The 55,279-nt window shown below is 65.8% G+C and carries 59 protein-coding genes (1 of these 59 cut by a window edge); 23 read left to right on the top strand and 36 right to left on the bottom strand.

All coding sequences use genetic code 11. The features are described from left to right. Positions 1-705, top strand: the 3' portion of a protein-coding gene (locus tag NO357_RS20215; RefSeq protein ID WP_306737567.1) for a hypothetical protein. Its footprint begins 525 nt before the window's first position; 705 of the gene's 1,230 nt are visible here — the last part of the coding sequence; the start codon falls outside the window, past its left edge; its stop codon occupies positions 703-705. A 45-nt stretch (positions 706-750) separates the two neighbouring features. On the opposite strand, the gene NO357_RS20210 is transcribed toward NO357_RS20215, so the two are convergent. From NO357_RS20210 to NO357_RS20195, 4 genes are all read right to left on the bottom strand, one after another. Beyond that, positions 751-1,608, bottom strand: coding sequence for a hypothetical protein (locus NO357_RS20210; RefSeq protein WP_306737566.1), 858 nt, complete (start codon positions 1,606-1,608; stop codon positions 751-753). A gap of 90 nt (positions 1,609-1,698) precedes the next feature. Beyond that, complete coding sequence (locus NO357_RS20205) at positions 1,699-2,280, bottom strand: hypothetical protein (protein ID WP_306737565.1); 582 nt, start codon at positions 2,278-2,280, stop codon at positions 1,699-1,701. 287 nt (positions 2,281-2,567) lie between these two features. Next, positions 2,568-3,284 carry an HAD family hydrolase gene (locus tag NO357_RS20200; RefSeq protein WP_306737564.1) on the bottom strand — a complete coding sequence of 239 codons (717 nt, stop codon included), beginning with the start codon at positions 3,282-3,284 and terminating at the stop codon, positions 2,568-2,570. A 17-nt stretch (positions 3,285-3,301) separates the two neighbouring features. Continuing rightward, entirely contained in the window at positions 3,302-3,586 is a 285-nt protein-coding gene (locus NO357_RS20195) for a DUF3572 domain-containing protein (protein WP_306737563.1), read from the bottom strand. 86 nt (positions 3,587-3,672) lie between these two features. Between NO357_RS20195 and NO357_RS20190 the strand changes: the two genes are divergently transcribed. Continuing rightward, positions 3,673-5,124 carry a diguanylate cyclase gene (locus tag NO357_RS20190; protein ID WP_306737562.1) on the top strand — a complete coding sequence of 484 codons (1,452 nt, stop codon included), beginning with the start codon at positions 3,673-3,675 and terminating at the stop codon, positions 5,122-5,124. A gap of 25 nt (positions 5,125-5,149) precedes the next feature. Here NO357_RS20190 and NO357_RS20185 read toward each other — a convergent pair whose 3' ends face one another. From NO357_RS20185 to NO357_RS20170, 4 genes are all read right to left on the bottom strand, one after another. After that, positions 5,150-5,689: a periplasmic heavy metal sensor gene (locus NO357_RS20185; protein ID WP_306737561.1), complete on the bottom strand. Its 540-nt coding sequence runs from the start codon at positions 5,687-5,689 to the stop codon at positions 5,150-5,152. Next, on the bottom strand, positions 5,686-6,072 hold the full coding sequence (locus tag NO357_RS20180; RefSeq protein ID WP_306737560.1) for a hypothetical protein: 387 nt from the start codon (positions 6,070-6,072) through the stop codon (positions 5,686-5,688). The genes NO357_RS20185 and NO357_RS20180 overlap by 4 nt, the downstream gene beginning before the upstream one ends. Further along, entirely contained in the window at positions 6,062-6,655 is a 594-nt protein-coding gene (locus NO357_RS20175) for an RNA polymerase sigma factor (RefSeq protein ID WP_306737559.1), read from the bottom strand. Before NO357_RS20175 ends, NO357_RS20180 begins: the two co-directional genes overlap by 11 nt. Positions 6,656-6,760: 105 nt before the next feature. Further along, on the bottom strand, positions 6,761-7,309 hold the full coding sequence (locus tag NO357_RS20170; protein WP_306737558.1) for an EF-hand domain-containing protein: 549 nt from the start codon (positions 7,307-7,309) through the stop codon (positions 6,761-6,763). Positions 7,310-7,538: 229 nt separating this feature from the next. Here NO357_RS20170 and NO357_RS20165 point away from each other — a divergent pair, with 229 nt between their 5' ends. Together NO357_RS20165 and NO357_RS20160 are read left to right on the top strand one after the other, a co-directional pair. Continuing rightward, positions 7,539-7,964: a DUF983 domain-containing protein gene (locus tag NO357_RS20165; RefSeq protein WP_306737557.1), complete on the top strand. Its 426-nt coding sequence runs from the start codon at positions 7,539-7,541 to the stop codon at positions 7,962-7,964. A gap of 33 nt (positions 7,965-7,997) precedes the next feature. Continuing rightward, the gene (locus tag NO357_RS20160) at positions 7,998-8,741 is read left to right on the top strand and encodes an NUDIX hydrolase (protein ID WP_306737556.1); all 744 of its coding nucleotides are present in this window, start codon (positions 7,998-8,000) and stop codon (positions 8,739-8,741) included. A gap of 15 nt (positions 8,742-8,756) precedes the next feature. On the opposite strand, the gene NO357_RS20155 is transcribed toward NO357_RS20160, so the two are convergent. Next, positions 8,757-9,650: a DMT family transporter gene (locus NO357_RS20155; RefSeq protein WP_306737555.1), complete on the bottom strand. Its 894-nt coding sequence runs from the start codon at positions 9,648-9,650 to the stop codon at positions 8,757-8,759. Between the two features lie 20 nt (positions 9,651-9,670). After that, the gene (locus NO357_RS20150; protein ID WP_306737554.1) at positions 9,671-10,564 is read right to left on the bottom strand and encodes a fatty acid desaturase; all 894 of its coding nucleotides are present in this window, start codon (positions 10,562-10,564) and stop codon (positions 9,671-9,673) included. 101 nt (positions 10,565-10,665) lie between these two features. On the opposite strand from NO357_RS20150, the gene NO357_RS20145 reads away from it, so the two are divergent. Then, positions 10,666-11,529, top strand: coding sequence for a helix-turn-helix domain-containing protein (locus NO357_RS20145; protein ID WP_306737553.1), 864 nt, complete (start codon positions 10,666-10,668; stop codon positions 11,527-11,529). Between the two features lie 158 nt (positions 11,530-11,687). Here NO357_RS20145 and NO357_RS20140 read toward each other — a convergent pair whose 3' ends face one another. From NO357_RS20140 to NO357_RS20090, 11 genes are all read right to left on the bottom strand, one after another. Next, positions 11,688-12,443: an SDR family oxidoreductase gene (locus NO357_RS20140; RefSeq protein ID WP_306737552.1), complete on the bottom strand. Its 756-nt coding sequence runs from the start codon at positions 12,441-12,443 to the stop codon at positions 11,688-11,690. Next, positions 12,440-13,915 carry a carnitine 3-dehydrogenase gene (locus tag NO357_RS20135; RefSeq protein ID WP_306737551.1) on the bottom strand — a complete coding sequence of 492 codons (1,476 nt, stop codon included), beginning with the start codon at positions 13,913-13,915 and terminating at the stop codon, positions 12,440-12,442. The genes NO357_RS20140 and NO357_RS20135 overlap by 4 nt, the downstream gene beginning before the upstream one ends. 5 nt (positions 13,916-13,920) lie before the next feature. Then, positions 13,921-14,379 (bottom strand): lipocalin family protein, encoded by a 459-nt coding sequence (locus NO357_RS20130; RefSeq protein WP_306737550.1) that lies wholly within the window; start codon positions 14,377-14,379, stop codon positions 13,921-13,923. Then, complete coding sequence (gene bcoG / locus NO357_RS20125) at positions 14,376-15,293, bottom strand: 3-dehydrocarnitine:acetyl-CoA trimethylamine transferase BcoG (protein WP_306737549.1); 918 nt, start codon at positions 15,291-15,293, stop codon at positions 14,376-14,378. The genes NO357_RS20130 and bcoG overlap by 4 nt, the downstream gene beginning before the upstream one ends. 193 nt (positions 15,294-15,486) lie before the next feature. After that, positions 15,487-16,362 (bottom strand): lysophospholipid acyltransferase family protein, encoded by an 876-nt coding sequence (locus tag NO357_RS20120; protein ID WP_306737632.1) that lies wholly within the window; start codon positions 16,360-16,362, stop codon positions 15,487-15,489. A 77-nt stretch (positions 16,363-16,439) separates the two neighbouring features. Beyond that, the gene (locus tag NO357_RS20115) at positions 16,440-16,718 is read right to left on the bottom strand and encodes an HPr family phosphocarrier protein (protein WP_306737548.1); all 279 of its coding nucleotides are present in this window, start codon (positions 16,716-16,718) and stop codon (positions 16,440-16,442) included. A 6-nt stretch (positions 16,719-16,724) separates the two neighbouring features. Further along, positions 16,725-17,120: a PTS sugar transporter subunit IIA gene (locus NO357_RS20110; RefSeq protein WP_306737547.1), complete on the bottom strand. Its 396-nt coding sequence runs from the start codon at positions 17,118-17,120 to the stop codon at positions 16,725-16,727. Further along, a complete protein-coding gene (gene rapZ, locus NO357_RS20105; protein ID WP_306737631.1) occupies positions 17,117-18,058 on the bottom strand; it encodes an RNase adapter RapZ in 942 nt (313 codons plus the stop codon). The genes NO357_RS20110 and rapZ overlap by 4 nt, the downstream gene beginning before the upstream one ends. Before the next feature lie 37 nt (positions 18,059-18,095). Next, the gene (locus tag NO357_RS20100; RefSeq protein WP_306737546.1) at positions 18,096-18,515 is read right to left on the bottom strand and encodes an HPr kinase/phosphorylase; all 420 of its coding nucleotides are present in this window, start codon (positions 18,513-18,515) and stop codon (positions 18,096-18,098) included. Positions 18,516-18,560: 45 nt separating this feature from the next. Beyond that, complete coding sequence (locus NO357_RS20095) at positions 18,561-20,249, bottom strand: sensor histidine kinase (RefSeq protein ID WP_306737545.1); 1,689 nt, start codon at positions 20,247-20,249, stop codon at positions 18,561-18,563. Positions 20,250-20,329: 80 nt separating this feature from the next. Then, complete coding sequence (locus NO357_RS20090) at positions 20,330-21,031, bottom strand: response regulator transcription factor (protein ID WP_306737544.1); 702 nt, start codon at positions 21,029-21,031, stop codon at positions 20,330-20,332. Positions 21,032-21,416: 385 nt separating this feature from the next. On the opposite strand from NO357_RS20090, the gene NO357_RS20085 reads away from it, so the two are divergent. After that, complete coding sequence (locus NO357_RS20085; protein ID WP_306737543.1) at positions 21,417-23,015, top strand: phosphoenolpyruvate carboxykinase; 1,599 nt, start codon at positions 21,417-21,419, stop codon at positions 23,013-23,015. Positions 23,016-23,235: 220 nt separating this feature from the next. Then, positions 23,236-24,537 (top strand): hypothetical protein, encoded by a 1,302-nt coding sequence (locus NO357_RS20080; protein ID WP_306737542.1) that lies wholly within the window; start codon positions 23,236-23,238, stop codon positions 24,535-24,537. A gap of 18 nt (positions 24,538-24,555) precedes the next feature. Here NO357_RS20080 and NO357_RS20075 read toward each other — a convergent pair whose 3' ends face one another. Together NO357_RS20075 and NO357_RS20070 are read right to left on the bottom strand one after the other, a co-directional pair. Then, positions 24,556-25,599 (bottom strand): aldo/keto reductase, encoded by a 1,044-nt coding sequence (locus NO357_RS20075; protein ID WP_306737541.1) that lies wholly within the window; start codon positions 25,597-25,599, stop codon positions 24,556-24,558. Positions 25,600-25,674: 75 nt separating this feature from the next. Further along, positions 25,675-26,136, bottom strand: a complete 462-nt coding sequence (locus NO357_RS20070) for a DsrE family protein (protein ID WP_306737540.1) — start codon at positions 26,134-26,136, stop codon at positions 25,675-25,677. A 144-nt stretch (positions 26,137-26,280) separates the two neighbouring features. On the opposite strand from NO357_RS20070, the gene NO357_RS20065 reads away from it, so the two are divergent. Further along, positions 26,281-26,916 carry an ImuA family protein gene (locus NO357_RS20065; protein WP_306737539.1) on the top strand — a complete coding sequence of 212 codons (636 nt, stop codon included), beginning with the start codon at positions 26,281-26,283 and terminating at the stop codon, positions 26,914-26,916. A 38-nt stretch (positions 26,917-26,954) separates the two neighbouring features. Here the strand turns inward: NO357_RS20065 and NO357_RS20060 are convergent, their stop codons facing one another. The 3 genes from NO357_RS20060 to NO357_RS20050 are packed head-to-tail and all read right to left on the bottom strand — an operon-like array spanning position 26,955 to position 31,208. After that, entirely contained in the window at positions 26,955-28,478 is a 1,524-nt protein-coding gene (locus NO357_RS20060) for a malonate--CoA ligase (protein WP_306737538.1), read from the bottom strand. 11 nt (positions 28,479-28,489) lie between these two features. Further along, complete coding sequence (locus NO357_RS20055; protein WP_306737537.1) at positions 28,490-29,746, bottom strand: malonyl-CoA decarboxylase; 1,257 nt, start codon at positions 29,744-29,746, stop codon at positions 28,490-28,492. 7 nt (positions 29,747-29,753) lie between these two features. Next, entirely contained in the window at positions 29,754-31,208 is a 1,455-nt protein-coding gene (locus NO357_RS20050) for an amidase (protein WP_306737536.1), read from the bottom strand. Positions 31,209-31,391: 183 nt separating this feature from the next. Here NO357_RS20050 and NO357_RS20045 point away from each other — a divergent pair, with 183 nt between their 5' ends. Next, the gene (locus NO357_RS20045; protein ID WP_306737535.1) at positions 31,392-32,051 is read left to right on the top strand and encodes a GntR family transcriptional regulator; all 660 of its coding nucleotides are present in this window, start codon (positions 31,392-31,394) and stop codon (positions 32,049-32,051) included. Between the two features lie 80 nt (positions 32,052-32,131). On the opposite strand, the gene NO357_RS20040 is transcribed toward NO357_RS20045, so the two are convergent. Further along, positions 32,132-32,521 (bottom strand): carboxymuconolactone decarboxylase family protein, encoded by a 390-nt coding sequence (locus NO357_RS20040; RefSeq protein WP_306737534.1) that lies wholly within the window; start codon positions 32,519-32,521, stop codon positions 32,132-32,134. Continuing rightward, on the bottom strand, positions 32,518-33,177 hold the full coding sequence (gene gst, locus NO357_RS20035; protein ID WP_306737533.1) for a glutathione transferase, Atu5508 family: 660 nt from the start codon (positions 33,175-33,177) through the stop codon (positions 32,518-32,520). Before gst ends, NO357_RS20040 begins: the two co-directional genes overlap by 4 nt. A 139-nt stretch (positions 33,178-33,316) precedes the next feature. On the opposite strand from gst, the gene NO357_RS20030 reads away from it, so the two are divergent. Both NO357_RS20030 and NO357_RS20025 read left to right on the top strand, forming a co-directional pair. Next, positions 33,317-34,399, top strand: a complete 1,083-nt coding sequence (locus tag NO357_RS20030) for an alcohol dehydrogenase family protein (RefSeq protein WP_306737532.1) — start codon at positions 33,317-33,319, stop codon at positions 34,397-34,399. Continuing rightward, on the top strand, positions 34,396-34,995 hold the full coding sequence (locus tag NO357_RS20025) for a dimethylsulfonioproprionate lyase family protein (RefSeq protein ID WP_306737531.1): 600 nt from the start codon (positions 34,396-34,398) through the stop codon (positions 34,993-34,995). The genes NO357_RS20030 and NO357_RS20025 overlap by 4 nt, the downstream gene beginning before the upstream one ends. A 126-nt stretch (positions 34,996-35,121) precedes the next feature. On the opposite strand, the gene NO357_RS20020 is transcribed toward NO357_RS20025, so the two are convergent. Next, on the bottom strand, positions 35,122-35,637 hold the full coding sequence (locus tag NO357_RS20020) for an outer membrane protein assembly factor BamD (protein ID WP_306737530.1): 516 nt from the start codon (positions 35,635-35,637) through the stop codon (positions 35,122-35,124). Positions 35,638-35,730: 93 nt separating this feature from the next. Here NO357_RS20020 and NO357_RS20015 point away from each other — a divergent pair, with 93 nt between their 5' ends. The 4 genes from NO357_RS20015 to NO357_RS20000 all read left to right on the top strand — a co-directional run bounded on the left by NO357_RS20015 (position 35,731) and on the right by NO357_RS20000 (position 41,438). Then, positions 35,731-36,207, top strand: a complete 477-nt coding sequence (locus NO357_RS20015) for a hypothetical protein (protein ID WP_306737529.1) — start codon at positions 35,731-35,733, stop codon at positions 36,205-36,207. Positions 36,208-36,462: 255 nt separating this feature from the next. Further along, the gene (gene gspD, locus NO357_RS20010) at positions 36,463-38,418 is read left to right on the top strand and encodes a type II secretion system secretin GspD (protein WP_306737528.1); all 1,956 of its coding nucleotides are present in this window, start codon (positions 36,463-36,465) and stop codon (positions 38,416-38,418) included. 333 nt (positions 38,419-38,751) lie between these two features. Further along, a complete protein-coding gene (locus NO357_RS20005) occupies positions 38,752-40,227 on the top strand; it encodes a GspE/PulE family protein (RefSeq protein WP_306737527.1) in 1,476 nt (491 codons plus the stop codon). Next, positions 40,224-41,438, top strand: a complete 1,215-nt coding sequence (locus NO357_RS20000; RefSeq protein WP_306737526.1) for a type II secretion system F family protein — start codon at positions 40,224-40,226, stop codon at positions 41,436-41,438. Before NO357_RS20005 ends, NO357_RS20000 begins: the two co-directional genes overlap by 4 nt. A gap of 204 nt (positions 41,439-41,642) precedes the next feature. Here NO357_RS20000 and gspM read toward each other — a convergent pair whose 3' ends face one another. From gspM to gspG, 7 genes are read right to left on the bottom strand one after another with little or no spacing between them, the layout of a single operon-like run. Next, complete coding sequence (gene gspM, locus NO357_RS19995) at positions 41,643-42,140, bottom strand: type II secretion system protein GspM (protein ID WP_306737525.1); 498 nt, start codon at positions 42,138-42,140, stop codon at positions 41,643-41,645. Then, a complete protein-coding gene (gene gspL, locus NO357_RS19990; RefSeq protein ID WP_306737524.1) occupies positions 42,137-43,348 on the bottom strand; it encodes a type II secretion system protein GspL in 1,212 nt (403 codons plus the stop codon). The genes gspM and gspL overlap by 4 nt, the downstream gene beginning before the upstream one ends. 28 nt (positions 43,349-43,376) lie before the next feature. Further along, positions 43,377-44,294 (bottom strand): type II secretion system minor pseudopilin GspK, encoded by a 918-nt coding sequence (gene gspK / locus NO357_RS19985; protein WP_306737523.1) that lies wholly within the window; start codon positions 44,292-44,294, stop codon positions 43,377-43,379. Then, on the bottom strand, positions 44,291-44,962 hold the full coding sequence (locus NO357_RS19980) for a type II secretion system protein GspJ (protein ID WP_306737522.1): 672 nt from the start codon (positions 44,960-44,962) through the stop codon (positions 44,291-44,293). The genes gspK and NO357_RS19980 overlap by 4 nt, the downstream gene beginning before the upstream one ends. Further along, positions 44,959-45,330 carry a type II secretion system protein gene (locus NO357_RS19975; protein WP_306737521.1) on the bottom strand — a complete coding sequence of 124 codons (372 nt, stop codon included), beginning with the start codon at positions 45,328-45,330 and terminating at the stop codon, positions 44,959-44,961. Before NO357_RS19975 ends, NO357_RS19980 begins: the two co-directional genes overlap by 4 nt. Further along, on the bottom strand, positions 45,321-45,785 hold the full coding sequence (locus NO357_RS19970; RefSeq protein ID WP_306737520.1) for a prepilin-type N-terminal cleavage/methylation domain-containing protein: 465 nt from the start codon (positions 45,783-45,785) through the stop codon (positions 45,321-45,323). The genes NO357_RS19975 and NO357_RS19970 overlap by 10 nt, the downstream gene beginning before the upstream one ends. Continuing rightward, positions 45,770-46,231, bottom strand: a complete 462-nt coding sequence (gene gspG, locus NO357_RS19965; RefSeq protein ID WP_306737519.1) for a type II secretion system major pseudopilin GspG — start codon at positions 46,229-46,231, stop codon at positions 45,770-45,772. Before gspG ends, NO357_RS19970 begins: the two co-directional genes overlap by 16 nt. 102 nt (positions 46,232-46,333) lie before the next feature. Between gspG and NO357_RS19960 the strand changes: the two genes are divergently transcribed. The 8 genes from NO357_RS19960 to NO357_RS19925 form a co-directional block, all read left to right on the top strand. Continuing rightward, positions 46,334-47,095 (top strand): prepilin peptidase, encoded by a 762-nt coding sequence (locus NO357_RS19960; RefSeq protein ID WP_306737518.1) that lies wholly within the window; start codon positions 46,334-46,336, stop codon positions 47,093-47,095. Positions 47,096-47,158: 63 nt separating this feature from the next. Next, positions 47,159-48,790, top strand: coding sequence for an SEL1-like repeat protein (locus NO357_RS19955; RefSeq protein WP_306737517.1), 1,632 nt, complete (start codon positions 47,159-47,161; stop codon positions 48,788-48,790). Beyond that, a complete protein-coding gene (locus NO357_RS19950; protein WP_306737516.1) occupies positions 48,783-50,000 on the top strand; it encodes an SEL1-like repeat protein in 1,218 nt (405 codons plus the stop codon). Before NO357_RS19955 ends, NO357_RS19950 begins: the two co-directional genes overlap by 8 nt. 117 nt (positions 50,001-50,117) lie before the next feature. Next, positions 50,118-51,326: a hypothetical protein gene (locus NO357_RS19945; RefSeq protein ID WP_306737515.1), complete on the top strand. Its 1,209-nt coding sequence runs from the start codon at positions 50,118-50,120 to the stop codon at positions 51,324-51,326. A gap of 201 nt (positions 51,327-51,527) precedes the next feature. After that, complete coding sequence (locus NO357_RS19940) at positions 51,528-51,947, top strand: hypothetical protein (protein ID WP_306737514.1); 420 nt, start codon at positions 51,528-51,530, stop codon at positions 51,945-51,947. A gap of 59 nt (positions 51,948-52,006) precedes the next feature. After that, on the top strand, positions 52,007-53,212 hold the full coding sequence (locus NO357_RS19935; RefSeq protein WP_306737513.1) for a hypothetical protein: 1,206 nt from the start codon (positions 52,007-52,009) through the stop codon (positions 53,210-53,212). A 256-nt stretch (positions 53,213-53,468) separates the two neighbouring features. Next, positions 53,469-54,695, top strand: a complete 1,227-nt coding sequence (locus tag NO357_RS19930) for a hypothetical protein (protein ID WP_306737512.1) — start codon at positions 53,469-53,471, stop codon at positions 54,693-54,695. A 218-nt stretch (positions 54,696-54,913) separates the two neighbouring features. Then, the coding region (locus tag NO357_RS19925; protein WP_306737511.1) for a hypothetical protein at positions 54,914-55,279 on the top strand (366 nt) is incomplete at its 3' end.

Here is a 55,279-nt window from a genome sequence, read left to right as displayed (position 1 = left end):
CAGATCCGCATCGCCGACCAGACCAATGGCGTCAGCCCGTTCTACATCTATCCCGGCACCGGCAACGAAGGCGCGCTCACAATTGCCGGCAACGGAGAGATCGGCATGGGCACCTACAGCCCTCAGGCACAACTGCATGTCACCGGCGATCAGGGCGCAGCACAAATCAGGGTTGAAGAGACGAGCGCTACCACGACGCCTCGGACGATGATGAACCTGCAAAACAACGGACGCCCCGAGATTATCATGGGCAACACCGGTACCGGCGGCGAATGGAGCTTCGGCGCCGGCACCAATTTCATCCTCAAACAGGGCGCCGTCGGCTCCGCTTCCTCGGCAAAGACCAAGCTCTTTGAAATCCGCCCGAACGGCGATGCCACGCTCGCCGGAAGCCTCATCACCGGCGGCACCGCCTGCGGCGGCGGCTGCGACCGGGTGTTCTCCGACGACTACGACCTGCCCAGCATCGCGGAGCATGCCGCCGCGATGTTCGCCCTCGGCCACCTGCCGAATGTCGGCCCGACGCCCGAAGGCGAACCGCTCAACGTCACCGACAAACTGGGCCGGATGCTGAACGAGCTCGAGCACGCCCATATCTACATCGCCGAGCAAGAGAAACGTATCGCCGATCAGAACGCCCGCATCGCGCGGCTTGAAATGCTGGTCATGGCCGACAGCGCGCAGCAGGACATGGCCGCCGACTGACTCATCCGGGCGGTCGATGCCGGGCCGGTCTGCGCCCCTCCTGCGTCAGTTACCCCAGCCCTCGTTGACGCACTCGATCCCCTGCGGGGCGAACGTCTGGATGCGTCCCGAGCCGAGATCAACGGCCCAGGCCTGCCGGACATCCCGCCACCATTCCTGCTTCATGTCGGGCCGGACCACGGCGATGATCTTGCGGGTCACGTTCGGCTGTGCCTCGCGGCAGTAAAAGGCAAGCTCGCTGTCCTTCGGCAAGGCCGGTGTCACCAGAACATCGGTGATCTGGAACGTGGCCTGCTGGGTTCCAGATCGCCGCGGCAACATCCACTGCACCAGCACAAGCTGCGCCCGGTCGGGTCTGCGATAGTGGCTGAACCAGACCGGCTCTTCCAGCAGGCCGCCGCCCATGTCCTGCCACCCGTCGAGCGGAAACGCGCCCTCGACAATCGTGCCGACAAGCCGTTGCAGCTCCGGATCGGTCTCGGGCAGACGCACCGCATCCGCCGGATAGCCGTTGTCGCCAATGCCCGACATGCGCATTCCGTCCGGGGCGATCTGCACGACCGTCCACCAACTGCCCTGGTCCGGCGTGATCCGGACCTCGTTCTGGCCACTGCTGTTGACCTGACAAGCCCAGTTGCCCTGATATGGCGCATCCGGCCGTTGCCAGCGCTGGTCGGTGGTAAAGGTGAACACGTTGCCGTTCGCCCATTGCCAGCGCCCGACGATTGCGTCGCAGCCGGAACTGGACACTCCGGTCTTGGCTTCGCCTTCTTCCGGAAACTCTGGCATCCAGTCCGGCAGGAACGACGGATCCGCAATGGTTGCGGGAAGATCATCCGCGCGCGTCGGTCCGCCATTGAAGACCGCCAAGGCTAAAACCATCACCGCCAGTCTCACCCACATTGCTCTATCCTCGCGTCCCATCATGCGTCGAATTTTGCCCCCCGGTGCAAGATGTCGGGAGTGATCCCCATGACAATTGACCCCTTCCGGTCAGCACCCGGGCGACCCGCACACTGCCGTGCCGCCGGGGCAACCCGGCGCCTCCCGGCACTGCATGCCGAACATCGCCGACGGGTCATAGCATTGCCCCGGATCGCAGGTGATCATGCCGTTATCGTCACCCCCACTGCCGAAAACACATTCATAGGTCAGCAAACCAAGCCAGGTCACAGTGTCCTGATACCCCTCCGCGCCCCGGGCGATGCAATCCGCACGCGCTTTCTCTCTCTGAAGCTGGATCATCCGTTCGTGCTTCATCACCTCGTCACGGCTGACGTCGAGGCATTGACCGTTGATCTCGAACCCGGACTGCCCCTTCGCCTCGCAAGCAGCTTCGCGCCGGATCGTGTTCATCGTCGGCCGCAACTTGTCGGCCTCGGGACGGTTGGCAGCCCACAACAGGCGACAGTTGTTGCCTTTCTTGACCGCCATCAAGCAGAGCGGGTTGTTTTCGCATTCGCAGGTGTCAACGTTTTCGTATTCCAGCCATCTGGGCTCTGCGACCAGAGCACCAGTTCCGAAAAGAAGTGAGAAAACGAACACACCCAGAAGGAAACCGGCTTGTTGGAACATGAGTCCCTCCCCTCGTTTCAAGGCGGACGCCGCACAACATCGTTTTTCCGGCATCGCCAATATAGTATGACACATGACGCGCGAACCAAATCGATGCATATCAATTCACCGTCCGAACCACCGAGGTTTGCAACGGTGCATCAGCCGGCTCGCACGCTGCGGCAGTTTGATTTCCGTTCACGAAATGCCCGCCGCGGCGCCAGGCACAAGGCAGACAGGAAGCCGGCCGGGGCGTGGTAACGGCCGCCGTTTCCGGCACGGGCTGGTTGGCACCGCAGGGCGTTGGGTCAGTCGAGCCCCAGCAGCGACGTGATATGGCCGATATCAGGCAAGATCACGTCGGCCAGCGCCTCCAGCTCCGCCGCCTCGGCCATGCCGGTCAGCACCCCGATCGTGTGCATCCCCGCGCGCCGTCCGGCCTCGAGATCGTGGGTACTGTCGCCCACCATCGCCACCCGCTCGGGGACAAGACCGGTGGCCTCGAGAAAGGCGTTGAGTTGGCCCGGCGCGGGCTTGCCACCCCACCCGCTGTCGAAGCCGGCGATAAAGTCGAAATGCGCCGCCACGCCCGCCGTGTTCAGATGCGCCAGTGCCGGACCTTCGGCGTCGTTGGTGGCCACGCCCAGCCGCAGCCCGGCGCCGCGCAGCTGCGCCAGAAAAGGCACCAGCGGCACCGCCTCGGCCTGCGGCGCCTTCGCCGCCTCGGCATTCAGCACGGAAATCAGCGCCGCGCGATTCAGCCCGGGCAGGGCCGGCAGCAGCACGTCCGCGACCTCGCCCGGGGTGCCGGCAATGACGATGCTGTCCGGCGCAAAGCGTTGATCTTCCAAATTGAACCCGACCATCTTCCCCAGCGCCACAGCGCGGGAACGGTCGCCTTCGGTGATCCGGGTCAGGAAGGCCACCGCCCAAGCCTCCCAGGTAGCGGCGAAATCGAACAGCGTGCCGTCTTTGTCGAAGATCAGCCCGTCGATCTGAAGCACCCGCTCCCTGTTGTCCGGCATCCTGCGGCGGTCTCCGCTTAGGTCCAATAGACCTGCTTGCCGCCTGGCAAGGCGGCGCGGGCCAGCATCGGTTTTTCATAGCTGAGTCCGGCGGTGTCGCAGAAGGCGACCACCCAGGCATCGTCCATCAGCAGGAAATCGAGAATCGAGCCGAGGAAATCGGCATCCTTGGCGCGCTCGCGCAGATCCTGCGCGACGGTCCCGGTCGAGCCAAGGAAGACCGGCAGCAGATCCTCGTTCGCCGCCAGCCAGGCCAGGGCCTGGAGGGCGATGGTTTCGGCGGATTCCTGCGACATCGACATATTCAAGGGTTCCGGAAAGGATTTGTTAACCAGTCTGGGCGAATGATCCGAGGGACACAAGAGACTAATGCGGAGGGCGACAATCCGTGCCCGGCAATATCCTCATCGTCGACCCCATCGCGACAAATCGCATCGTGAGGAAGGTCAAGCTGACCGAAGCCTGCTATCAGGTGGCACAGGCGGTGGACGGGGCCGAAGGGCTGGCCGTGGCGCGCCTGTCGCGGCCCGATCTGATCCTGTGCGCGGCCGCTCTACCCGACATGACGCCGGCGGCCTTCGCCCAGTCACTGCGCCAGGCGCCGCAGACGCAGTCGATACCGTTGGTGGTGGAAACGGTCGAACCGGGCGTGGATTTCCGCTACGACCTGCTGGCCGCCGGGGCCGATGACATCCTGAACAAACCCTATGAGGATCGCCTGCTGCTGGCGCGGTTGCGCAGCCTGCTGCGCGTGCGCGAAACTGCCGAAGAACTCAATCTTCGTGAAGGGGCGCACCGGGCGCTGGGCCTGTCGGAAGAACCCGCCGGCTTCACTGGTCACGGACGGGTTGCGCTGGTGGCGCCGACCGCGGAAGCCGCGGCGGAATGGCGCGACCGGCTTAGCGGACGTCTGAGCGCGGATATCGCCGCCCATGCCGCGACAGAGGCGATACGCCGCATCGTTACCGGCGCGCCCCCCGACGTGATCGCTATGGTCCTGACTGACACCACAGCTGAATCCGGGTTACAGCTTTTAGCCGATCTGCGGGCCAAGCCCGAAACCCGCGATGCCGGGGTGCTTGTGCTGATCGACAGCGCCGCAGCCCAGCGACTTGCCGCCGACGCGCTCGACCGCGGCGCCAGCGATGTGATCACTGGCGGCGTTTCGGCCCGCGAGATCGCGCTGCGCCTCAGCCGCCAGATCATCCGCAAGCAGACCATCGACCGCCTCCGCGCCGACATGCGCAACGGGCTGCGCGCGGCACTGACCGATCCGCTGACCGGGCTGTTCAACCGTCGATACGCGATGCCGCGGCTTGCCGACTTGGCCGCGGCCTCGGCGCGCGGCGGCGGCGATTTCGCCGCCATGATCATCGACGTCGACTTCTTCAAAATGATCAATGATCGTTTTGGCCACACCGCCGGTGACGGCGTCCTGACGCGGCTGGCCGCGGTTTTGCGCGGCACGCTCGGGGATGGCGATCTGCTGGCCCGGATCGGCGGCGAGGAGTTTCTCGTCGTGCTGCCCGATGCCAGCCGCACCGCGGCCCAGATGACGGCCAGGAGGATCTGCAAAACGGTGCGTGAAACGCCGTTTCACGCACCCGGCCACCGGCGACCGCTGCAGGTGACGGTCAGCATCGGCGTCGCCTTCCTGTCGGATGCGCTGGCGGCGAGGCAGGCGTACGACCAGCCCCTGCCCCCAAACACGGACGATGCGACTCCGTCGGCCCGTCCGTTGCACCAGGTCCTGCTCGATCAGGCCGACAAGGCGCTTTACGGTGCCAAAGCCCACGGCCGCAACAGGGTCACCTTGTGCAACACCCGCTCGGCCGCCTAAGCGCGCGGCGACCGACGTGTCGCGCTCAATGCCACAGCCCATTGCGGAGTTGGCCGGACCGCATGTACCGCCGCCCTTTCGGTGCGCCTGGTGCTCCGCGGGCAAGCACCCGTTCAAGCCGTTCCGCATATGCCGCCCGGTCGGCAGCGCTCATCGCATCGAGTTGCCTCAGCAGCATTTCCTTGCCCAGCTCGGCACGCTGGCCGAGCCCTTGCAACTGGCGCTCGACCGCCGCGCGTACCGCCGCACCGTCATAAGGCTCGGCGGTCAGCGCCGCGACCACCGCCTGGTATTCGGCCCGAGTTCGGGCGCGCGACGGCCGCGTTTCCCGGGCCGCCTCACGCAGCGCCTTGCCGATGGCGCGCCGGTCGGCCGGGCTCAGCGCCGCGGTCAGCGGCCCGCCAGCCCGGTCGTGATAAACCGACCGGCGATCGTGATCGAACCGGTGGCCGGCCATCGCCCCGATCACCAGGCCCAACACCAAAAGGTTCAGCGCCAGCGACAGGAACAAGACAATCTTCACGCTACGTCGCGTTCGCGGTTGCACTCCCTCGACTTCGTTCATCCCGCATCTCCTTCCTCGAAGGCAAATTCATAACCTGTGGCATAGTCGACCGGATAAATCTCGATCGCCGTTTCGACGCCAAGGGCGCCGACCATCGCGTCACCGACCCCCAGCGATGGGCTGAACCCGATCCACAGGCCCGTCGCTGCCGCTGTGGCCAGCCCCGACACCGCCGGCCAGCCACCCAAGGTCGAAAACAGCCCCGCCAGGAACCCCGGCCGCTCCCGTTCCGTCGCGAACCCGCCCGCAGCCGCTGTCTGCACCGCTAGCGCGTCCCCGAGCACCCGCGCCATCAGCGCCTCGGAGGCCGGTGCCGGCATTTGCCGCGCCGCCGTGAAAAATGCCTCGAGCTCCATCTCGTCGTTGCGATCGCTATCCGTCATCGCCATACCCCAGTTCTTCGCGCCGCCCGGCCAGTGCCGCGCGCAGCGCCCGCTTGCCCCGAGCCGTCAGACTTTCCACCGCCTCGGTGCTGATTTCCATGATCGCGGCAATCTCGGGATTGCCGAACCCTTCAATATGCCGGAGCACCACCGCCTGTCGCTGCCGCTCGGGCAGCGCGTCCAGCGCCGCCTGCAACGCGTCCGCGCGGGCGCGGGCCTGCAGGCGTGCGACCGGTCCCGCGGCCTCGTCCGCCGTTTCGGGAACTTGGTCCAGCGCCGGCCCATCACGGCGCCGCCGGCGCAGCCGGTCGGTCGCCAGGTTGGCCACCACCCGATAGAGCCAGGTCGTGACCTTGGCCTCGCCCTGGCGCCACTCGGCGGCAATCTTCCATAGCCGCAACATCGCCTCCTGCGTGACGTCTTCGGCCTCGGCCCGGTCGCCGAGAAGGCGATGGGCATGGGCTATGACAGCCGGTGTCAGCCGCGCCGTCAAAGCCCGGGCCGCGGCCACATCGCCTCGGGCGAAGAGCAGCAGCAAGGCCTCGTCCGGCGCCTGGGCAAGATCGTCGAGCGGCATCGTCATCCTGTTCGTGGCCTATCGCCTTGCCTACGCCCTGGCAATCCGCCGCGGAGCGGGGCGCGCCATAGGCCGGACCCGCGCGAAACCGCGAGCCCGGCCTTGCGGGTCTCACTCCATCCAGCGCTTGCCGTGATAGCCGTCACCGTGACGGTCATGGCGCTTGCCGCGATGCTCTTCGAACCGCGCCCGGGCCTCGTCCATCTCTGCCTTGCTGATCGCGCCGTCGCCATCGCTGTCGGCCCGCTCGAACATCCGCGCGGCATGGGTCTTCTGACCTGGCATCTCGTCAAAGCTCAGCGCGCCATCCGCATCGGCATCGAGCCGTTCAAGCATCCTTGCAACCATCCGCTCGGCTCGCTGCGCGCGCCATTCGGCAGCGCGTCGCTCGGCCGCCGCCTTCATTTCCTCGGCCGACAGCTTGCCGTCACCATCGCCGTCGGCGGCGTCGAACCGGGCCTTGGCATGGGCCTGCATCTCGGCCTGGGTGATCTTGCCGTCCTTGTCGGCATCGATCTCGTCGAAATTCATCACCGGGCCGCCGCGCATGCCACCCATCATGCCTTCACCCCCCATCTTCTTGCCGTGCGCCAGAACCATCCCGGCACCTGCCACCAGACCCAGAGCGGCTACACCTGCGATCACAACATTGCGTTTCATCTGCGTTTCTCCATCAGAGTTTCCAGGTTCATACCTCACTGTCCGAGGCCGGGCCTTCTGCCCGTTTGCAGAGTGTCATACGCCGCACGCGATGATTTCCGTCGGCGTCGACGTCTGTTTTTCCATCATTGTCACGCAGAGTTTTGCGACATCACGACGCAAGGACAATCCGCGATCTTCAAAGCCCAGGCATTTCCCGGCATGAAAGCTTGGAAACGCGAGGCCATCAATGTCCGACAACTCTGTCGACCCATACCTTCCCGAAAACGAAGAACCGCCACGCGCGCTGGGCCCGGCCCTGCGCAACGGTTGGCGCCGACGTTGTCCCAATTGCGGCAACGGACCGCTGCTCAAGGGCTATCTCAAGGTGCATGACGAATGCACGGTCTGCCGCGAAGAGTTGCACCACCAGCGCGCCGATGATGGCCCGGCCTATCTTACGATCCTGTTCGTCGGCCACCTGATGGCACCGCTGCTGCATATCGTTTTCACCACCTGGCGCCCCGAACCGCTGGTGCTGTTCACCATCTTCGCTATTGGCTGTGTCACGCTCTCGCTATACCTTCTGCCCAGACTTAAGGGAGCGGTGATCGGGTTCCAGTGGGCCCGCAGGATGCATGGGTTCGGCCTCGTCGACGACGAAGGGCTCGCCTGACGCCCGTTTCACCGCAGGCAAGCGAGGATCGGCATGAGCAGCGACGCCCTGGGCGCCACCACCACCGACAAGACCGCGGTGCGCAACGCCGCCACCGTGATCGTTCTGCGTGACCGGCTGGACGAGCCGAAGGTGCTGATGGGTCAGCGCGGCGCACAGGCGGCCTTCATGCCCAACAAGTTCGTCTTTCCCGGCGGTGCGGTCGACCCCGACGATGCCGGCGTGCCGCTCGCCCGCCGGATGCCGCAGGTCTGCCGCGAGCGGCTGCTGGAAGACGCGCCCGAGGATTTCACACATGCCCTCGCCACCGCCGCGATCCGCGAGCTTTGGGAGGAAACCGGCCTGATCATCGGCCAGCCTGGAAACTGGTGGGTCGAGCCCCCCGAAGACTGGGCCGACTTCGCCGCCGCCGGTTACCTGCCGGACGCGCATCCACTGCAATTCGTCTTCCGCGCCATCACCCCGCCGGGCCGCCCGCGCCGCTTCGATGCCCGGTTCTTCCTGGTCGACGCGGACGAGATTGCCAACGACCTCGACGATTTCTCGGCCGCGCATGACGAACTCAGCCACCTGCAGTGGATCCCGTTGCAGAAGGTACGCGAGTTCGACCTACCGTTCATCACCGAGGTGGTACTGGCCGAAGTCGCCGCCCGCGCCCATGATCTCTCACCGCCCGACAACGTGCCGTTCTTCAACAATTCCAGGGAAGAAAGCCTGTTCCAGCGGCTCAAGGGGCGCGGACCTCTGTCAGGCAAGCGGATCGACCAGTCCGAGTGAGCCGCCGCGGCGGGTTCAACCCATCAGCACAAGACCCAGAATGCTGACCGTCAGCAGGCCGATGCCCGCCAGTTCCCGGCCGGCCATCTTCTCGCCGAAAAACAGGACCGAGGCGGCGATGGAAAAGATCACCTCGATCTGCCCCACGGCAAAAACATAGGCCGCGTTCTGAAGCGTGAAGGCTGTGAACCAACACAGCGATCCGGCCATGCCGGTCAACCCCATCCACACCGCCGTTTTCCAGGCCGCTAGCAACCGGCCGATCTCGCCGCGTTCCCACCAACCGATCCAGGCCGACAGGCCCAGCGTCTGCGACAGTGTCACCACCATCAGCGTCAGCGCGGCACGCAGGAACGGGTCGTCGCTCGCCACCTCCAGCGTTGCGCCGCGATAGCACACCGCCGAAACCGCAAAGAACGCCCCCGACAACAGCCCGAGCCCGGCCGCGCGGTTGAAAAACCGCGCCAAACCGGCCCCACCCGGCGCGTCCGAGAGCACCAGCACGCCTACCAGCCCGACCACGATCGCCACCAGCCCGCCAGTCGACACGGTGTCCCCCAGAAGCGCAAAGCCGACAATCGCGGTCTGCACCACTTCGGTTTTCTTGAAGGTGATCCCGACAGCGAAATTTCGATGCGCGAACAGCGCCACCACGCACCAGGTCGCCAATACCTGCGCCAGCCCCCCGATCAGGGCATAGCCCCAGAATACGCCGGAATAACCCGGCCATTCCGCCCCACTCCACTGCCAGTAGCCAAGCGCAAGCGCGGTCACGATGGGCGCCGAATAGAAAAACCGCGCCAGCGTCGCCCCCCCGGCCGACAGCCGGCCGGTGCTCAGCGCCTTCTGCAGCATGAAGCGCAGCGTCTGGAACGCCGCTGCTGTGATCGAGAGAACAACCCAGGCCATGACCGCCCTATGGCACGGCGTCAGTCACGGTGGAAGAGCGGATGCGGCACCGGGTCCTTGGCGCGCCAGAAATGGCGCCGGAAGACTTCGCCGTAGGAGCGGTAGTAGTAGCTCTCGTTGCGCTGCAGATACCGGTCGCGGTTGGCGGCAAACCTGGCCGGCAAGTCATACCACGCCAGGGTCGGGTGGCAGTGATGCACGACGTGGTAGTTGTTGTTGAGAAAGATCAACGCCAGCGGCCCGCGATCCTCGACGATCACCGTGCGGCCGCGCGCCCGTTCATGGGCGCGGTGTTCGAGGAAGGTACGGATCTTCAGGATCGACAGCGCCGCATAACTGGCTGTTAGAAAGGCCCACACTGGCATCTGCCCCACTGCCACCAGCCACCAGATCACCAGACCCAGCGCCGGAATATGCCAGGCCCAGGCCGACAGAACCGGCCGGTCGCCGCCACGGATCAGCCGCCAGTCCGCGCGCATGAAAGCGATCTGCCCGATCAGCGGCCCGATCAGGAGACGGCCCAGAAGCGTGTTGTTGAACCGCAGCACCTTTCGGATCCAGACCGGCAGGCGTGTCCAGACCTCCGGATCGAGATAATTGCTCTCGGGATCGTCATAGGGATCGGTCAGGATCTCGTCCCTGTGATGCGCCAGATGGGTGTCGCGGAACCGCCCATAGGGAATGCACAGGCTCAGCGCCGGAAAAAGCAGCGCCTCGTTCAGCCGCGCAAACCGGGTGGGGTGGCTATGCACCGCCTCGTGGGTCAGCGAGCTGTGCATCGCCGCTGAAAGCGTCACCAGCGCCATGCCCAGCGGCAGCCACAGCGCCGCGCCCCAACTCGTGGCAAACGCCCAGGCGATATAGGTCGCCACCAGCATCCCCCATGTCGGCCACTCGATCCGACGTCTTGTCATCCGTTTCCCTTTGACATCACGAAACCGTTACATCCTCCTGCGCCGTCCGCCCATTGCGGATATGATTAACAATTCTCTGCAATCGTGATATTTATCACCATATGCCACATAAACTCGACAAACGCACCCGCGCCGCCCAGTTCCGCACCCGCCTGTCCGCGGCAATGGCCCGCACCGGTATCAGTCAAAGCGCGCTGGCCCGCGCCATCGGCGTCGACCGCTCGACCGTCTCCCAGCTTCTCAAGGACGTGGGCGCACGCCTGCCTAATGCCCAAGTGGTCGGAGAATGCGCCTCGGCGTTGGGCGTATCGGCCGATTGGCTCCTGTCGCTGTCGGACCGCCCGGAAACCGCGGCCAACCTTCTGGCCAACGCTCTGACCCTGACCGAGGCGCCACGCGCGCTGGTCGACGAACAGATCTTCGACTGGCATGAAGAGAGCGACGGCATGAAGATCCGCCACGTTCCGGCGGCACTGCCTGACATGCTGAAGACCCGTGCGATGCTGGAATGGGAGTATTCGCCGCATCTCGGCCGTACCACCACCCAGGCAATCAACGCCTCCGAAGACCGGCTGACCTGGATGCGCCAGTCACAGTCGGACTACGAAATCGCCCTGCCGCTACACGAGCTCGACAGCTTCGCCGCGGCCGACGGCTACTATCGCGGTCTCTCGCCCGACCTGCGCCGCGACCAGCTCTCGCGCATGGCGGCGCTGCACGATCAGCTCTACCCGCGCCTCCGCCTCTATCTGTTCGACGCGCGCCGGTTGTTTTCCGCCGCGCTTTCGGTCTTTGGCCCCCGCCTCGCCGTGCTCTACATGGGCCGCTACTACCTCGCCTTCCGCGATACCGAGCGGATATCGGCCTTCACCACCCATTTCGACCAGCTGGTACGCGAAGCGACGGTCCCGGCCCGCGACGTCCCGACTTACATCTCCCGGCTTGCGGCGTCGCTTTCCAACTGAGCGCGGCGCAGGCTTCACGTAGTTGACGGAAGGTTGTGCCCCAACACACGAGTGCTCGCCAGGCTGCGTCGCCAATCCGGGGAGCCGGTGGCCGGACCAAACCCAAGACACCGCACCGCCCCTGACACAACAGGAACTTGTTGTCCCCCGTTACCGGATCACGGCTTCGGGTCAGGGTTCTCGGTATGGCCATCGACGGCGATCACCTGCCCCGAGACATAGCGCGCTGCCGTCGAGGCCAGGAAAAACGCCATCTCGCCGATATCGCGAGCCTCGACCCAGGTCCGCATCGAAGTGCCCGCGGCGTAGCCGGCATAGACCGCCTCACGCGTCATCCCCTTGGCTGCGGCCTCGCGCGCCAGCACGCCCTCCATCCGCGGGCCGTCCACCGCGCCCGGACAGATCGCATTGGCACGGACCCCATGTGGGCCAAGCTCCATCGCCAGCGTCTTCATCAGGCCGATGACCGCCCATTTCGCCGCGGCATAGGGCGCGCGGTTGGGATAGCCATGCTGGCCCGCGGTCGACGAGGTGAGGCAGACACTGCCGCGACCCGCCGCCTTCATCAGCGGCGCGGCGTATTTCGCCGCCAGAAACGCCCCTTCAAGGTTGACGCTGACGCATCTGCGCCAGTCCTCGAGATCGACCTTCTCGATCAGGGCGGTGGGCCCGGCGATTCCGGCATTGGCACAAAGCGTTTCAAGGCCCCCGGCCGCTTCCACCGCCGCGAAAACATCCCGCATCCCGGCCTCATCTGCAGCATCACAGACATGCGTCACCCAGTGCCTGGGCGCCCCCTCCAGCAGGTCCGCGTCGATATCCGTGACCCACACCTCCCAGCCACCCGCATCGAAACGCTCGGCAATCGCCCGACCGATGCCCGAACCGCCGCCGGTAACCAGCACCCGGGTCATGTCTTGGCGCCGATCGACTGCCCTGCGCCCTCCGGTCGCGGCAGCGCGGCGTGGGCCTCGGCCACCTTGATCAGCGCGGCCTCGACATGCGGCGCCGGCGGCTCCGACCGGCGGCTCTCAAGGCTGACATGCAGCAGGAAATGCTCGCCGGTCGCCACCAGCCGCGTGCCCTCGCGCATCTCGTGGAACAGGTGCATCTTCTTGCCCTCGCCCTGGAGCACCTGGGTGCGGATGATGATGATTGCGCCGGCATGAGCCTCGTCAATATGACGTATATGAGTCTCGGCGGTGAAATAGCTGCCGCCATGGGCGATGTACTGCTCGTCGCAACCAATCATAAGCATGAACCGGTCGGTGGCATCCGCAAAGGCTTCCAGGTACCGGCTCTCGGTCATGTGGCCATTATAGTCGAGCCACTCCAGCGGCACCGCCCGGTGCGCCGTCAGCACCGGCTGGCTCAGGTCGTCGAGCTCATCGACGTGGCGCTTCAGCCCGGCCGCCGTCTCGATCACCCGGTCATGCTTGCGCTGGATCGCCCCCGCACCCCAGTCGGTACGATAGAGCCCGCGGATCTTGCTGACCAGGTTGGCGTCGCGGATCCGTTCCAACTCGCGGATCGAATAATGCCCCGACTGCGCATCCGACTGCTCGGCGATCATGTCGATCAGCTCGTCGGTCAGCTCGGGTACATCCATCAGCTTGGTCCAGGGCCATTGCAGCGCCGGGCCGAATTGCGAAATGAAATGCCGCATCCCGGCCTCGCCCCCGGCGATCCGATAGGTCTCGAACAATCCCATCTGCGCCCAGCGCAGGCCAAAGCCATAGCGGATGGCATTGTCGATTTCTTCGGTGGTGGCGATGCCGTCCTTGACCAGCCACAGCGCCTCGCGCCAAACCGCCTCGAGGAACCGGTCGGCGACATGCGCGTCGATCTCGTGTTTCAGATGCAACGGGAACATGCCCAGCGTGGTCAGGATGTCCTTGGCCCGCGCGATCAGGACATCGTGGTTGATCGGTGTCGTCACCAACTCCACCAGCGGCAGGAGATAGACCGGGTTGAACGGGTGTGTCACCACGATCTGCTCGGCCCGCGGCTGCCCGGCCTGCAATTCGCTGGGCTTGTAGCCCGAGGTCGACGACCCGACGATGGTCTCGTCGCCCACATGCGCCATGATCTCGGCATAAACCTTCTGTTTCGACTCCAGCCGCTCGGGCACGCTTTCCTGCACCCAGGCCGCGCCCGCGACTGCCTCGGCCACGGTCGGATGGAAGCTGATGACGCCCTCCTGCGGCAGCGCTACGTTGCCCAGCCCCGGCAGCGAGCGCCGGGCATTCTCCAACACCTCGCCGATCTTCCGGCTTGCCTCGGGGTCCGGGTCGAACACCCGCACCGCCCAGCCATTGAGCGCAAACCGCGCCGCCCAGCCGCCCCCGATCACGCCGCCGCCGATGATCGCCGCAACCTGTCCCATTCGCATCACTCCGTTGCGCGGGCCATATCATAGCCCGACCATTGCATGATCTCCTTGGCCGCCCTGATCCGGTCCATGCCGCCCCTGGCCTTGCGGTCCATGATCCAGCCGAACTCGCCTCCCGGCGTGCCAATGGCGGCGGTGCGGTTGTCGGCATCAAGCCACAACACCCACCACTCCGGACTGCCGCCCGCGCCGCCAAACCGCCCCTGCCCCCGTGCCGGCAGGGCGATGTCGTCCAGCCACAGCGCCCCGCCCTGGCCCCGTCGCAGACGCAAGCGCTCGCCTGGGCGGGCGGTTTCGGAAAAACTTGTCCGCACCACCCAATCGCCGCTGAGCCGAACCGCCGTGGCGTCGACCTGACTGGCCATCGGCACCGTCCTGTCCCGTGCGGTGTTGCTGTTCCCGACCGGCACGCAGGCTGCCAGAAACGCCAGCATGGCCGCCGCGAAGGCCGTTTTCATGCCGCCTCCGGCGCCCGCTTGGTCAGCCCCAGCTTGGCCCTTGCCTCCTCGGGCCCGATCACCCGCGCGCCCATGCCTTCGATGATGCCCACGGCGCGGTCGACCAGTTGGGCATTGGTCGCCAGAACCCCTTTGTCGAGCCACAGGTTGTCCTCGAGCCCCACCCGCACGTTACCGCCGGCCAGAACCGAGGCCGCGACATAGGCCATCTGGTTGCGCCCCAGCGAAAACGCCGAAAACGTCCAGTCGTCGGGCACGTTGTTGACCATCGCCATGAACGTGTTGAGATCATCCGGCGCGCCCCAGGGCACCCCCATGCAGAGCTGCACCAGCGCCGGGCTGTCCAGCACCCCGTCTTTCACCAGCTGCTTGGCATACCACAGGTGGCCGGTGTCGAACGCCTCGATCTCGGGTTTCACGCCCAGATGCGTCATCATCCGCCCCATCGCCTGCAGCATGCCGGGCGTGTTGGTCATCACGTAGTCGGCTTCGGCGAAATTCATCGTGCCGCAATCCAGCGTGCAGATCTCGGGCAGGCATTGCTTGACATGCTCCACTCGCTCGGCCGCGCCGATCATGTCGGTACCGTCGTCACGCAATGGCAGCGGGCTCTCGGGTGATCCAAAGACCATGTCGCCGCCCATGCCCGCGGTCAGGTTCAGCACCACGTCGACCTCGGCCTCGCGGATGCGCTCGGTCACTTCGCGGTAATGATCAAGCCGGCGCGACGGTGCCCCGGTCTCGGGATCGCGGACATGACAATGCACCACGGCGGCACCGGCGCGGGCGGCGTCGATGGCGCTCTCGGCGATCTCCTTGGGGGACCGCGGCACGTGCGGGCTGCGGTCCTGCGTGCCACCCGATCCGGTTACGGCACACGTGATGAAGACCTCGCGGTTCATGGTCAGCGGCATGGCTCTCCCCTCCGTCGTATTCCCGGCAACTCTGCCCCGAGTTTCACCGGATTTTTCGCCCGAATGCGACACAAGATCTCTTCATCTTGCCAAAAAATCCTCACCGAAGGCGTCCTTCCTCAACCAACGGTCCAACCGCTGGCAAAAGGCGCCGCCGATCCACATGAAAAAAAATACGCCGCGCCGCCCCGGCTCAGCCGTCCAGCGACAGCGTGTGCTCTCTCAGCCAGGCCATGAAGCCGCGCGGATCGCTTTCCAGCATCGCGTGCCGCTCCGACCCGATCGGATGACCCACCACCGGCGCGTGCGGCCTGTTGCAGCTTTTCACGATTTCATGCAGCAGCAACCCCTGGCGCAGCGTCGCCGACACCCGGTTGGCGATCTGGTAGGCGCGGGTATTCGCCCCGGTAAAGCGTACCGGCACCACCTGCGCGCCCGAACGGCGGATCATCTGGGCGGTGAACACATTCCACTCGCGCTCGATGACGGGTCCGAACATCGAGTCGGACGAGGCCACCACGCCCGAGGGGAACAGCGTCACCAACCCGCCCTGCTTCAGATGCGCCATCGCCTGGCGCCGCATTTCGACGAATTTCTGCTGCGCGTCAGGTTCATAGGGAAATGGCACCGGGATCATGTAGGACGACGCGACCTCGTCGATGCCGGTCAGCAGTGCCCGGGTGAGGATGCGGTAGTCGTCCCGCACCCGACCGATCAGATCGGCCAGGATCATCCCGTCGGTCAGCCCATGCGGATGGTTGGCGACGACCACCACCGGCCCCTCTTTCGGGATACGCGCAAGCTGCTCGCGCGGGGTCATCCGGTCGATGCCCATCACATCCAGCGCGGCGGACCAGAAGGCCTGGCCACGCGGCGCACCGCGGCGTTCGAATTCGCGCACCATGCGGATGATCGTCAACTTGCCGGTCATCCATTCGAGGGTCCGGATGGCGGTCGATTTCAGCGGGCTGTCGAAAGAATTGGCGTAGGTCAGCGCGCGCCGATCATGCCGGATCGGCCCGGCAGCGCCCGACACGCCTGTGGGCTCGGCACCGAGCGCCGGCTGGATCTTCGTCGTCTCACGGTAACTGTCCACCACCCGGACTCACCCCGCTTCTCGCATGCGTGCCCGCATGTGGCACGCCGTCAGCTGTCTTCTCCGAACCGGTCGGCCACCAGGGCTTCCAAGGCCTCCGCCAGCGCCTCGGCGTCCGGTCCGGACGTCTGAACGTCAATAGTGCTTCCTTTTGGCGCTGCCAACATCAAAAGCCCCATGATGCTGTCGCCGCTGGCGCTGACACCGTCACGGCTGATCTCGGCATGGGCGTCGAAGCCTTCCACCACTTCGACCAGCTTGGCTGATGCCCGGGCATGCAGGCCTTTTTCATTGATGATCTTCAGCTGGCGCAGCGTGGTCTCGGTCATGGGGCCTCAGGATTCGGCGCTGATGGTCTGGCTGTCAATATACTTGCGCCCGGCATCCATCGCCAAGCGCGCCGCTTCGGATACGCTCAGATGGCGAGATTTCGCAAGCTTTATCAGCATCGGCAAGTTGGCCCCGTAGAGGATGCGGCGGTTTTCATGGGCGCAGGCCATCAACGACAGGTTCGAGGGCGAGCCACCGAACATGTCGACCACGACGATCACCCCGTCACCTCGGTCGACCTCATCCGCCGCGCGGCAAATTTCAGCCTGTTTCTCACCGCGGTCGCAGTCGGCCGCAATCGCCACCGCCCGCACGCCCTGCTGGCGGCCGACCACGTGTTCCATCGCGGCCAGGTATTCGCCTGCCAGCCCACCATGTGCCACGATCACGATGCCGATCAAGCCGGTGACCCTCCGGTTTCGCCCGCGCCCTGGTCCGCCGTCGCCTCGGCGGAGGGCGGCGTCTTGACCTGACGCCGCTCCAGTTCGCGGTGTCTAATTGACACCTGCCAGCCGGCATCTGCAAGGGCCTTGGACAGGTTTTCCGCCAGTGTGACGGAACGGTGCTGTCCGCCGGTGCAGCCAAAGCCGATCGACAAATGCGCCTTGCCTTCCTCGGAATAGGCCGGCAACAGCATCTCGGTCAGTTCCCGTACCTTGCCGAAAAACGCCTCGTAGCGCGGATCGCCGGCGACATAACTCTGAACCCGCGCGTCGGTGCCGTCGAGCCCGCGCAAGGCCTCGTCCCAATAGGGGTTCGCCAGGAAGCGGCAGTCGAACACCATGTCGATCCCCCGCGGCAGGCCGCGCTTGTAGGAAAATGAGTTCACGCTCACCGCTAGACCGCGTCCCGCGTCGACGGCGAACCAGCGTTCGACCTCGGCGCGCAGGTCGTGCGGGGTCAGTTCGGAAGTATCGATCAGAATGTCGGCCCGGGCGCGGATCGGTACCAGCAGGTCGAATTCGCGGGCGATACCTTCGGCCGGGCTTTCCGCCGGCGCCATCGGGTGGCGGCGGCGGGTTTCGGAAAAGCGGCGGATCAACACGTCCTCGCGGCAGTCGAGATAGAGCAGGTCCAACGGCCGGCCATAGGTGCGGGAAAAGCCGTCGATCACCTCGATCAGGCCACTGGCGGAAAACTCGCGGTTGCGTGCGTCGATCCCCAGCGCCATCGGCCGGCCGTGGCCGGGACCTTCCAGCAGCCGCGGCAGCAGGCTCAGCGGCAGGTTGTCGATCGCCTCGAAGCCGAGGTCCTCGAGCACCCGGATCGCGGTCGAACGTCCGGCGCCCGACGGCCCGGTGACCATCACGCATCGCGGCAGCGTTGCCATCCTGTCCATGCCGGCCTCGGCCATGGGTGTGCTCACCTCCATCTCGTCACGCACTGCGCCCGGCCTTGAGATATTGCAGAATCGCCGCCGGGAAATGTCTGGTCTCACTATTGTGAAGCAGGGGCAAGGCGAGTCCCAGCAGGTTTTTGCTGCGCTGCGGCGGCAGCCGCTGCGTCTCGTCCGCATCGAGATCGACGACCAGCGCCACCGGCGCGGGCCCGGCGGCCTCGGCGTTGAGAATACCGACGAAGCGGGCCTCGATCGACCCGGCGATCGGCTCGGGGGCACTGGCGATTACCGCCTCGCCCACGCGGCGTAGCTCCACCCGGTCATCGGCGACCAGTGCCGCGCCCAGCGCCATCAGTTCCAGCGCCAGCGCCGATTTGCCACGACCGGAACGCCCGAGGATCAGCACCGCCCGGCCGTCGATAGCCACACAGGAGGCATGCAAGATTTCCTCGGTCATCGGACACTCTCATCGGCCCGTCGCGCATGGGCGCGCGGCATGGGATCAGACCGGCAGACCCACGACAAAACGCGCACCCAGCGGTTCAGAGGTGATGTCGGCATCGGTCGGGCGGATGTTCTCGGCCCAGATCACACCGTCATGCGCCTCGACGATCTGTTTCGAGATCGCCAGGCCGAGACCCGAGTTATTGCCGAACTGGCCCTCGGGGCGCTCGGAATAGAACCGCTTGAAGACCTTCTCCAGCGCCTCTTCGGGAATGCCCGGCCCGGTGTCTTCGACGACCACCAGCACCCGGTTCTGCCGTTGCCGTGCCCAGACGCGGATGGCGTCGCCGTCCTCGCAGAACGAGATCGCGTTGGTAATCAGGTTGACGAAGACCTGTGCCAGCCGCGCCTCAAGCCCGCTGATCACCACCGCACCGTCCGGCAGGTCGGTGATAAAGTCGATGCCCTTCGATTTCGCATCCTCGCCGAGGAACTGGCAGAGATTGCCCAGCATCTTCATCAGGTCGAAGGCTTCCTGCTCTTCCTTGACCAGTTCGCTGTCAAGCCGCGAGGCGTTGGAGATATCGCTCACCAGCCGGTCGAGCCGGCGTACGTCATGCTCGATCACGTCGAGCAGCTTGGCCCGCTGCTCGTCCTTCTTGACCATGCGCAGCGAACCCACGGCCGAGCGCAGGCTGGCCAGCGGGTTCTTGATCTCATGCGCCACATCGGCGGCGAACTGCTCGTTGCCCTCGATCCGGTCGTAAAGCGCGCTGACCATGCCCCTGAGCGCACCGGACAAACGACCAATCTCGTCCGGCCGGGCGGTCAGGTCGGGGATGCGGATCCGCCCGCCCGCGGTCTTTTGGCCCCGGTTGTCGCGGTCGCGGCCGATCTCGGCCGCGGCGGACAGGTCGGACAGCGGGTTGGCGATGGTCGACGCCAGCACCAGGCTGAGCCCGATCGACACCAGCGTTCCGACCACGAACATCTGCAGTACCCGCTCGCGTTCCAATCGCACCAGGTGGTCGATCTCGCCCGAGGTCGAGGCCAGCGCCACGACGCCCACGGCGCGGCCCTGATGCTCGACCGGCGTGGCCACCATATAGACCCGGCCCTCTCCCTCGCTGCCCGGGGCCAGCTGCGCGCCGCCGCGCAGGGTGCCGGCGACCAGCGCTCTGGCCTGATCCTCGACCGCAATCAGGGGCTTGCCGGGACGCTGACCAGTGAAAAACCCGGCCACCTTGTCCCAAAGCCAGGTCAAACCATCCGTCAGCACCGTCGGTTCGTTGCCGCGCTCCTCTTCCATCGGCGACGCGATACCGCGTCCGCCGGTGGTGCCGATCAGCGTGCCGTCAGCGTCGAACAGGAAAACCTGCACGCCAATGCGCATGTCGAGCCCGCGCAGCGTGCCATTGACGTCGATGCTGTCGCCCGCGGCCAGATCCACCGCAGCGGCGTCCATCTGCGCCTCGAACACGTCGGCGATGAGTTCCGCCTCGCTGACGAGGCCCCGGGCACGCTGCAGCGCCAGCCCGTCGCGCGACGAGTTGAGATAGAGGATGCCCGCGACCAGGATGTTGAGCGCGATCAGGTTGAAGGTGACGATCTTGCGCGCCAGCGGTGAGCGGCGCAACGCTAACAGCCCGCGTTTTTCGCGGGTAACCCTGAGCTCGTCGTCGACAGTGGCATTCGGGGCGACGAAATCGTCACCCAGAACAATGTCCCCGTCGCGTTCAGGCGCCATGTCGCGCACGTCGGTCCTTTCGGATCATGGACCGCCTTCTGGCGGTCCGGTTCTGCTCGGGCCCGCCGAAAAAGACAGACCTATTCCTCGTTGTAGCGATAGCCGATCCCATAAAGCGTCTCGATGGCCGAAAACTCGGAATCGACCGACCGCATTTTCTTGCGCAACCGCTTGATGTGGCTGTCGATCGTGCGGTCGTCGACATAGACCTGGTCGTCGTAGGCCACGTCCATCAGCTGGTCACGGCTCTTCACGAAACCCGGCCGTTGCGCCAGCGCCTGCAGCAGCAGGAACTCGGTCACCGTCAGCGACACGTCATCGCCTTTCCAGGCGACCGCGTGGCGCAGCGGGTCCATCCGCAGATGACCGCGCTCCATCACCTTGGTTTCCTCGGTGTCGCCGACCACGTCGCCCTCGACCGCCTCCTGGCGGCGCAGCAGCGCGCGGATCCGCTCGACCAGCAACCGCTGCGAGAACGGTTTTTTCACGTAATCGTCGGCGCCCATACGCAGGCCCAGAACCTCGTCGATCTCGTCATCCTTCGAGGTCAGGAAGATCACCGGCATCGAGGTCTTCTGCCGCAGCCGCTGCAACAGGTCCATGCCGTCCATGCGCGGCATCTTGATGTCCAGCACGGCCATGTCCGGCAGTTTGCGGTTGAACGCGTCCAGCGCCTGCTGGCCGTCGTGATAGGTTTCGACCTCGAATCCCTCTGCCTCAAGGGTCATGGCCACCGATGTCAGGATGTTCCTGTCATCGTCCACAAGGGCGATTTTAGACATGTGTGACGTCCTTATTCTGCTCGTTACGCCTGCTTTTTTCAGGCACAATCACCATTTTGACCTTTACAATCAATCCCAAACTGCGAATCAGCCGCGTTTTCCGCACGATTGTGTCTCGAAAAACGCTTAAAAGCGGCTAACAAGCGGCTAGCTGCCCTCACAATCTGTTTCATATCGGAAATCTGGCGGCACGATCCCGCCATTGGTTGCGCTAACCCGCCTCTGGTTGCGCTAACTGTGGCAAACCTGCCTGTTCTCCCGCGATTTCCCCATGTTAAGACGCGCGCACCGGCCCCTTCGGACCGGCGGTTGCTGTTCATGCGGCGGCCACGCAAGACAAGAAATTCCGCGGTGAACTCGGCGCGTAATCAGGAGCGATTGAAACATGACATCAGGACGGGTCAACCCGAACTTCCGGCTCGAAGACCAAGGTATCAGCGGGCTGGGCAATGTCTGGTACAACCTCATGGAGCCCGCGCTGATCGAAGCCGCGCTCAAGGCCGGCGAAGGCCATCTCGGCCAGGGCGGCACCTTTCTCGTCTCCACCGGCAAATTCACCGGTCGCTCACCCAAGGACAAGCACGTGGTGAAAACCCCTTCGGTCGAAGCCAGCATCTGGTGGGACAACAACGCCGCGATGTCGCCGGAGGGTTTCGACCGCCTCTACGATGACATGCTCGACCACATGAAGGGCCGCGACTATCACGTGCAGGACCTGGTCGGCGGCGCCGACCCGGCGCACGCAATCAACGTCCGCATGGTCACCGAACTGGCCTGGCACGGGCTTTTCATCCGCCACATGCTGCGCCGCCCCGACCGCGCCGCACTCGATGGGTTCACCGCCGATTTCACTGTCATCAACTGCCCCAGCTTCAAGGCCGACCCCGAACGCCATGACTGCCGTTCGGACACCGTCATCGCGCTCAATTTCGACCGCAAGCTGATCCTGATCGCCAACACCGAGTATGCCGGCGAAAACAAGAAATCTGTCTTCACCCTGCTCAACTACTTGCTGCCGGAAAAAGGCATCATGCCGATGCACTGCTCGGCCAACCACGCCAACGGCAACCCGGTCGACACCGCCGTGTTCTTCGGTCTGTCCGGCACCGGCAAGACCACGCTCTCGGCCGACCCCGCGCGCACGCTGATCGGCGATGACGAACACGGCTGGTCGGATCGCGGCACGTTCAATTTCGAAGGCGGCTGCTATGCCAAGACCATCGGCCTGGATCCGGAAGCCGAGCCCGAGATCTATAACACCTGCTCGATGTTCGGCACCGTGATCGAGAACATGGTCTATGACGAAGAGACCAAGGAGCTAGATTTCAACGACGACAGCCTGACCGCGAACATGCGCTGCGCCTATCCGCTCGACTATATTCCGAATGCCTCCGACAGCGCGCTTGGCGGCCACCCGAAGAACGTGATCATGCTCACCTGCGACGCCTTCGGGGTTCTGCCGCCGATCGCCCGGCTGACCCCGGCGCAGGCGATGTATCACTTCCTCTCTGGCTTCACCTCGAAGGTTGCCGGCACCGAACGCGGCGTGACCGAACCCGAACCGACGTTCAGCACCTGCTTCGGCGCCCCCTTCATGCCGCGCCGCCCCGAGGCTTACGGCAACCTCCTGCGTGAAAAGATCGCCAAGCATGGCGCCACCTGCTGGCTGGTCAACACCGGCTGGACCGGCGGCGCCTACGGCACCGGCTCGCGGATGCCAATCAAGGCCACCCGCGCGCTTCTGACCGCAGCGCTCGACGGCTCGCTCAATGAGGCCACCTTCCGCAAGGACCCGAATTTCGGTTTCGACGTCCCGGTCACCGTGCCCGGCGTCGACGCCGGCCTGCTCGACCCGCGTTCGACCTGGGCCGACAAGGACGCCTATGACGCCGCCGCAACCAAGTTGGTGGGGATGTTCTCAGAAAATTTCGAGCAGTACGTGCCCTACATCGACGATGACGTGAAGGCGGCTGCAATCGGCTGACGTGCGAACCGCGCAAGCGCCTACCTGCGAATGAACGGCCCCGGCTCAATTGAGCCGGGGTTTTTTCTTTCCGGGACAAAGCGTTCGTCACCCGCATACCTCGTTTGGGGTATGCGAACCGCCGCGTTCTGTCGTAACCTTCGACCGGAGCCCGCCGGCAACCCGACCGGCGGAAAAGCACCGGTACCCGGTTGCGCCAAATCCTGGGAGGACGCCCCTCATGAAGATCTGCTTTCGCTCTCATGCTTTCCGCACGGTCCTCGTTGCCCTGGCTGCAGCGGGCGCATTGAACTACCCGGTCACCCCTGCCTATGCGCTCGACACCTTCTCGACCGGCGTCAACATCAATGACGGCGGCGATACCACCTCAGCCGACCTCTTCGTCACCGATGTCAGTGTGCTCGACGGCAAGGTCTGCATCGGCAACGGCTGTGTCGACGCCGAAACCTTCGAAAACCAGACCCTTTTGAAACTTCGGGCGGCCAACCCGACGATCGAATTTTTCGACACATCCAGCGTCTCTTATCCCGACCGCGATTGGAGTCTTCTCATCAACGACACCACCGCCGGCGGGCCCGAGCGGTTCGCAGTCCAGGACAGGGACTCGAACACCATCCCGTTCACCATCGAAGGCACCGCTCCCACCAACGCGCTTTATGTCGACTTTGACGGGAGGATCGGCCTCGGGACGTCCGAACCAAGTGCAGAGCTTCATGTCGTTGATGGAAACACTGCCACTCTGCGGCTGGAACAGGATGGCTCCTACGGCTTTTCCGTGCAAACCTGGGACATCGCCGGCAACGAGGCCAGTTTCTTTGTCATGGATGCCACCAACGGGTCGACCATGCCTTTCCGCATAGAGACAGGTGCGCCTACGAACGCGATCTATATCGAAAACGACAGCGATATAGGGATGGGCACGTCCAGCCCCAACAGCGCGCTGCATATCCGCCGCTTGAACGGCAGCGCCAAGATCCTGGTCGAAGAAAATTCGGCAACTGCGCCCCGCACCCTGCTCGAATTGCAGAACAACGGTCGCCCGGAAATCGTCATGGCCAATAACGATACCGGCGGCGAATGGTCGTTCGGCGCCGGTACCAACTTCATCCTCAAGCAGGGCGCTGTCGGCTCGGCCTCCTCAGCCAAGACCAAGCTTTTCGAGATTCAGCCCACTGGCGACGCCGTCCTCACTGGCAGCCTGACCACCGGCGGCACCACCTGCGGCGGCGGCTGCGACCGGGTGTTTTCGCAAGATTACGACCTGCCCTCGATTGCCGAGCATGCGGATCGTATGTTTTCCCTCGGTCACCTGCCCAATGTCGGGCCCACCCCGGAAGGCGCGCCCTTCAACCTGACCGACAAGCTCGGCCGGATGCTCAACGAGCTCGAACACGCGCATATCTACATTGCCGAACTGGAACGGCAAGTTCGCCGTATCCCCGCACTCGAGGCCGACCGCGATGCGCTGGAAATGCGCGTCCGCCGGCTCGAGGTCCTGCTGGGCGGACAGGTGGCCGACTGATCCCGCTGCCAGCGCCGGTCAATAGGGCATCGGGTGAGCCCGGTGCGCGGCGTCGATGGCCTCCACCACCTCCGGCGGCAGCGCCACCTCCGCCGACCCCAGCGCCAGCTCCAACTGGTCAGGGCGCGTCGCCCCGAAGATCGGGATCGAGGTGAACGGCCGGGTCCGATGCCAGGCCAACGCCATCTGCACCGGCTCCAGTCCGTGCGCACCGGCGATCTCGAGATAAGCCTCCACCGCCCCGAAAACCCGCTCGGTCTTGCGCCCTCCCAGCTTGGGATTGAGCGTCATGCGCGAGCCCTCTGGCACCGCGCCATGCTGGTACTTTCCGGTCAGCAGCCCCGTCGCTAGCGGCGAAAACGCTAACAGCGGCACATCCTCGTTGACGCTGAGTTCGGCCATGTCGGTATCGAACAGGCGACACAGCAACGAATATTCGTTCTGCACCGAGGCGACGCGCGGCCCGCCCGTCCGCTCGGCCATGGCCAGCCATTGCGCGGTGCCCCAGGCGCTTTCGTTCGACAGGCCGAAGGTGCGGATCCGGCCTTTCTCGACCTCGCGGCCCAGCGCACCCAGCATGTCCTCCATGTGCTGGATCGTCGCCGCCCGGTCTTGGCGCGACGGGTCGTAGGTCCAGTTCTTGCGGAACATGTAGGAGCCGCGGTTGGGCCAGTGCAGCTGGTAAAGGTCGATATGGTCGCTCTGCAGCCGTTTCAGGCTGCCCTCCACCGCCGGTGCCACGTCGTCAGCGGTGAAACCGCGGCCGTCGCGGATATGCTTGTGGCCGTCGCCGGTGATCTTGGTGGCCAGCACCACGTCGCCGCGCCGGCCGGTCCTCGCCAGCCATTGGCCGATGATTGCCTCGCTTGCCCCTTGGGTTTCGGCGCTGATCGGGTTGACCGGGTACATCTCGGCGGTGTCGATGAAATCGACGCCGGCATCCAGCGCCCGGTCGATCTGTCCGAAGGCTTCACCGGCCGTGTTCTGCGTGCCCCAGGTCATCGACCCCAGGCACAGCTCCGACACTTCCAGCGCCCCGCCGGCCAGCTTGATCCTGCGCATGAAAAAACCCCCTGTTCCGCAACAGGGGGCACACTGGCGATCAAAACCCGGGGGCGCAACCCCCCGCTGGCCCGCTCAGGGCCGGATCATGAAATAGCCCTGGTCACTCAGCTCCATCAGGCGGATCACGCCGCCGGGCACGACCCGGGCATTCTCCACAAGCTGCGGTTCCTTGCCGTCCTTCTTGGTCATCCCCTTGATGGTGTTGCCACAGGCCGAGAAGGTCACGTTCGGCACGCTTTGCGAAAAGTTCTTGACGCGGTCGGCCACCGGCGAGGTATCGCTGCGCAACAGGTGCAGGCCCGCGTTGTAAGCGACGATCTCGATCTCGTAATCCTCGCCCCGGGCAAGGAAAAACTTCGACATGTTGGCAGCGTTGTTCAGCGCCTTCTGAAAGGTGCCGGGGTTGTTGTCGCTCACCTGGATGGCGATGCGGTGGGTCTCGTGATCCGTCGGCAGATCATGCGCCAGAACCGGTGCGGCGAAAAACATTGCGATAGCAGCGACAAGCGCTGCCCATTTCTTGGACAGTTGCATTTTGGTCCTCCCTTTTTATGCGAACATAGTCATATGCGAATTTGTGATCTGGCAAGGGTTTTCTTTGCCGCCCGAGAGTACGCCCAGGTGATCACCGTCACGATCAGCATTGCGAACAAATCATGAACATCATATTCTGCCGCCATGACGCTCCACGCCCATCCCTTACTGTCGCGCCGGCCGCATCGCGATACTCCCGGACTCGCGCTGACCCCGGACAACGCGCCCGACATCACCCTCGCGCCCGCCCGCCTGCACGAGGCCTGCGGCGCGGCACGGCGCAGCTTCGCCGCGTGGCTCGCGGCACGGACAGAGGGGCCGGTGTTCTGGATTTCCCTGAAATGGGAGCCGGCCCAGCTCAACCCCGAAGGACTCGCCGATATCGCCCAGCCGGGTCGGTTCACCTTCATCGCCCCCGAACGGCCGATCGACATCCTGTGGTGCATGGAAGAAAGCCTGCGCACCGGCCTCGTGCCGCTCGTCGTGGCCGACCTGCCCAAACCGCCCGGCCTCACCCCCATAAGGCGGCTGCACCTCGCCGCCGAGACCGGCGCGCAGGAGGGTCCCGTCGCGCCGCTGGGGCTGATCCTCACCCCCGGCGACGGCGGCGCGCCGGGGGTGGAAAGCCGCTGGCGGATGCAGCCCGCCCACACTGCCGAGGCCCGGGCCTGGACGCTGACCCGCCTGCGCGCCCGCACCGCCCCGGTGAAACACTGGCAGATTACTCCGGGCAAACGCGGCTTTCAGGCCACTCCGCCCGCATTGACACGCGATCATTGACGGCGGGCCATTCGGCGGCACCAACGCAGCGCGCCACCTCAGCTCAGCAGGCCCGCATACTCCTCGCGCAGAAGGTTCTTCTGCACCTTGCCCATTGTGTTGCGCGGCAGGGCGTCGATGATCAGCACCCGCTTGGGTCGCTTGAACTTGGCCAGACGGTCGGCAATCCCCGCCAACACGCCCTCCGCGGTCAACTTCGCCCCGGGCTCGGGCACCACCACCGCCACCACGCCCTCGCCGAAATCGGGATGCGGCACACCGATCACCGCGCTTTCGTTCACTCCCGGCAGATCGTCGATCGCCTCTTCCACCTCCTTGGGATAGACATTGAAACCGCCCGAGATGATCAGGTCCTTGCCGCGCCCGACGATATGCACATATCCGTCCCCGTCGATCTTGCCGAGGTCGCCGGTGATGAACCAACCATCCGCCCGCAGTTCCTCGGCCGTCTTCTCGGGCATCTGCCAGTAGCCGGCGAATACGTTCGGTCCGCGCACCTCGATCACCCCGATGTCGCCTTGCGCCACCTCGGCGCCGGTCTCGGCATTGCACACCTTCAGCTCCACGCCCGGCAGCGGGAACCCGACCGTGCCCGGCCGCCGCTCGCCATCGTAAGGATTCGACGCGTTCATGTTGGTCTCGGTCATGCCATAGCGCTCTAGGATCGCGTGCCCGGTGGCTTCGCGCCATTTCTCGTGCGTCTCCGCCAAAAGCGGCGCCGATCCGGAAATGAAAAGCCGCATCCCCTTCGCCGCCTGCGCCAGCTCCGGCTGGTCCAGCAGCCGGACATAGAAGGTCGGCACTCCCATCAGCGCTGTCGCCCGCGGCATCAGCTCGATGATCTTCGCGGCATCGAATCCGGGCAGGAACAGGCAGGCGCCGCCCGCCATCAACGTCACGTTGGTGGCAACGAAAAGGCCATGGGTATGAAAGATCGGCAGCGCATGGATCAGTACGTCTTTGTCGGTAAACCGCCAGTAGTCCCGCAGCGCCTCGGAATTCGACGCCAGCGCCCGATGCGTCAGCATCGCCCCCTTCGACCTCCCGGTCGTACCGGAGGTATAAAGGATCGCCGCAAGATCATCGCCGCTGCGCGGCACGGCGGCAAGGCCCGGCGCCTCGGCGTCGCGCGCCTGCGCCAGGGTGCCGGTCTCGTCGCCGGCCAGGGTGAAGACCCGCGTGACACCGGCGGTTTCGGCAATTGGCGTCAGGGCCTCCAGCTTGCCCGGGTCGCAGACGAAAACCCGCGGCGCGGCATCGGTCAGGAAATATTCGATCTCGGCCGGCGTATAGGCGGTGTTGAGCGGCAGAAACACGCCGCCCGCCAGCACGCAACCGACGTAAAGCTCCAGCATCGCCACGGTCTTGTCCGCCTGGACTGCGACCCGGTCGCCCGGCTCGAGCCCGGCTCGCAGCAACGCGGCAGCCATCCGCTCGGCCCCGGCCCAGAAATCGCCATAGCTCACCCGTTCTCCGGTGATCCCGTGCTCCAGGAACAGGGCGTCCCGCCGCCCGTCCGACGCCCGCGAGATCGCCTCGCCCAGATGGTTGCCCTGATACATCACCCGTCTCCCTATTTCTTCGCCAACGCCCGGACTTTCGACGACATCGCCACCGCCCCGTCATGGGCATAGCTCCGGTGGTTGGCTTCGGTCTTTACCGGATCGTACAGGTAGTTCACCATCACGCCCCAGGCATTGCGCCGTCCGGCGTCCGAAAGATCGCCCGCGCCGTGAATGTCGTACAGTTCGGCCCCGTTCGAGAGGTGAAAATGCGCCACCGGATCGAAGGCCGTGCCCCCGTCGCGCCGCGCCTGCGTCAGGTAGCGCGCCGCCAACCGGCGCGTCGTTTCATCGTCGGGCGCAGCGTCCGCTGGAAGATTGACTCCGGCCAGTACCGGGTCGTCCGGTCCGGCGGCGTCGACAAAGGCGCGCAGCCCCGGCACCGGCGACAGCGTCACGAAGGTCTCCAGCCCCGGCAGTTCGGCCGACAGCTCGGCCACCACCTGCTTGATCAGGAAATTGCCGAAGGAAATGCCTTTGAGCCCCTTCTGGCAGTTAGAAATCGAGTAGAACACCGCCACCTTCGCCGCGCCCGGGTCAAGCGGTTCGCGTCCCTCCGCGAGGATCTCGGCAATCGCTCCCGGCACCCGGTCCATCAGCGCCACCTCGACGAAAATCAGCGGCTCGCCCGGCATCGCCGGATGAAAAAATCCGAAAAGCCGCCGGTCCGGGTCGGCCACGCGGGCACGCAGATCGTCCCAGCCTGAAATCGCATGCACCGCCTCATAGGCGATGATCTTCTCCAGCACCGCCGCCGGCGTCGACCAGTCGACCCGGCGCAGTTCGAGGAAGCCGCGATTGAACCACGACGCGAACAGATGGCGGAAATCCCCGTCCAGCCCCCTCAGATGCGGTCGCGCCTTGATCAGACCCAGCAGATCGGCCCGCATCCGCACCAGCCGTGCGGTGGCCCCCGGCACGCGGTTCAGCACCCGGATCAACTCCTGGCTTCTCGGCTCAGCCGCCGCGTGCAGCCTTCGCGCGGCTTCGCCGTCGCCCGGCCGCCAAGCCGTTATCGCGGCTTCAAGCGCCGCCTCGTCCACCCCGAATGCCTGCGCCAGCGCCTCGAAGAAGGACGCGCGCGCCTCGGCATCGGCGGCTTCATAGACATCGAGGATCTCTCGTCCCAGCACCAGGCCCGAGGCTTCGCTGCGCTCGCCCAGCAGCTCGTGGCACATCTCAGGCAGGTCGCCGCCATGTCGCGCGCCCGGCCAGGCGCCGAAGGCGACGCGGCGCAGGATATCGCTCAGGAACCGTCTCTCCGGCATCTCAGCCTCAGCCTTTCCTCGTCACCGGATCGATCGGGCCCAGCGGCCCGCCGACCGTCAGTTCCACCGACCGTGCCGCCGCCAGCAGCGCCGCCTCGCCGCGCGGCCGCCCGATCAGCTGCAGCCCCACCGGCAGCCCCCGCGGCCCCAGCCCGGCCGGCACCGAGATCGCCGGCAGCCCCGTCACCGTAGACAGAAACGCAAAGCGCAACCAGTCCATATAGCCGCCAAGCTCACGCCCGCCGATCTCGTGCACCCATTCCTCGGACTGATCATGCGGCAGGCAGCCCACCGTCGGCAGCGCCAGCACGTCGAAACGGTCGAACAGCGCGAGCATGTTGTTGAAGATGGCCGAGCGGTTCAGCTGCGCGTCACACAGATCACCCACGCTCAGCGCCTCGCCGAAGGCCATGTTTTCTTCCAGCGTCGCCTTGAAATGGCGGCGTGTCGCCGGCGCGATCCGCCGTCCCGTCGTCGCCCACATCAGTCCGCGCAACGTGTGATAGGTCCGTTCCAGTTCTGGCAACTCCGGGCAGGTCTCCTCGACCGTGGCGCCGTTGCGCTCCAACCGTGACATCACCCCTGCGAGATGCTCCGCCACCTCGCCATCCACCGGCGAAAAACCGTTCAGATCGGGCGTAAAGGCAATCCGCAATCCCCCGCCATCGCTTGCCTGCGCCACCGCCTCCTGAAACGGCCGCTCCGGCGCGGGGTACGAGATCGGAAAGCGCGGCTCGAACCCCGCCATCGCGTCAAGGAACAGCGCACAATCCATCACCGAGCGTGCCATTGGCCCCTGCACCCCCTCGATGAAGAACCCCGCATCGCGCGACGCGCCCCCGGCGCGCCCCGGGCTGGGACGCAGCCCGACCACGCCGCAGAAACTCGCCGGCGTGCGCAGGCTGCCGCCATGGTCCGACCCATGGCTCAGCCAGACCTCGCCGGTGGCCAGCGACGCCGCCGCCCCGCCAGACGAGCCGCCCGCGTTCAGGGCCGTGTGCCACGGGTTGAAGGTCGGGCCGAACACGTCGTTGAAGGTATTGCCGCCAGCGCCGAATTCCGGCGTGTTGGTCTTGCCCACGACGATCCCGCCGCGCGCCTCCAGCCGTTCGACCAGCGGATCGCTGGTCTCCGGCACGTTGTCCGCCAGCGCCCTGGTGCCGAACGTGGTGCGCACACCCGCCACTTCGGTCAGGTCCTTGATCGCGATGGGCAGCCCGGCCAGCCAGCCGGGATTGCCAATTTCGCCGCCTTCCAGCCGACCGGCCGCGGCCTCGGCCCGCTCCCAACAGGTCACGGGCATCGCATTGACCACCCCGTCCACCGCCGCGACCCGTGCACGCGCCGCCGCCAGCACTTCGCTGGGTGACAGCTCGCGCTTACGTAACAGCGCCACGACCTCATGCGCCTCCATCCGGCAAAGCTCCGGGCCAGAAAATGCGGGGAAGTCCTGTTCAATCATCGTGGTACCTTTCGCAGGCGGGTTCGCAGAATCAGCGCCCGGCTATCACCAGTCAGGAGGAAAGTTGATGCAATTATTGCATTTAGTCAATCTATAATTATAATTATAAACTTCATACTAGTATTTAGAGCTGTGATAAGCTTCACTGGCAGGACTTGCACGAGATCGGACCAAAGGAACACCATGGGCGCACAAGCAGACCAGGTTCGCCACGACATCCTGTCCCGCGTGCTGTCGCGCGACCTGATGCCCGGCGACCGCATCGACGAGGCCGATCTGCGCGACCGGCTGCACCTCTCGGGCACGCCGGTGCGCGAGGCGCTGATTTCGCTCGAAGCCACCGGCGTGATCGAACGCCGGCCGCGTGGCGGCGCCCGCATCATGTCGCTCGACCTAGAAGGACTGATGAAGATGATCGAGGTGCAGGCCGAGACCGAAGGCGCCGTCGCCTTCCGCGCCGCCCGCCGCATCACCCCCGATCAAGCCACACGGCTTCAGGCCGCCACCCGCGCCTGTCTCGACTTCGCCCCGTCGCCCCGACCCGGTAATGACGATTATTTCGACCTCAATCTCGCCTTTCACCGCGCCCTGATCGACGCCGCCGGCAACGAATTTCTCGAACAGGCCGTCTTTCAGACCGCCAACCGTCTCGTCGGCTATCTCGCGGCGCGTCACGCGCTGCCGGGCGAACCCGGCCGCTCGGCCCAAGACCACGACGCGATCTGCCGCGCGGTGCTCGACCATGACGGCGACACCGCCCGCATCCTGATGATCGCCCATGTCAGCTTTTCAGACGCCATGGCGCTCGACGTGATCAACCACGTGCACGCGCGCCAGACGTAGAAGCACCACGGCCGGTCTCGATTTGGACAGACGCCGCCAGTGACACACTGGCACGAACCGCGGCAACGCCCTGGCCACCCTCACAGCAATCCTTCTTCGGTCAGCACCTTGCGCGCCACCCGGAAGCATTCCAGCGCCTGCGGCACCCCACAATAGATGCCCACCACGTGCACGATGGCGCGGATCTCTTCCTTGGAGACCCCGTTGTTCAGCGCCCCACGGCAATGGATTTCCCATTCATACATCTTGCCCAGCGCCCCGATCATGGCGAGGTTCATCATGCTGCGCGTCTTGGGTTCGATCACCTCGTCGCCCCAGCCGAAGCCCCAGCACCATGCTGTCATCGCCTCTTGGAACGGCCGGGAAAAGTCATCGGCGGCTGCGAGGTTGTTCTCGACATAGGCCGCCCCCAGCGTGCCCTTGCGTTGCTCCAACCCCTTCAGGAACAGATCTTCGTCGAATGTGCTCATGCCTCAGGTCCTTTCTCCAGCATGTCCAGCAGCGAGGCCTCGATCTGCCCCGCGCAATACCGCGGTTCGCGCCCGCTCCATGTCTCCAGCATCGCCGCCACGCGCGGCGACGCCGCCACCGCGTCCACCCGCGCCTCCAGCCGGGGCGCGGTGTCGTGCAACAGGGCCCGCAGTCCCGGCAGCCGGTCCACCATCGTATGCCACAGCGCCGCCAGCACCAGATCGGCCAGCCCCTCAGCCGACCCTGCAAGACGCTCGTGCATCCGCATCCAGCGCGGCAATCGTCCGCCAGTGAACGCCGCCCAGCTTTTGGCCTCCCACATCTGCGCTCCATGCCAGCGGGTGATCTCGAACAGGATGTCCGATGCATCGCACAACAACCGCAGCTCGAGGTCGGCATCCCGGCTCAGCCCATGCTCGCGGCCCAGATGCATGACGATGGCGGGCATCTGCGGCAGCCACAGATCGCGGTCCCGGTCATGCAGCACCGGCGGCGCCATGAACGGCACCGGCTGCTCCGCCACCGGCAGTGCTTTCAGCCGCATCACCTCGTCGTGACCCGGCTCGTCCCACTCCTGTCCGGCCTCTGCCAGGACATAGCGGATGAAATGTCCGCGAAACGGGATCGGATGGTAGTAGAACCCATAGCGTTTCATGTCGGATTGACCCCCGATGGCAAACCGTGCTTCGGTTTATCCTCCAACTCTAGCGCCTGTGGCGCCGGACCCAAGTCCTTTCGGGCGTACCCGCCGAGGGTCTTCCCGAAACCGCGCGCCAAGAAGACACGAGGTACCCATGACCATCCCGAAGACCATGAAGGCAATGGTCCTCACCGGCCACGGCGGCCTCGACAAGTATCAGTGGCATGTTGACTGGCCGACTCCGCAACCGGGCCGCGGCGAGGTGCTGATCCGGGTCGGAGCCTGCGGCCTGAACAACACCGACGTCAATACGCGCTCGGGCTGGTATTCCAAGTCGGTGGACGAGGCCACAACCGGCGACGCCCATGAGGACGTCGGCAGCCAAGACCCGTCCTGGGGCGGCCGGCCGCTGTCGTTCCCCCGCATTCAAGGCGCCGATGTCTGCGGCACGATCGTGTCGGTCGGCGACGCCGTCGCCCCGTCCCGGATCGGCGAACGCGTCATCACCGACAACTGGCTGCGCGACGCCGATGATCCCGACAACGCAGCCAAGGCCGGCTACTACGGCTCGGAACGCGACGGCGGTTTTGCCGAATACACCGCGATCCCGTCGCCAAATGCCCTCGCCGTGAACAGTGACCTGAGCGACGCGGAACTCGCCACCTTCTCCTGCTCCTACTCGACCGCCGAAGGCATGCTCACCCGGGCCGGGGTGACGGACCACGACACCGTTCTCGTCCCCGGCGCTTCGGGCGGTGTCGGCGGGGCCCTGGTGCAGCTCGCCAAACGCCGCGGCGCCCGGGTGATCGCCATGGCTTCCGAGGCCAAGCATGAAAGCGTCGCCAGGCTCGGCCCCGACCGCATCCTGGCGCGCGCGCCGGAAGACCTCCGCGCAGCACTGGGCGACGAAAAGATCACCGTCGTCGCCGATATCGTCGGCGGGCCGGTCTGGCCGGCCCTGATCGACATCCTCGAGCCCGGCGGCCGCTATACCTGTTCGGGCGCCATCGCCGGGCCAATGGTCACGCTCGACCTGCGCACCCTGTACCTGCGCGACCTCACCTTCTACGGCTCGACCGTGCTCGATACCGAAGTCATGCCGCGGCTGGTGCGGTATATCGAAAGCGGCGCGGTCAAGCCGGCGCTCGCCGCCACCTACCGGCTGGAAGACCTGCGCGACGCCCAGGCCGCCTTCATCGCCAAGACACACACCGGCAACCTTGTGGTGATCCCATGACCCCCGACGACGCGCTTGCCACCCTGCTGCTGGCCACCCGCACCCTCGTCTCCGCGACACCGGCGCTCGGTGCCTTCGTCGGCGACAGGCTCGAGCGGCTTGATTACAACCGCCCCGAGCCGCGCGCCCTGCCGGTGACCGACCGCCTGCCGGCGCTGATGTCCTTGGCAGGACCGCAGACGATCGAACTCACCTTCTCCGTGCTCGCCGCCGCCCCGCATCTTTGCTGGCAGCAAAGCTATTCCGAGGACCAGGTCGGGGCGCATTACCTGGCCAATTACGGCTGGTTCAACCTTGTGGCGCCCGACGGCCCATACGCCACCGACGCCCTGCGCGTCTCGGTCGGTTACTGGGAACAGGGCCTGAGCTATCCGCAACACCACCACGCGCCCGAAGAGATCTACTGCGTGCTCGCCGGCGGCGCCCGCTTCGACAGTGCTGGCCGGGCTCCGATCGAGGCTGCGCCCGGCACGCTGGTGCACCACGCGCCGAACCAGTCGCACGGCTTCAGCATGCGCGCCGCGCCGCTGTTGGCCATGGCCTTCTGGAAAGGCGACGGGCTCAGCGACATCTCGACCCTGGACTCCGGATCGTAAACGCCGCTGCTCGGGCGGTTGCTCCCGGCCCGCGCATCAACCCGGACGAACGCCACACGGTACACCAGACCGCCCTGGCCAACAGCGGGGCGACCGAGACACGAGCGATGTCCGCTGATAACCGGGTCACAGGGCGGATTTGCGCACCTTGATGCTCGCCCGCCGCGCCGCCAGACTGCCGATCGGATCAAGCTCGGGATGCGTCTTCAACACCTCGGCCATCCCCCTGTCGGCGCTTTCGAGGTAACTTTTGCCCTCGTTGCGGTTGCCGGCGGCCAGCATTTGCAGCGCGATCTCGTGCTCGGCGGTGGCCTTCACCGCCAGCGCCGCCGCCCGCGCCGCGCCTTTCTCGCCCTGCACCAGCGTCCCGGCTTGGGCCGCGGCCTGGGCGTAGTCGCCCTTGCGCAACAGCGTATGCGCATATTCCAGCCGGATGCGCGGGGCGAACGGCCCGGCCTGCTCCATCAGCCGCTGATAACTGCGGCCGGCTTTCTCGTAATGTCCGTTTTCAAGGGCATCGCGGGCCACGGCGTATTGTGCCCGGAAGGTCTGGTGCCCGAAAGGCGCGCCTTCTTCACATGCCACCAGCGCGACAACTGCCACGCCGAAGAGCCCGGCTCTCGCGGTTCGTCCTGCCTGCATTGTTTTCTCTTGTGTTTTTGTTGTATTATTCACTGAGAATTAACATATCGGATTCAACCGGTCCAAGTTTTTCAAGCCGCCACAGGATTTCGGATGCGCTTTGTTGCTGCTTTGCTCACCCTGATCGGTCTCACGGCCGCCGCGATTGCCGGCCAGGGCCTGTGGCAGGAAGTGAAAGATCCGCCCGCCGCCGTCATCCCGGCGACCGTCGCCGCCGAGGGCGACCCTCAGCCCCCCGCCGCGGCGCTGTCGCCGCGGGTGTGGCCGGCGCTGTTCGGCGAACCGATGCCACCGATGCCGCCACAATCCGAGCCGCAACCGCCCGCGCCGGTGATGGCCGCGCCGCCGAAACCGCAGATGCCGCCGCTCGAAAGCCTCGGCTACGAACTCAAGGGCCTGGTGCGCACCGAAGGCGCAATCTGGGCCCTGGTCTCGCACCCGGCCGGCGAGCGCGTGCTACGCCCGGGCGAAGAACTCGAATTGGGCTACCGGATCGATCGCATCGACAGCGCCGGTATCTGGGTCACCGACGGTGCCGCCGAGCCGACGCTGCTGGGCTTCCGGGAATAACGCCGCCGCCTTCGGATAGGTGCGCAACAGGCGTTGCCGAGGTGGGCTGGCCTTGCCCTTTCGGCGGCCCGCGACGTCACCGTCGCCGCTTTGCCACGCCCACGTCGCAAATCCGCGCCGATCCGGGCACCCCGCAACGAAATCCTGTCTTTTTTGGCGCAATCGGGTAAACTGACGAAAATACTGAGGCCGCCTCTCGCGAACCACGGCACCAAAAAGCCGGGCGCTTGCAGGCAAACAGGCAGAGAGCAGGTTATGAAAAAGCTCGCGAAAGCAAAGGCTTGGGCCGTTGCCCTTGTCGTGGCATTGGGGCTGGCGCTGACCCTTCCGCAGCACACGCAGGCCCAGGTCAGGCTCGATCTGCGCGACGCCGATCTGCGCAGCTTCGTCGAAATCGTGGCCGAAGCGACCGGTCGAAACTACGTGCTCGATCCGGCGGTGCGCGGCACCGTCACCGTGCTGGCCCCGGGCGAGTTGACCCCGGACGAACTATACGAAGTGTTCCTGTCGGTGCTCGAGTTGAACCGCCTGACCATCATCGAAGGCGTCGGTTCCGACCGGATCGTCAATATGAACAATGCCCGAGAACTGGCTCCCGGCACCCCGCTCGGCAATGCCGACGCCGCCTACGAGACCCGCATCATCGAGTTGAAGAACATCCAGCCGCAGGAGGTGCTCGAAGTCGTGCGCCCGCTGCTGCCGGCCGAGGCGGTGATCTCGGTGGTGCCCGGCTCGAACCTGATCATCCTCAGCGACCGCGGCCAGAACCACCGTCGGATCGCGGCGCTGATCCGCCGCCTCGACAAGCCCGCCGACAACCCGATCGAGATGATCCGCCTGCGCAACGCTCAGGCAGCCGAGGTGCTGCAGGTGGTGCAGGCGATGAACATCGTGCCCGAAGGCGCCTCGGTCACCGTCGACCGCCGTTCCAACGCGCTCGTCATCTCCGGCCCAGAGGACTTGCGCCAACAGGTTCGCACGTTGGCCGGGCGGCTCGACGCGCAACAGAACTCGACCGTCTCGACCGCCATCGGCCTCAACTATGCCGAAGCGACAGCCCTGGCCGACATCATCCTGCGCTCCCTGCAAAGCGAAACCCCCACCGAAGCGCAGGGCCAGATCCATATCGTGCCCGAACCGCAGACCAACTCGCTGTTAATCACCGCGCCACAGGACCGGATCGACGATATCCAGGGTATGGTCCGCTATCTCGACCGCCGCCCGACTCAGGTGCTGGTCGAGGCAGTCATCTTCGAAATGACGGTCGAGGGCTTCTCCGACCTGACCGCCCAGTTCGGCGGCATCATGAACCAGGCCATCGTCGGCGGCGCGCAATTCACGCTGCAGGGCCGGCCCAACCTCACCAGCCTGGTCTCGTCCATCGTCAACGGCGAGGTAATCGACGCCGGCAATGGCGGCATCGTCGCTGGGGTGCCCCGAAACGGCGATCACGGCATCGCCGGCTTCCTCGCCGCCGTCGCCACACAGCAATCGACCCGGCTGCTCTCGACTCCCTCGATCATGACGCTCAACAACCGGGAAGCCGAGATCGTCGTGGCCCAGAACGTGCCCTTCGTCACCGGCTCCTATACCTCGACCGGCGACGGCTCGGCCCCGGAAAACCCGTTCCAGACGGTCGAGCGCCAGGACGTCGGCCTGACGCTTGCGGTCACGCCGCAGATCAACGCCGACCGCACCGTTAAGATGGTGATCAGCCAGGAGGTCTCGAACCTCACCCGCAACACCTCGGCCTCGGGCGGCGAGATCACGTCGAAACGGGCGATCTCGACCACCGTGCTGGTGCGCGACGGCAACGTGGTGATGCTGGGCGGGCTTCTGGAGAACGGATCCGGCTCGGCCGCCCAGCGGGTGCCCGGCCTGTCGAAGATCCCGCTGATCGGCGGCCTCTTCCGCGGCAAGAACGCCTCGAAGAACCAGCGCGTGCTGCTGGTGCTGTTGCGACCGCAGGTGGTGTCCTCCGACGCCGAAGCCAAGAAACTGACCCGCGCCCTTGCCCGCGAGGCCAAGGCCGCGAGCCTCGCCGTCGCGCCCCTGGACGACGGCGCCTACCCGCGCACGCCGCAAGGCAGCTTCCCCTTCGACGGTGCCGATCTGAACCAGCCGTTCGACGCCGGCTTCGTCGACGACATCGCGCAAAGCCGCAATTTCCCGCCCCTGCCGACGCGGCTGCAGTTCCGCAGTGGCAACTGACAGAGGGCAACAGGTTCCGCGTGCGATCCCGGCCGGTTGGCCGGTTCCGGCCCGAAAACGTCTTAAACCGGACGCAAGCGCAACCGAGGTTCGCGCCCGTCCCGGGGGGCGGGGTCGGGCGCGAACCGGATCGCAAGCGATCCGGGACGTTGATGAGTAGGGTTCAGATTTACTTCAAGGAACGTCCCCTGCAGGCCAACCCCGATCTCTCTCAAACTGCACCCCGACGACCGCCTCTTGCCATCCCCCCATGCGATGATGGAAACTCTGCGCAACCGCCGCATGTTCCGTTGCCCGCAGCCCGGACCAATTCACTTGACCCGATTGCCCCCAATGTCGCCGTCTGAACCAGATCTTGATACGCTCAAACCCGCGCGCCTGCCTTTCGCCTTTGCCCGCGACAATCAGGTCATTCTGGCCGACCGTGCCATCATCGTCGGGCCCGAGGCCACCTCGCTCGGCCTGCGCGAGGCCCAGCGCCGCGCCGCCCCCGGGCCCCTGACGCTCGTGGAGGAAACCGCCGCCGAATTCGAAACCGCCCTGACCCGGGTCTACCAGTCCGGCGGGGCCCCCTCTGACGAGCTCACCTTTGATCTCGAAAACCTGCCGGCCTCGGCCCGCGGCCGGGATCTGCTGGAAGAGGCCACCGATGCCCCGGTCATTCAACTGGTCAACTCACTTCTGAAACGCGCCGTCACCGCCGGGGCCTCGGACCTGCATGTCGAACCCTATGAGGGCGGGCTCCGTGTCCGGATGCGGATCGACGGCTTTCTGCAGACGGTGATGGACCGCGCCGACGTGCCGGTGAAACGCGTGGTCAGCCGCCTCAAGGTCATGGCCGGTCTCGACATTTCCGAGACTCGCCTGCCGCAGGACGGCCGCATCCCGCTGTCGCTCGGGGGCCGCTCGATTGACACCCGCGTCTCCTCGCTGCCCGGCAATTACGGCGAACGCATCGTGCTGCGGATCCTCGACCGCTCCGCCGGTCTGATGCCCCTGACCGCCCTCGGTCTTTCCGAGACGCAGGAGACGCTGCTCGAACGGCTCTCGGCGCTGCCCAACGGCATCATCCTCGCCACCGGCCCCACCGGCTCAGGGAAAACCACCACGCTCTACTCGCTGCTGAAACTCGCCAACCGGGACGAGCGCAACATCGTCACCGTCGAGGACCCGATCGAATACGACCTGCCCGGCATCTCGCAATCCCAGATCAACGCCGAGATCGGCATGACCTTCGCCGCCGGCCTGCGCGCCACCCTGCGCCAGGACCCCGACGTCATCCTTGTGGGCGAGATCCGCGACGCCGAAACCGCCACCACCGCCGCCCAGGCTGCGCTGACCGGCCACCTGGTGTTCTCCTCGCTGCACGCCAACGGCTCGGTCGGTGCGGTGGTGCGGCTGCGCGACCTGGGGCTCGACAACTTTCTCATTGCCGCCACCCTACGCGGGCTGATCGCCCAGCGCCTGCTGCGCCGCCTCTGCCCGCACTGCAGGCAGCCGCACCCGCCAACCGCCGCCGAGATACAGCATTTCGACAACCACCGCATCCCGCTGCCGTTGCAGCTTTACGACGCCACCGGTTGTGATGCGTGTAACGGCATCGGCTATGCCGGGCGCCTCGGCATTTTCGAAATGGTCGAGGTTGGCGAATCCCTGCGCGAAGCCATCGACCGCGGTGCCCCGGAATCGGAAATGAAGGCCATCGCCCTCGGCGCCGGCGAAAGCCTGATCGGCCAGGGCCTGAAACAGGTCGCCCTCGGCGAGACCAGCCTGGCCGAGACCCTGCGCGTCGTCGGGGACGTGGCATGAAGGCCTATGCCTACACCGCCTATACCAATGCCGGCCGGCGCAAGACCGGCACCGTACTCGCAGACACCGAAGCCCAGGCTGCCGCCGAACTCAAGGCCCAGGGCCTGTTCGTCTCCGAGCTCGACGCGCGGGCCCGCAAACCAGGCGTCAACCTCAGCCTGGCTCAGCGGCGTACCCGCCTCTCGCCCGAGCTGCAATCGGTCTTCACCCGCCAGATGGCTGTGCTTCTGGCCGCCGACATGCCCACCGAAGCGGCGCTGGAGGCCGTCCGCCAGGGCGGCCATCCGGCGCTCGATGCGGTCGCCGCCCGCGCCCGCGCCGATCTGATGGAAGGTGCGGCCCTGTCCGAGGCGCTCGACCGCACCGGCGCCGGCTGGCCTGCCTACTACATCGCGTCCGTGCGCGCCGGCGAAAATGCCGGCGACACCGCCACGGTGATGGGCGAGCTGGCCGACCATCTCGAAACGCTGGGCACCGACAAGGCGCAGATCTCCACCGCGCTGGTTTACCCGGCCTTCGTCGCCGCCGTGTCGTTGCTGGTCTGCGGCATCCTGATGACGACCGTGGCCCCCGAGATCGTGGCGATGTTCGACCTCTCCGGCCGTCCCCTACCGCGGCTGACCCAGATCATGCTGGGTATCACCGACTGGATCACCTCCCACCGGCTCTGGCTCGCCGCGGGAGCAGTCGGACTGTTGGCGCTCTGGATCGCCTCGTCGGCCATCCCCGCCTGGCGTCAGGCCCGGGCACGGGTCTTCCTGCGCCTGCCGCTGGTCGGCCGGCTGATGCGCCGGGCGGCGGCAGTGCAATACCTGCGGACGCTGGCGCTGGTGCTGGCCAGCCGCCAGCCGGTAGTGGGCGCTACCGAAAGCGCCGCCCAGGTTCTCTCCATCGACCGCTTTTCCAAGGAGGCCGGCCAGGTGACGAACGCCGTACGCGAAGGCGAAACCCTGTCCTCCGCCCTCGAACAGCTGTCGATCATCCCGCCGGTGGCACGGCAGCTGATTTCGGCAGGCGAAGCCTCTGTGCGGCTGGCACGGATGACCGAACGGGCGGCGATGATGGTCGAGAACGCCCTGTCGACCGAACGCCGCCGCATCGCCGCGCTTCTCGAACCGATGCTGATGATGCTGGTCGGCGCCTTCGTGCTGACCATCGTGCTTTCGGTTCTGCTGCCGATCTTCGATCTCCAGGCTGTGGTCGCGGGGTGAGCCTGGCCCGGAAACCCGGTCCCCAATCGCCGCCGGCACGGGTGCTGGCCCCGGCAACGCACGGTGCATTGATCAATTTCCGGTAAATGCCATACGCTCCCGTATGCCATACACGTCGCAGCCAGCCCGCCTGCTGCGCTGCCAGACGCCGGTTTTCCGGCTGCCGACGGCTTTAACCCTACGCGACGGTATGGTTAGAATCTGTCAACTGTCGCCGGCTGCCCGCAGCACGATCGTCGCCTTCACCATCGCCGACTCGAGCCGCGGCTCGATGCGGAAAGTGTCGAACGCATAACCCCAGCGCGGGTGCGCCGCCTCGAGCCAGCGCATCAGATCGGTGAACTCCACGACCTCGAAATCGAGGGCGATGCCGCCCTGGCTGCGCGCCTCCAGCCGCGCGACATAAGGCCAGAGACGGGCCTGTTTCAGCCCCTGCTCCAGCGCGGAAACGCCAATCGGGTCAAAGGTTTGATCCGGCTCTTCCCGGACCGGCGCCAGCTTCGCCGCCTCCGCCGCCCGGGCAGCAACCCAGGCGTTGAGCAGCTGCGCCTCCTCGAGCGCCTGTTCCGCCGCCGCCCGCTTCTCGGCCAGCGGCACCAGCAACCCGAGCACGACCGCCAGTGGCAGCAACAGCCCGGTGAGCAGCGCCAGCAGCACCCGCTCGCGACCCGACCGTTCTGCCAACCAATCAACCAGATTCATGGCCTGTCTTCCCCGCCGCCCGGCGCCGGCGCCAGCTTCACCCGCGCCTCCGCCCCCTCGGCCACGTTGCGCGATTGCGCGATCTCAACCCGCAATCCGGCAGCATCCAAAGCCGCGGCCAGATCGTCCAGAGCCGAAAAATCCTCAACCGTGACAACCAGTTCCAGGCCCTGAGCCGCGCCATAGCTCACCAGACCGATCCGGGCCCGGTGCTCGGCCAGAACGCCCGCGGCAGCGCCGAAGACGTCCAACACCCCGGCCTCGCCCGCCCCGGTGCCACTGCCGGCCTGGCGCGCTGCTAGCGCCCGGCTCACCTGGGTTCGCACGTCGAGGATCGGCCCCTGCGGCACGAAATGCGTGCGCACCAGCGCCGTCGTTGCAGCCATCAGCTCATGTCGTTGTTCGTCCAGCCGCTGGGTCGCCAGGATCTGCCCAGTCGCCCATAGCCCGGCCGCGACCAGCCCTGCCAGCGCCGGCCAGCGCCACGGCAACACCCGCGCTCGCAGCTTCGCCCGAGCGGCCTGCGGGTCGCGGCGCAGGTCGAAAGAGAGTTCACCATGGGCCAGCGCCTTCGGCGGCGACAGGCCCAGCGCGCTCACCCCGGCCGCATCGCGGACCGTCGGGACACGCCGCGCCGCCGCCCAGTCGCTGAGACCGGCAATCTCGTCTCCGAGAAGAAAAATCGCCTTGGGCCGCGCCGTCTCGTCCGCCTCGTCCCAAGCCCTCTCCAGCAGGGTCGAGGCCAGCTCCAGCGGCGCCGAAAACCCGTCTGCCAAACCCAGCCGGACGACGGCCATGTCGGCCTCGATGGCCACGGTCCAGAGACCGTCGGCCGCCGGCAGGCCCAGATAGTCGGGCAGCACCGCACGGCAGGCGGTGCCGGCCTGACCGCGCCAGGCGGCGACCTCGGCGGCATCGGCCACCAGCACCTTTGACCATTGCCGCGCCTCGCCGGGCGCGTGGAACGGGCGCACGTCGAGCGCCTCGGCCGGTTGCCCGGTCAGGTCGCCGACCTGCCGCCGCGCTACCTTTTCGCGCGCCGCCCCTTGCAGGCCCTTGGGCAGATCGAGCGGCATTACCGTTACGCGGGCGCCGGGTACCAGCGCCACCTGCTTCGCCCCGGGACGGGAGGCATCGGCCTGTAACCGCCCGAACCTCTTGGGATCGAACGGTCCGTCTGTGGCTGCGATCTTGCCCTGCGTCGTCACCTGTTGTGCACCCGACCTGCGGCCCCGTTCAGTTCCATTCGTCCAAACGATAGGCCACGAGCGCCGGCTGGGGAAGCGGCAAACGCCGGATCACCGCCCGCCGCATGGCCACCCGGCCGTCAAGCTCGGCGGTGATCTCGACCTCGAACCAGGTCGACCCGACCCCCAGCAGCCCTTCCGGCAGCGCCGCCACATCCTCTTCCGGCATCACCCGTAAAAGCTCGGTAATGAACCCGTCTACCGCCTGGAACGGCTGCCGCCGCGCGCTTTGTACCAGCGCCTCCATCGCCGCGGCGTTGGCATTGGGAAACAGGCTCGCCAGCACCTCTCCCGAGACGGTGTTGACATTGATCGTCGTGCGCCCCGGCAGCATCGCGACATGCGGCGCCAAGCGGGCATAGTCGCGCTCCGACAGGCCCGGAATCTGCCGCAATTGCTCGCGCATCAGCGCCGCGCCGCCCACCGGCCGCAGCGGCGGTTGGGCACGGGCGTAGTCGTTGGCGATCCGCGGCCCGCCGGGCGAAAGGAACTCGACGATGTCGTCGACCCGCTGGCGCGACATCCCCAGCCGCAGCGCCAGCCGGTCGAAGCTTTCGCGGGCAAAGACATCCTCCGGATTGGCCAGCCGGTTGAGGTTGAACCGCCCCTGCAGGTCGGCGATCCGCCCGGTCACCTGCCCGCGCTCAAGCGCCACCGGCGGCACGGCCCGTGCCCAGGCCTCGCCGGGATGATCGGCCGGCAGACCGGTGCCGGCATCCTGTTCCAGCACCTCGCGGGCCAGCGCCTCGAAGGCATCGAGGTTGAGCTTCAACTGCGCCGCCTCGAGCGCCGCCCCGGCGCGAAACCGAGCCGTCTCGGCCCGGCCCAGCATGAACACCGCCACCGCCGCCAGCGCGGCGACCAGCACCAGCGCGTTGACCAGGACAAAGCCGCGCGCGCCTTTCATTGCGGGCTCTCCAGCAGCACGATCTCGCCGAACGCGCGGCTGACCAGCGTGATCTCAACCGCCTGCGGCAACTGGTCGGAATAAACCTCGGGGCCCGCCGCGGCCTCGTCCTGTCCCGCCGCTTGCGCGTTGCGCCGCGCCTCGTCTAGGGCGGCGAAGCGCAACCCGTCGATCCAGCCGATCCCGGTCCAGTAGCTGCGCAGGCGCAGGTCCGTTACACCTTCAAGCACCACCTGCTCGGGGCCCTGCGCCGTGGCGTCCGCGGGCCAGGCCGTGCTCCAGGCCCGGCGCAGCAATCGCCCGGCCTCCGGATCGAACCGGTATTCCACCCGTCTGGCCAGCCCACTTTCGCCAAGAGGCGGATAAGGGCGGGTGTTGGCCACACTCACCGCGAAGCCGCCTGCGCTCGCCAACTCCCGCAGTGCCGATTGGGCACGTCCCTCGGGGGGATAGAACAGCACCGGCAGCATCGCCGACAGGTCATGTCGGATAAGCCCCGCCGCGCGGCCGAGCGCGGCGCTGTCCTCGGCAAAAGTGGCAGCCCGGTCGCGCTGGCGCAACATACCGCTCAACCCTTGCAGCCCCATCACCGCCACCAGCGCGAAGACCGACATCGCCACCACAAGCTCGATCAGCGTCAACCCGCGCGTGTTTCGCTGCCGGCTCATTGCCCCAGCCCCCGGCGCCGGACATAGGCTACCAACTGCGCACCGGGCCCGAGCTCGGAGCGCACCACGATGGTAGCCTGCACCAGACCACCGGTGGTGGCCTCCTGCGCAACCGCGACGCGGAAATCCTGCCCGCCCATCCGCACCTGCTCGGGCAGCACCGCGCCGGCCCCGAAAAGCTGTAACTCCTCAGCCCGGTTCTCGGCCACGATCCGGGCCAGGATGCGCGATTCCATGGTGCCCAGCGCCGTCTGCGCCCGGTCGCCCGCGCGGATCGCGGCTATCGCCCCGACCGACAGCACCAGGATCGCCACCGCCAGTTCGACCAAAGTGAAACCCCGGGTTCCGCCAGCGCGTCTCATCCGCATGTCAGCTCCGCCCAGCCGTCGCTTTCGCAACGCGCGCTGCCGACCGCGAACGCCACCGAAAAGGCGCTTCCGCGTCCGTCGGGCAGAAACACGATGTCCGGCGCACCGGGCGGGGTGGGTCGGTCCACCGAGACCGCCACCCGGCCCTGCCATGGCCGCAGGTCACCCTGCGCCTGCCACGCCCCGCCCATCTCGCCCAGGCGCCAGACCATCACCTCCATTCCCTTGGGCGACAGCCGCAGCCCGCGCATCTCGCGGCCTTCGATCGCCAGCGCCTGCTGCAGCGCCCAGGCCGCGCGGAACCGGTCCAGGTCGCCGTCCCCGCCGCTGCCGCGGCCGACGCTCAGCGTGACCCCGACTGCCAGGGTCGAGACGATCGCGACCACGATCATCAGTTCAATCAGGCTGAACCCGCCGGTCCCGCTGCCGTCGCTCTGCCTCAGCTCCCCGCCCATGAGCCGATATCCGCATCCGCGCCGCTGCCGCCCGCCACGCCATCGGCGCCATATGTGAAGATGTCGAAATCGCCATGCACGCCGGGTTGCAGGTACTGATAGGGCTTGCCCCACGGATCCACCGGCACGCGGTCGAGATACTGGCTCCAGTTTTCGGGCACGGGCGCGGTGGTGGGCTGGCTGACCAACGCCTGCAGACCCTGCTCAGTTGTGGGATAGCGGAAATTGTCCAGCCGGTAGAGGTTCACTGCCTGGGCAATGCTGGCGATATCGGACTGCGCCCGGGCCGCCCGGGCCTGGTCGGGACGGTCGATCACCCGCGGCACGATCACCAGCGCCAGAATCGACAGGATCACCACCACGACCATCAGTTCGAGCAACGAAAAGCCCTCGTCACCGCGGCGCACGCCCTTAGATGATGCTTCCGGTAGGTGCTTGGAATTCATGACCAATTGTCCTTTGCGAATGGCGCCCTGTCATCACAATGGCCTCACTCTACCGGCCCCGCGACGGGCTGACAATCGCCGTTCCACCCCGTATCAAGCGGCATGGATATCTCTGATCCCAACACACTTCTGCTGATACTGGCCGGCCCGGTGGCCGGCTCGTTCTTCGGGCTCGCGGCTGATCGACTGCCGCGCGACGAGAGCATCGTTGCGCCGCGCTCGCACTGCCGCGCCTGCGGCATATCGCTGGGACCGCGCGACCTGGTGCCGATCCTGTCCTTCGTTCTCTCCCACGGACGGTGCCGGCATTGCGGTGCGCCGATCCCGGCCTGGCTGCTCTATGTCGAGATTCTCGCCACCGGCCTCGGTCTGATCGCCGCCCTGCTCGCCACCAGTCCAGCCGAGGCCTGGGCAGGGGCACTGTTGCTGTGGCTGCTGATGGCGCTGGCGGCGGCGGATCTGAGGCATTTCCGCTTGCCCGATCTGCTGACCGGCGGGCTGTTTCTGACGGCCATGGCACTGGCCTGGATCAGCGGCCGGCCGTCGCTGCCCGAGGCGCTCTGGGGCGCCGCCATCGGACTCGGCAGCTTTCTTTTGCTACGGTTGGGCTACCAGTGGCTGCGCGGGCGCGAAGGCCTGGGTATGGGGGATGTCAAGCTGATGGCCGGGCTCGGAGCCGCGATCGGACCGGAGATGTTGGCACATATGGTGCTGTTTGCCGCGCTGGCGGCCCTCGCCGCAGCGGTGGCCCAGGCCGCCCGGAGCGGCCGCCGCACTCTGGACGCCGCCCATGCCCTGCCCTTCGGCGCCGCGCTGTCCGCCGCCGCTGCAATCCTCTGGATCGCCCTGCGATTGCCGGTTTGACCCCGCCCCATCGCGCGCATAAGCTTTCTGTTTGAAACTTGACCTCAAAACAGATTGTTCCAAATGACTCCTCACACGTTCCGGCTTCCCCTTTTGCTGCTGTCGACCTCGCTGGCGATGTCCACGCCGGCCCTTGCCCAGAGCGATGATGCCTCCGGCACCGCCATTGCGCCCAGCCCCGGCACCACGCCCGCACCCATGCCCACGATGGCCGACATCGAACAGGCCTGGCGCGCCGGCGATTTCGTGACGGTGCGCGACGGGCTGAAGATCCTGGCCGAAACCGAAGGCTCGGCGCTGGCGCAGTACCGCTATGGCCGGGTGCTGGCCGAGGGCCGCGGCGGCCCGCGCGACATCGAAGCCGCCGCCGGATGGCTGGAAAAGGCGGTCGAGCAGAACAACAACGACGCCGCCGTGCTGCTGGCGCGGATCTATCTCAGCACCAAGAACGACGAGGCGGCACAAGCCGCGGGCGGATTGCTGGAACGGGCTGCAGCGCGCGGCCATGCCGAGGCGCAATACTATCTCGGCCTGCTCTACCGCTCGGGCCGCGGGGTCGAAAAGGACCTGTCGAAAAGCTTCAACTGGCTTCTGGCCTCTGCCGAACTGGGCTTTGTCGAGTCGCAATACGAACTGGCGCGGGCCTATTCCCGAGGCGAGGGCGTGGCGCAGAACAATGCCGAGGCCGAACGCTGGCTGACCGAGGCTGCCGGCAACGGTCATGTCTCGGCACAATTCAACCTCGCCGTGGCGCTCGACCAGGGCCGCGGCGTGACCCAGGACCGTGTCGCGGCACTGGCTTGGTTCCGCCGCGCCGCCGAGGCCGGGCAACTGGTCGCCCAGCGCGAGCTCGGAATGCGCTACCTCCAGGGCATTGGCGGCGAGGCAAACGCCGAGGAAGGGCTTCGCTGGCTGACCTCGGCTGCCCAGGCCGGCGAGGCAGGGGCCCAGGTCAATCTCGGTGTGGTCTTCGCCGAGGGCGAGAAATGGGGCGTTGCGCAAAGCGACGAGCAGGCGGTCTTCTGGTACAGCAAGGCCGCCGCACAGACCTCGCCGCAGGGCATGGTGGCGCTGGCCGAGATGCAGGCCGCCGGCCGTGGCATGGACCAGAACCTGCCGGCCGCCGTCGACCTGCTGCGCCGCGCGCTGCGCGACACCGGTTACCCGGGCGCGGCGCTGCAGCTGGGTCAGTTGGCCGGAGAGGGCAAGCTCGACGGGCTGGTGGCGCCGCAGAACGCCGTGCCGTGGGCGGTGCTCGCCGCCGAGCAGGGCCATGCCGGCGCACTGGCTTGGCTGGAACAGCAGGCTAAGACCGACAACCGCCCGGCCCGCACTGGCCTCGGCCTCTACTTGATCAAGCAGGACGGCCAGGAAGCCCGCGCCGCAAACCTTTTCGCCGCCGCCGCCGAACAGGGCGACGTTCTGGCGCAGTTCAAGCTGGGCGAAGCCTATACCACCGGTACCGGGGTCGACCTCGACTATGTTCAGGCGCACAAATGGCTCAACGTCGCCGCGGCGCAGGGCAGTTCCGAGGCCGGCACGCAGCGCGACACCGTCAGCAAGCTGATGACGCCGGAACAGATCGCCCAGGCCCAGGCGCTGGCCCGCGAGTGGTTCGACCAGGAAGCCTCCCGCGTGCCGCAGACCGAACAGAGCGAAATCGACGTCTCCACCGGCAAGCGTAGCAATGACTGAGCGTCGTCGCGCTCACACCGGTGCCGTGGCAGCGCTGCTTGCCGCGATGCTGTCCGGCCCGGCCACGGCGCAGACCACCGCCACGCCAATGCCGCAGCCAGACGCGACAGCGCCGACACAAGCCAAGACGCCCGAAGCGCTCTTCGCCGAAGGCCTGCGCTACCATGCCGGCGATGGCGTACCGCAAAGCTTCGCCGCCGCCGCGGAATGGTTTGCAAAGGCCGCAGACCTTGGCCATCCGGCGGCACAGAACCATCTCGGGCGATACTATCACGCAGGGTACGGCGTCGACAAAGACCAGGCGCAGGCGTTGAAATGGCTGGCCGCGGCGGCGCAGGCGGGCGAGCCGCAATACCTGCACGATCTGGCCCGGGCCCTGGAGAACGGGGCCGATGGCTCGTCCGATCCGGCCGGCGCGGCCGATTTCTATACTGCCGCCGCCAATCTGGGCCATCTCGAATCCAAGGTCAGCCTCGGCGTGCTCTTCCAGAACGGGACCGGCGTCGATCAGGATTACAACCGGGCCCGCGCCCTCTATGCCGAAGCGGCCGAGGCCGGCAATGCCCGGGCCCGGAACAATCTCGGGCTGCTCTACGTTCGCGGTCACGGCGTGCCACAGGATTATGCCCGCGCCGCCGCACTGTTCGCCCAGGCCGCCGAGCAGGGCATGCCGCAGGCGCTGACCAATCTCGGCGTGATGTACGAAAACGGCTTCGGCGTAGAGCTTGACGAGGCGCGCGCGCAAGAGCTCTACCGCCTCGGCGGCCAGACCGGCCGCTCCGACGGCACCGGCGAGGTCCTGCCCCGGCTGGTCTATGACCCGCGCCTTGCCCCACCCGCCGAGGGCGACGACGCGATGGCGGTGCTTCAGGCCCAGGTACGCGGCGGCGATCCGGTGGCGATGTTCCAGCTCGGCTGGCTGCTGGCCCGTCCCGACAACGCGCCCTATTCCGCCCTCACCCAAGCCGCCGCGCTGTTCCGCACCGCGGCCGAGCGTGGCTACGGCCCGGCGATGGTCAATCTCGGGCTGATGCATTTCGATGGCCGCGGCGTTCTGCAGGACTATGTGCAGGGCCAGATGTGGCTGACCCTGGCCGAAGCGGCGGGACAGAAAGGTGCGGCCGAGCTTGGCCTGCGCTATTCCGATGTCATGACTGCGGCCCAGATCAACGAGGCCCAAGCCCGGGCTGCCGCGCGTCTGCGCCAATAGATCGACACACCGCCAATCCCCGGCCAATCCGGCGCGACCTTAAGTGGACTGACCCGACGCCTCGATGCATGTTTAAATGACAAGGATTTTTTCTTGCATGGCTGAAAGGTGCATTCAATGAAACATGCCTGCCTTGTTGCCCTACTGACGGCAATCGCTCCGCCCATTGCCGCCGAACAGGTCTTTTCCGAGAATATAATCGTCAGCGGCGTGCTGTGCGCCGGCGGCGATTGTGCCGCGGGCGAGAGCTTCGGCGACGAAGAGTTGAAGCTGAAAGAAAATTTCACCGATCTGCTCTTCGAGGACACGTCGACATCGGTGGGATTTCCGACGACAGACTGGATGTTGACCGCCAACGATGCCGGATACCTTGGGGAATCGCACTTTTCCGTGAAGGACATGGACACGGGCTGGACGCCTTTCCGGGTCGAAGGAGGCGCGCGCAGCAATGCGCTCGTCGTCGACAACCTGGGCTATGTCGGCGTCGGGACACAGATGCCTTTCAAGCACCTGCACATTGTCGATGGCTACCGGCCAACGATCCGCTTCGAACAGGACGGCTCGCTCGGCGAAACGCCGGCAACCTGGGATATCCTGACCTATGAAAATGCCTTCATCGTAAAGGACGCCACCAACGCAAAAAACCCGTTTGTCATCGAGTCGAATGCCCCGGAATACTCACTCTACGTCCATCGCGACCGCAAGATCGGTTTCGGCACCGGCAGTCCCGAAGCTTCGTTGCATATCCACGGTTATCTCGGAAAGGCACAGGTGCTGGTCCACGAAGTGTCGTCCACCACCGCGCCGCGCCCGCTGCTCAGCTTGCAGAACAACGGCCGCCCTGAAATCCTCTTGGGCAACACCGACACGAACGGCGAATGGAGCTTTGGCGCGGGCACCAATTTCATTCTGAAACAAGGCCCCGTCGGCACACCAGGCTCAGCCAAGACCCGGCTATTCATGATCGATCCCGCGGGAAATGCCACCCTGTCCGGCACCCTGACCACCGGCGGCAGCACCTGCGGTGGCGGTTGTGACGCGGTCTTTTCCGACAACTACGACCTTCCGTCGATCACCGACCACGCCGAACAGATGTTCGCGCTTGGCCACCTGCCCAATGTCGGTCCCACGCCGGAGGGGGCGCCGGTCGACGTCACCGACAAGCTCGGCCGAGTCCTCAACGAACTGGAACACGCGCATATCTACATCGCGCAGCAGGAAGACCGGATTGCAACGCTTGCAGCCCAACTCGCCGCCCTGCGCGCCGAACAAAAGGCAGAGATCGCGGCGCTGGCCGCGCGGCTGACGGAGATCGATTCAGACTGATCCCGCCCGCGCGGACCGCAGACGAACGGGCTTTTCCTCCGCCGGTTGTCCAAAATACCGCTTTGCACGCGAGCGCGACTCTGTTTAAATGACAGTTACATTTTGTCGCAGGCAGTGCCTTGCAGTAAGACTGGTTTTCCGTACTAGTTTTTTCCTGATGTCCCGCGCATCCTCGGAAAAGAGTTATTGCAGGATCGAAATATGATGAAACTTCTGAAGCCTACTCTCGTCAGCCTTGCCCTTGCCTGCGCCACGGCCCCGGCCGTTCAGGCCGCCGAACCGGTTGAACAACACAATTCCAACGCCTTCTGGTTCGTCAACTGGATCGGACTGTCGAATGCGACCCTTACCGTGGCCGAACCCAATGGCCACATCGTCAAGATCTATGCCGAGGACGGTACGCCGGTGTACCAACTCAAGGGCGAGGTGCAGGACGGTGTCTACCGCTACGAGCTGTCGGCCGCGACCGACAAACGCGTCAAGATCGTCAACCCGATCGATACGGGACGCGAGGGCGAACAGCCCGATACACGCGCCGTGCCTTATTACACGACAGGCCATTTCGTCGTTGAACGCGGCGTGATCATCACTCCGGAAGAAGTCAAGGAGGAGGAGGGCTGAAACCAGTCCAGGGCCGGCATCCCGCCGGCCCCTGTCATTTTTAAGAAAGGAATATTGACATGAATACTCGACTTACGCGTTTACTTTCGACCGTTGCCGCGCTCGGTCTTGGTGCCGGACTGGCTCAGGCCGATCAGGTTTTCAACGATGACGTGATCGTCGACGGCTCGCTCTGCGTCGGTTTCGACTGCGTTAACGGCGAATCCTTCGGTTTCGACACCATCCGGCTCAAAGAAAACAACGTTCGCATCAAGTTCGACGACACCTCGGCCTCGGCCAGCTTTCCCAACCGCGACTGGCAGTTGACCGCCAATGACAGCGCCAATGGTGGCGCCAACAAATTCTCGATCGACGACGTCACCGGCAACCGGACCCCGTTCACCATCGAGGCTGCCGCCCCCAGCCATTCGCTCTATGTCGATGATGGCGGCCGGATCGGTTTCGGCACCTCGACCCCGGCTGTCGATCTCCATTCGGTCAGCGGCAACACGCCCACGTTGCGACTGGCCCAGGATGGCTCCTCGGGCTTCGCCTCGCAGACCTGGGACCTGGCCGGCAACGAGACCAACTTCTTCATCCGCGACGCGTCCAACGGCAGCACCCTGCCGTTCCGCATTCGTCCCGGCTCACCGTCAAACGCGATCTACATCGATACCGACGGCGATGTCGGCTTCGGCGATTCCAGCCCCGACGCCTCGGTCGATATCCAGGGATCGGGCGGCGACACCAAGTTGCGGCTCGAGGAAACCAACGCCAGCTCGGCGGCCCGTACCGTGGCCGAGTTCATCAACAACGGTCGGCCCGACCTGGTGCTGGCCAACTCGTCCACCAGCAATGAATGGTCGATCGGCGGCGGCACCAATATCGTGATGAAAGCCGGGGCGCTGGGTTCGACCCCCGGCAGCAAGACCACCCATTTCACCCTGACCAATTCGGGCGATCTCACCATCACCGGCACGCTGACCACCGGCGGCACCACCTGCGGCGGCGGTTGCGATCTGGTGTTCACCGACGACTACGACCTGCCGTCGGTCAAGGAGCACGCAGAGAAGATGTTCGCGCTGGGCTACCTGCCGAATGTCGGCCCGACGATCGAGAACCAGCCGATCAACCTCTCCGACAAGCTCGGCCGCATGCTCAATGAACTCGAGCACGCACATATCTTCATCGCCCAGCAGGACGAGCGGCTGACGCGTCAGGACGCCCAGATCGCCGAACTGACGGCGAGTCTTCAGACGCTCCAGGCGCGCCTCGACAGCGAGTAAGACGCCGCGGCCGCACTGGGCGCAGTGACCCACCCACCCGGGCCAACGCCTGGGTGGGTTTTCCTATTCCGCGAAACGGGAAACCGGGAAACGATCTTTGCAATTTTACCGGGTTTCTGCTAAAATTGTATTTGTGCATTCAAGTCTCGGCAACGCGCTTGTCGGGAGAACATTTTCGGGCCGGTCGGCCGGTGTTTGTGTTCAAGTTGTTTGCTCGTCGCGACCGGTCCTGAGAAACTCAGAAAGGTCACGGCTCATGACATATTTCACCCGCATACTCTTCAGTTCTACCGCAATGATCGGCCTTGCCGCAGGGGCAGCCCAGGCGGATCAGGTTTTCCTTGATGACGTGATCGTCGACGGCTCGCTCTGCGTCGGCTTCGACTGCGTCAACGGCGAATCCTTCGGCTTCGACACCATCCGGCTCAAGGAAAACAACCTGCGCATCAAGTTCGACGATACTTCGACGGCGGCCAGCTACCCGCGCAACGACTGGCAGCTGACGGCCAACGACAGCGCCAATGGCGGTGCCAACAAGTTCTCGATCGACGATATCTCCGGCAACCGCACGCCCTTCACCATCGAGGCCAACGCGCGGTCGCACGCGCTTTATGTCGACGATGGCGGCCGGATCGGCAGCCGCACTTCGACTCCCTCGACCGAGATCCACACGGTCGATGGCGACACCCCGACCCTCCGGCTGCAGCAGGATGGTTCCTCGGGCTTCGCGCCGCAAACCTGGGATGTCGCCGGCAACGAAACCAACTTCTTCATCCGCGACGTGACCAACGGCTCGACACTACCGTTCCGTATCCGTCCCGGTGCGCCGACCAGCTCGATCTTCATCGACACCGACGGCGATGTCGGCCTGGGAGATTCCAGCCCCGACGCCTCGCTCGATGTCGAAGGCTCGGATGGCACGACCAAGCTGCGGGTTGAAGAAACCTCCGGCACCTCAGGCGCCCGCACCGTGGCCGAGTTCATCAACAACGGCCGGCCCGACATGGTGCTCGCCAATACCTCGACCTCGAAGGAATGGTCGATCGGCGGCGGCACCAACATGGTGTTCAAATCCGGTGCGCTCGGGTCTGATCCCGGTTCGAAAACCACGCGCTTCACCCTGTTCGAAGACGGCGATGCGACCCTGACCGGCACGCTGACCACCGGCGGCACCACCTGCGGCGGCGGTTGCGACCTGGTGTTCAGCGACGACTACGACCTGCCATCGGTCCAGGAGCATGCAGAGAAGATGTTCGCGCTGGGCCATCTGCCCAATGTCGGCCCGACGATCGAGAACGCGCCGATCAATGTCTCCGACAAGCTCGGCCGCATGCTCAACGAACTCGAGCACGCCCATATCTACATCGCCCAGCAGGACGAGCGGCTGTCGCAGCAGGACGACCGGATCGCGCGACAGGACGCACAGATCGCTGATTTGAGCGAAACCGTGAAAGCACTGCAGGCGCTTCTCGATCAGAATTGACGCCGTCGTCATTTCTTGCGCTCTACCCCGCCCGGGATATAGCCCGGGCGGGCATCTTTCGTGGAAACAACCGGTTTCCAGAAAACCCTTAGAAATCCCAGAGCCATTGTCTTATGAAGACAGCAAGGGCAGTGTGTGACCCATCGCCCCAAGCTGCCTCAGCGAGGGCATCTGTCACGCGGTTTGCCACCACGGGTTTTCAAAGAAGGAGACGTCACATGTCCCGCATCAACTCCATCACCCTGACCTCCCTGCTCGCTCTCGGCTTGGCCGCGGGACCTTCGCAGGCGGATGAGATCATCGGAAACCTGTATATCGACGGGTCGCTCTGCGTGGGGAATGACTGTGTCAACGGCCAGGCCTTCGGGTTCGACACCCAGATCCTCAAGGAAAACAACCTGCGCCTGTTCTTCGATGATACGTCGAGCACGGCAACCTTTCCGAACAATGACTGGCGTTTCGCCTTGAATGACACCAGCGACGGCGGCGATGACCATTTCTCACTCGCGGATGCCACCGCCGGCCGCTACGTGTTCCGCGTCTTCGCCGGGGCCCGGTCGAATGCGCTGGTGGTCGACAGCCAG

Source organism: Marimonas arenosa (assembly GCF_030848945.1).
GTDB lineage: Bacteria > Pseudomonadota > Alphaproteobacteria > Rhodobacterales > Rhodobacteraceae > Marimonas > Marimonas arenosa.
Note: the sequence above shows the minus strand (reverse complement) of the source record. Positions and strands in the feature narration are given on the sequence as shown.

Excerpts from the sequence above, each read along its gene's own strand:
- NO357_RS20210 (WP_306737566.1), bottom strand. The coding sequence starts at position 1,608 with ATGTGGGTGAGACTGGCGGTGATGGTTTTAGCCTTGGCGGTCTTCAAT.
- NO357_RS20205 (WP_306737565.1), bottom strand. The coding sequence starts at position 2,280 with ATGTTCCAACAAGCCGGTTTCCTTCTGGGTGTGTTCGTTTTCTCACTT.
- NO357_RS20200 (WP_306737564.1), bottom strand. The coding sequence starts at position 3,284 with ATGCCGGACAACAGGGAGCGGGTGCTTCAGATCGACGGGCTGATCTTC.
- NO357_RS20195 (WP_306737563.1), bottom strand. The coding sequence starts at position 3,586 with ATGTCGATGTCGCAGGAATCCGCCGAAACCATCGCCCTCCAGGCCCTG.
- NO357_RS20185 (WP_306737561.1), bottom strand. The coding sequence starts at position 5,689 with ATGAACGAAGTCGAGGGAGTGCAACCGCGAACGCGACGTAGCGTGAAG.
- NO357_RS20180 (WP_306737560.1), bottom strand. The coding sequence starts at position 6,072 with ATGACGGATAGCGATCGCAACGACGAGATGGAGCTCGAGGCATTTTTC.
- NO357_RS20175 (WP_306737559.1), bottom strand. The coding sequence starts at position 6,655 with ATGACGATGCCGCTCGACGATCTTGCCCAGGCGCCGGACGAGGCCTTG.
- NO357_RS20170 (WP_306737558.1), bottom strand. The coding sequence starts at position 7,309 with ATGAAACGCAATGTTGTGATCGCAGGTGTAGCCGCTCTGGGTCTGGTG.
- NO357_RS20165 (WP_306737557.1), top strand. The coding sequence starts at position 7,539 with ATGTCCGACAACTCTGTCGACCCATACCTTCCCGAAAACGAAGAACCG.
- NO357_RS20160 (WP_306737556.1), top strand. The coding sequence starts at position 7,998 with ATGAGCAGCGACGCCCTGGGCGCCACCACCACCGACAAGACCGCGGTG.
- NO357_RS20155 (WP_306737555.1), bottom strand. The coding sequence starts at position 9,650 with ATGGCCTGGGTTGTTCTCTCGATCACAGCAGCGGCGTTCCAGACGCTG.
- NO357_RS20150 (WP_306737554.1), bottom strand. The coding sequence starts at position 10,564 with ATGACAAGACGTCGGATCGAGTGGCCGACATGGGGGATGCTGGTGGCG.
- NO357_RS20145 (WP_306737553.1), top strand. The coding sequence starts at position 10,666 with ATGCCACATAAACTCGACAAACGCACCCGCGCCGCCCAGTTCCGCACC.
- NO357_RS20140 (WP_306737552.1), bottom strand. The coding sequence starts at position 12,443 with ATGACCCGGGTGCTGGTTACCGGCGGCGGTTCGGGCATCGGTCGGGCG.
- NO357_RS20135 (WP_306737551.1), bottom strand. The coding sequence starts at position 13,915 with ATGGGACAGGTTGCGGCGATCATCGGCGGCGGCGTGATCGGGGGCGGC.
- NO357_RS20130 (WP_306737550.1), bottom strand. The coding sequence starts at position 14,379 with ATGAAAACGGCCTTCGCGGCGGCCATGCTGGCGTTTCTGGCAGCCTGC.
- bcoG (WP_306737549.1), bottom strand. The coding sequence starts at position 15,293 with ATGCCGCTGACCATGAACCGCGAGGTCTTCATCACGTGTGCCGTAACC.
- NO357_RS20115 (WP_306737548.1), bottom strand. The coding sequence starts at position 16,718 with ATGACCGAGACCACGCTGCGCCAGCTGAAGATCATCAATGAAAAAGGC.
- rapZ (WP_306737631.1), bottom strand. The coding sequence starts at position 18,058 with ATGGACAGGATGGCAACGCTGCCGCGATGCGTGATGGTCACCGGGCCG.
- NO357_RS20100 (WP_306737546.1), bottom strand. The coding sequence starts at position 18,515 with ATGACCGAGGAAATCTTGCATGCCTCCTGTGTGGCTATCGACGGCCGG.
- NO357_RS20095 (WP_306737545.1), bottom strand. The coding sequence starts at position 20,249 with ATGGCGCCTGAACGCGACGGGGACATTGTTCTGGGTGACGATTTCGTC.
- NO357_RS20090 (WP_306737544.1), bottom strand. The coding sequence starts at position 21,031 with ATGTCTAAAATCGCCCTTGTGGACGATGACAGGAACATCCTGACATCG.
- NO357_RS20085 (WP_306737543.1), top strand. The coding sequence starts at position 21,417 with ATGACATCAGGACGGGTCAACCCGAACTTCCGGCTCGAAGACCAAGGT.
- NO357_RS20080 (WP_306737542.1), top strand. The coding sequence starts at position 23,236 with ATGAAGATCTGCTTTCGCTCTCATGCTTTCCGCACGGTCCTCGTTGCC.
- NO357_RS20075 (WP_306737541.1), bottom strand. The coding sequence starts at position 25,599 with ATGCGCAGGATCAAGCTGGCCGGCGGGGCGCTGGAAGTGTCGGAGCTG.
- NO357_RS20070 (WP_306737540.1), bottom strand. The coding sequence starts at position 26,136 with ATGCAACTGTCCAAGAAATGGGCAGCGCTTGTCGCTGCTATCGCAATG.
- NO357_RS20065 (WP_306737539.1), top strand. The coding sequence starts at position 26,281 with ATGACGCTCCACGCCCATCCCTTACTGTCGCGCCGGCCGCATCGCGAT.
- NO357_RS20060 (WP_306737538.1), bottom strand. The coding sequence starts at position 28,478 with ATGTATCAGGGCAACCATCTGGGCGAGGCGATCTCGCGGGCGTCGGAC.
- NO357_RS20055 (WP_306737537.1), bottom strand. The coding sequence starts at position 29,746 with ATGCCGGAGAGACGGTTCCTGAGCGATATCCTGCGCCGCGTCGCCTTC.
- NO357_RS20050 (WP_306737536.1), bottom strand. The coding sequence starts at position 31,208 with ATGATTGAACAGGACTTCCCCGCATTTTCTGGCCCGGAGCTTTGCCGG.
- NO357_RS20045 (WP_306737535.1), top strand. The coding sequence starts at position 31,392 with ATGGGCGCACAAGCAGACCAGGTTCGCCACGACATCCTGTCCCGCGTG.
- NO357_RS20040 (WP_306737534.1), bottom strand. The coding sequence starts at position 32,521 with ATGAGCACATTCGACGAAGATCTGTTCCTGAAGGGGTTGGAGCAACGC.
- gst (WP_306737533.1), bottom strand. The coding sequence starts at position 33,177 with ATGAAACGCTATGGGTTCTACTACCATCCGATCCCGTTTCGCGGACAT.
- NO357_RS20030 (WP_306737532.1), top strand. The coding sequence starts at position 33,317 with ATGACCATCCCGAAGACCATGAAGGCAATGGTCCTCACCGGCCACGGC.
- NO357_RS20025 (WP_306737531.1), top strand. The coding sequence starts at position 34,396 with ATGACCCCCGACGACGCGCTTGCCACCCTGCTGCTGGCCACCCGCACC.
- NO357_RS20020 (WP_306737530.1), bottom strand. The coding sequence starts at position 35,637 with ATGCAGGCAGGACGAACCGCGAGAGCCGGGCTCTTCGGCGTGGCAGTT.
- NO357_RS20015 (WP_306737529.1), top strand. The coding sequence starts at position 35,731 with ATGCGCTTTGTTGCTGCTTTGCTCACCCTGATCGGTCTCACGGCCGCC.
- gspD (WP_306737528.1), top strand. The coding sequence starts at position 36,463 with ATGAAAAAGCTCGCGAAAGCAAAGGCTTGGGCCGTTGCCCTTGTCGTG.
- NO357_RS20005 (WP_306737527.1), top strand. The coding sequence starts at position 38,752 with ATGTCGCCGTCTGAACCAGATCTTGATACGCTCAAACCCGCGCGCCTG.
- NO357_RS20000 (WP_306737526.1), top strand. The coding sequence starts at position 40,224 with ATGAAGGCCTATGCCTACACCGCCTATACCAATGCCGGCCGGCGCAAG.
- gspM (WP_306737525.1), bottom strand. The coding sequence starts at position 42,140 with ATGAATCTGGTTGATTGGTTGGCAGAACGGTCGGGTCGCGAGCGGGTG.
- gspK (WP_306737523.1), bottom strand. The coding sequence starts at position 44,294 with ATGAAAGGCGCGCGCGGCTTTGTCCTGGTCAACGCGCTGGTGCTGGTC.
- NO357_RS19980 (WP_306737522.1), bottom strand. The coding sequence starts at position 44,962 with ATGAGCCGGCAGCGAAACACGCGCGGGTTGACGCTGATCGAGCTTGTG.
- NO357_RS19975 (WP_306737521.1), bottom strand. The coding sequence starts at position 45,330 with ATGCGGATGAGACGCGCTGGCGGAACCCGGGGTTTCACTTTGGTCGAA.
- NO357_RS19970 (WP_306737520.1), bottom strand. The coding sequence starts at position 45,785 with ATGGGCGGGGAGCTGAGGCAGAGCGACGGCAGCGGGACCGGCGGGTTC.
- gspG (WP_306737519.1), bottom strand. The coding sequence starts at position 46,231 with ATGAATTCCAAGCACCTACCGGAAGCATCATCTAAGGGCGTGCGCCGC.
- NO357_RS19960 (WP_306737518.1), top strand. The coding sequence starts at position 46,334 with ATGGATATCTCTGATCCCAACACACTTCTGCTGATACTGGCCGGCCCG.
- NO357_RS19955 (WP_306737517.1), top strand. The coding sequence starts at position 47,159 with ATGACTCCTCACACGTTCCGGCTTCCCCTTTTGCTGCTGTCGACCTCG.
- NO357_RS19950 (WP_306737516.1), top strand. The coding sequence starts at position 48,783 with ATGACTGAGCGTCGTCGCGCTCACACCGGTGCCGTGGCAGCGCTGCTT.
- NO357_RS19945 (WP_306737515.1), top strand. The coding sequence starts at position 50,118 with ATGAAACATGCCTGCCTTGTTGCCCTACTGACGGCAATCGCTCCGCCC.
- NO357_RS19940 (WP_306737514.1), top strand. The coding sequence starts at position 51,528 with ATGATGAAACTTCTGAAGCCTACTCTCGTCAGCCTTGCCCTTGCCTGC.
- NO357_RS19935 (WP_306737513.1), top strand. The coding sequence starts at position 52,007 with ATGAATACTCGACTTACGCGTTTACTTTCGACCGTTGCCGCGCTCGGT.
- NO357_RS19930 (WP_306737512.1), top strand. The coding sequence starts at position 53,469 with ATGACATATTTCACCCGCATACTCTTCAGTTCTACCGCAATGATCGGC.